Source organism: Aurantibacter sp. (genome assembly GCF_039941195.1).
Taxonomy (GTDB): domain Bacteria; phylum Bacteroidota; class Bacteroidia; order Flavobacteriales; family Flavobacteriaceae; genus Aurantibacter_A.
Window position 1 is genome coordinate 1 of sequence record NZ_JBDVFA010000004.1, and the last position, 50,661, is coordinate 50,661.

The 50,661-nt window shown below is 34.9% G+C and carries 35 protein-coding genes; 9 read left to right on the forward strand and 26 right to left on the reverse strand.

What is annotated here, in order from left to right; all coding sequences use genetic code 11:
- From ABJF52_RS00215 to ABJF52_RS00290, 16 genes are all read right to left on the reverse strand, one after another.
- Positions 1 to 1,065: family 16 glycosylhydrolase (locus ABJF52_RS00215; RefSeq protein WP_348144554.1), on the reverse strand; the 1,065-nt coding region annotated here is incomplete at its 3' end.
- A 1-nt stretch (position 1,066) separates the two neighbouring features.
- The gene (locus ABJF52_RS00220; RefSeq protein ID WP_348144557.1) at positions 1,067 to 2,638 is read right to left on the reverse strand and encodes an MFS transporter; all 1,572 of its coding nucleotides are present in this window, start codon (positions 2,636 to 2,638) and stop codon (positions 1,067 to 1,069) included.
- Positions 2,639 to 2,664: 26 nt separating this feature from the next.
- On the reverse strand, positions 2,665 to 4,734 hold the full coding sequence (locus ABJF52_RS00225) for a beta-L-arabinofuranosidase domain-containing protein (protein ID WP_348144560.1): 2,070 nt from the start codon (positions 4,732 to 4,734) through the stop codon (positions 2,665 to 2,667).
- 32 nt (positions 4,735 to 4,766) lie between these two features.
- Positions 4,767 to 6,161 (reverse strand): sulfatase-like hydrolase/transferase, encoded by a 1,395-nt coding sequence (locus tag ABJF52_RS00230; protein ID WP_348144563.1) that lies wholly within the window; start codon positions 6,159 to 6,161, stop codon positions 4,767 to 4,769.
- Between the two features lie 148 nt (positions 6,162 to 6,309).
- Positions 6,310 to 8,082, reverse strand: coding sequence for an arylsulfatase (locus tag ABJF52_RS00235; protein ID WP_348144566.1), 1,773 nt, complete (start codon positions 8,080 to 8,082; stop codon positions 6,310 to 6,312).
- 7 nt (positions 8,083 to 8,089) lie between these two features.
- Positions 8,090 to 9,079, reverse strand: a complete 990-nt coding sequence (locus tag ABJF52_RS00240; RefSeq protein WP_348144569.1) for a family 43 glycosylhydrolase — start codon at positions 9,077 to 9,079, stop codon at positions 8,090 to 8,092.
- A 39-nt stretch (positions 9,080 to 9,118) separates the two neighbouring features.
- On the reverse strand, positions 9,119 to 10,267 hold the full coding sequence (locus tag ABJF52_RS00245; protein ID WP_348144572.1) for a DUF6786 family protein: 1,149 nt from the start codon (positions 10,265 to 10,267) through the stop codon (positions 9,119 to 9,121).
- A gap of 243 nt (positions 10,268 to 10,510) precedes the next feature.
- A complete protein-coding gene (locus tag ABJF52_RS00250; RefSeq protein ID WP_348144575.1) occupies positions 10,511 to 11,791 on the reverse strand; it encodes a glycoside hydrolase in 1,281 nt (426 codons plus the stop codon).
- Positions 11,792 to 11,801: 10 nt separating this feature from the next.
- The gene (locus ABJF52_RS00255; RefSeq protein WP_348144578.1) at positions 11,802 to 12,923 is read right to left on the reverse strand and encodes a hypothetical protein; all 1,122 of its coding nucleotides are present in this window, start codon (positions 12,921 to 12,923) and stop codon (positions 11,802 to 11,804) included.
- Complete coding sequence (locus ABJF52_RS00260; protein WP_348144581.1) at positions 12,920 to 14,743, reverse strand: FAD-dependent oxidoreductase; 1,824 nt, start codon at positions 14,741 to 14,743, stop codon at positions 12,920 to 12,922. The genes ABJF52_RS00255 and ABJF52_RS00260 overlap by 4 nt, the downstream gene beginning before the upstream one ends.
- Complete coding sequence (locus ABJF52_RS00265; RefSeq protein WP_348144583.1) at positions 14,724 to 16,400, reverse strand: sulfatase; 1,677 nt, start codon at positions 16,398 to 16,400, stop codon at positions 14,724 to 14,726. Before ABJF52_RS00265 ends, ABJF52_RS00260 begins: the two co-directional genes overlap by 20 nt.
- A gap of 68 nt (positions 16,401 to 16,468) precedes the next feature.
- The gene (locus ABJF52_RS00270; protein ID WP_348144586.1) at positions 16,469 to 17,572 is read right to left on the reverse strand and encodes a twin-arginine translocation signal domain-containing protein; all 1,104 of its coding nucleotides are present in this window, start codon (positions 17,570 to 17,572) and stop codon (positions 16,469 to 16,471) included.
- Positions 17,573 to 17,780: 208 nt separating this feature from the next.
- Positions 17,781 to 19,118 (reverse strand): gluconate:H+ symporter, encoded by a 1,338-nt coding sequence (locus ABJF52_RS00275; protein WP_348144588.1) that lies wholly within the window; start codon positions 19,116 to 19,118, stop codon positions 17,781 to 17,783.
- 159 nt (positions 19,119 to 19,277) lie between these two features.
- Complete coding sequence (locus ABJF52_RS00280) at positions 19,278 to 20,201, reverse strand: alpha/beta hydrolase (protein WP_348144591.1); 924 nt, start codon at positions 20,199 to 20,201, stop codon at positions 19,278 to 19,280.
- A gap of 57 nt (positions 20,202 to 20,258) precedes the next feature.
- Complete coding sequence (locus ABJF52_RS00285; protein WP_348144594.1) at positions 20,259 to 21,179, reverse strand: alpha/beta hydrolase; 921 nt, start codon at positions 21,177 to 21,179, stop codon at positions 20,259 to 20,261.
- Between the two features lie 16 nt (positions 21,180 to 21,195).
- Positions 21,196 to 21,915 (reverse strand): M15 family metallopeptidase, encoded by a 720-nt coding sequence (locus ABJF52_RS00290; RefSeq protein ID WP_348144597.1) that lies wholly within the window; start codon positions 21,913 to 21,915, stop codon positions 21,196 to 21,198.
- A gap of 156 nt (positions 21,916 to 22,071) precedes the next feature.
- Here ABJF52_RS00290 and ABJF52_RS00295 point away from each other — a divergent pair, with 156 nt between their 5' ends.
- Entirely contained in the window at positions 22,072 to 23,850 is a 1,779-nt protein-coding gene (locus ABJF52_RS00295) for an arylsulfatase (RefSeq protein WP_348144600.1), read from the forward strand.
- Here the strand turns inward: ABJF52_RS00295 and ABJF52_RS00300 are convergent, their stop codons facing one another.
- From ABJF52_RS00300 to ABJF52_RS00320, 5 genes are all read right to left on the reverse strand, one after another.
- Positions 23,851 to 25,476 carry a sulfatase gene (locus ABJF52_RS00300; RefSeq protein ID WP_348144602.1) on the reverse strand — a complete coding sequence of 542 codons (1,626 nt, stop codon included), beginning with the start codon at positions 25,474 to 25,476 and terminating at the stop codon, positions 23,851 to 23,853. It abuts the gene before it with no gap.
- 142 nt (positions 25,477 to 25,618) lie between these two features.
- A complete protein-coding gene (locus ABJF52_RS00305) occupies positions 25,619 to 27,205 on the reverse strand; it encodes a sugar phosphate isomerase/epimerase (protein ID WP_348144605.1) in 1,587 nt (528 codons plus the stop codon).
- Positions 27,206 to 27,344: 139 nt separating this feature from the next.
- Positions 27,345 to 28,067 carry a gluconate 2-dehydrogenase subunit 3 family protein gene (locus ABJF52_RS00310; RefSeq protein WP_348144608.1) on the reverse strand — a complete coding sequence of 241 codons (723 nt, stop codon included), beginning with the start codon at positions 28,065 to 28,067 and terminating at the stop codon, positions 27,345 to 27,347.
- Positions 28,068 to 28,070: 3 nt separating this feature from the next.
- Positions 28,071 to 29,792 (reverse strand): GMC family oxidoreductase, encoded by a 1,722-nt coding sequence (locus tag ABJF52_RS00315; protein ID WP_348144611.1) that lies wholly within the window; start codon positions 29,790 to 29,792, stop codon positions 28,071 to 28,073.
- A 129-nt stretch (positions 29,793 to 29,921) separates the two neighbouring features.
- Positions 29,922 to 32,024 (reverse strand): thioredoxin domain-containing protein, encoded by a 2,103-nt coding sequence (locus tag ABJF52_RS00320; protein WP_348144614.1) that lies wholly within the window; start codon positions 32,022 to 32,024, stop codon positions 29,922 to 29,924.
- A gap of 164 nt (positions 32,025 to 32,188) precedes the next feature.
- On the opposite strand from ABJF52_RS00320, the gene ABJF52_RS00325 reads away from it, so the two are divergent.
- Genes ABJF52_RS00325 through ABJF52_RS00335 form a run of 3 tightly spaced genes read left to right on the forward strand, consistent with a single transcriptional unit; the run spans position 32,189 to position 35,509 of the window.
- Complete coding sequence (locus tag ABJF52_RS00325; protein WP_348144617.1) at positions 32,189 to 33,559, forward strand: Gfo/Idh/MocA family oxidoreductase; 1,371 nt, start codon at positions 32,189 to 32,191, stop codon at positions 33,557 to 33,559.
- Between the two features lie 2 nt (positions 33,560 to 33,561).
- On the forward strand, positions 33,562 to 34,500 hold the full coding sequence (locus ABJF52_RS00330; RefSeq protein WP_348144620.1) for a pyridoxal-phosphate dependent enzyme: 939 nt from the start codon (positions 33,562 to 33,564) through the stop codon (positions 34,498 to 34,500).
- Between the two features lie 10 nt (positions 34,501 to 34,510).
- Positions 34,511 to 35,509 carry an NADP-dependent oxidoreductase gene (locus ABJF52_RS00335; protein ID WP_348144623.1) on the forward strand — a complete coding sequence of 333 codons (999 nt, stop codon included), beginning with the start codon at positions 34,511 to 34,513 and terminating at the stop codon, positions 35,507 to 35,509.
- A gap of 2 nt (positions 35,510 to 35,511) precedes the next feature.
- Here ABJF52_RS00335 and ABJF52_RS00340 read toward each other — a convergent pair whose 3' ends face one another.
- Complete coding sequence (locus ABJF52_RS00340; protein WP_348144626.1) at positions 35,512 to 37,089, reverse strand: S41 family peptidase; 1,578 nt, start codon at positions 37,087 to 37,089, stop codon at positions 35,512 to 35,514.
- A 136-nt stretch (positions 37,090 to 37,225) separates the two neighbouring features.
- On the opposite strand from ABJF52_RS00340, the gene ABJF52_RS00345 reads away from it, so the two are divergent.
- On the forward strand, positions 37,226 to 38,743 hold the full coding sequence (locus tag ABJF52_RS00345) for a sulfatase-like hydrolase/transferase (RefSeq protein WP_348144629.1): 1,518 nt from the start codon (positions 37,226 to 37,228) through the stop codon (positions 38,741 to 38,743).
- 30 nt (positions 38,744 to 38,773) lie between these two features.
- The gene (locus ABJF52_RS00350; protein ID WP_348144631.1) at positions 38,774 to 40,078 is read left to right on the forward strand and encodes a Gfo/Idh/MocA family oxidoreductase; all 1,305 of its coding nucleotides are present in this window, start codon (positions 38,774 to 38,776) and stop codon (positions 40,076 to 40,078) included.
- On the opposite strand, the gene ABJF52_RS00355 is transcribed toward ABJF52_RS00350, so the two are convergent.
- Positions 40,075 to 40,938: an AraC family transcriptional regulator gene (locus ABJF52_RS00355; RefSeq protein WP_348144634.1), complete on the reverse strand. Its 864-nt coding sequence runs from the start codon at positions 40,936 to 40,938 to the stop codon at positions 40,075 to 40,077. The two genes, ABJF52_RS00350 and ABJF52_RS00355, sit on opposite strands and share 4 nt — an antisense overlap.
- 224 nt (positions 40,939 to 41,162) lie before the next feature.
- On the opposite strand from ABJF52_RS00355, the gene ABJF52_RS00360 reads away from it, so the two are divergent.
- Both ABJF52_RS00360 and ABJF52_RS00365 read left to right on the forward strand, forming a co-directional pair.
- Complete coding sequence (locus ABJF52_RS00360; RefSeq protein WP_348144637.1) at positions 41,163 to 44,405, forward strand: DUF1553 domain-containing protein; 3,243 nt, start codon at positions 41,163 to 41,165, stop codon at positions 44,403 to 44,405.
- A 15-nt stretch (positions 44,406 to 44,420) separates the two neighbouring features.
- Positions 44,421 to 45,944, forward strand: a complete 1,524-nt coding sequence (locus ABJF52_RS00365) for a DUF1501 domain-containing protein (protein ID WP_348144639.1) — start codon at positions 44,421 to 44,423, stop codon at positions 45,942 to 45,944.
- Positions 45,945 to 45,949: 5 nt separating this feature from the next.
- Here the strand turns inward: ABJF52_RS00365 and ABJF52_RS00370 are convergent, their stop codons facing one another.
- From ABJF52_RS00370 to ABJF52_RS00380, 3 genes are read right to left on the reverse strand one after another with little or no spacing between them, the layout of a single operon-like run.
- Positions 45,950 to 46,777, reverse strand: coding sequence for an amidohydrolase family protein (locus ABJF52_RS00370; RefSeq protein WP_348144642.1), 828 nt, complete (start codon positions 46,775 to 46,777; stop codon positions 45,950 to 45,952).
- Positions 46,778 to 46,792: 15 nt separating this feature from the next.
- Complete coding sequence (locus ABJF52_RS00375) at positions 46,793 to 48,241, reverse strand: tagaturonate reductase (protein ID WP_348144645.1); 1,449 nt, start codon at positions 48,239 to 48,241, stop codon at positions 46,793 to 46,795.
- A gap of 36 nt (positions 48,242 to 48,277) precedes the next feature.
- Positions 48,278 to 49,930 carry an altronate dehydratase family protein gene (locus ABJF52_RS00380; RefSeq protein ID WP_348144648.1) on the reverse strand — a complete coding sequence of 551 codons (1,653 nt, stop codon included), beginning with the start codon at positions 49,928 to 49,930 and terminating at the stop codon, positions 48,278 to 48,280.
- A gap of 149 nt (positions 49,931 to 50,079) precedes the next feature.
- Here ABJF52_RS00380 and ABJF52_RS00385 point away from each other — a divergent pair.
- Positions 50,080 to 50,661 (forward strand): phytanoyl-CoA dioxygenase family protein (locus ABJF52_RS00385; RefSeq protein WP_348144651.1); only part of this gene is annotated, 582 nt, incomplete at its 3' end.

Sequence of the window (50,661 nt, forward strand, 5' to 3'; positions counted from 1 at the left end):
ACTGTTCACTCCTGAATAATAATCGCCTTCATTTATTTTAAAATACTTACCCGATAGACTATCAATTTCCCAAAATTGCTGATAATCATTTGGCACCGAACTTTCAGGAACCATTTTTAAGGGACGTGGATTTTCCTCAAATAATATAGGTCCTTCAAAACCATAAAATTGACGTGCTAAAAGATTATCGTTTGGTTTTTGCCAAACACGCAAATACTCAATTTCAAAATCTACAGGAAGTTCTTTTTTATCAGGCATACCCAGCCAAAAGAAAATCTCTGAATCTAACCAGACTTCCATAGGGTTATTGAGCACCCAATCTAATCCTACATCATCTTGCGTAAAATGATGCACTAATTTACCGTCGATGTATAAGCTTAAATAATCTTGACCCCAATCAGCTCCGTAAACATGAAATTCATCTGCTGTACGATATGGTAAACGCTCTACATGTTGAAAAACATTGGTTGGTCGCTCTGCCGGTGGGCTCCAATCATGAGCGGTTGCTAAAGAACTGGTTGCTGTTATTTTTTCACCCTTTTTAGGGTTACCCATTTGTTCAAAAACATCCAATTCTTGTTCGTACCCAATTCCCCAAAATGCAGCGGTAATAGCAGCATTCCCTGCTTTTGATTTCACCTCCATATATCCATTCAAAAACCGCTTCTTAGAAATGACTCCCGCAGTTGTAACTGGCATGGGCTTTTCTTTATACTCACCGTATTTGGCTGTACCCATCGCACCATCAGTATAAGACTCTTGTATAAATTGGTACTTGGGCTCCCAAGCGGTACGAAGTTTAAGCTTTCCTTTGTGTAATCGAACATTATGTGGTACAAATTGAGAGGGTGCACGTCCTTTCCAAATATAATAATCACCATTTTCTCCTTCTATAAACCATTTATTGCGGTCTAATTCTTTTCCTTCAAACTCATCACTAATCTCTGTGTTCAAAACCCAACCTTCTTTATTCGTAGGGTCAGAAGCTGGATAGAATTTATTTAACTGGCCAAAAAGATTTGCAGTTAAAAGAAAACTTAGCAAAATAAAAAATAGCTGCTTCATATCATTTCTGTTTAGGTGCAAATAATACTTGAACTTCTTCTATTGTCATATTTTTTGTTTCCTTTAAAAAGAAAAACAAAATTATCATGCCTATTGCAACGGTGGTAGCATAAAACATTAGTGTGGAACTAATACCAAGATTTTCTAATTGCCAGGGAAAGAAAGTTTGTACAACTGAACTTGTTAAACTGGTGACTAGCGTAAAAAATGGAATTGCAATACCTCTGTTGGAAATTGGAAAAATTTCAGAAAACAAAACCCACATTACTGGGCCTATGGTTGATTGAAAAGCTGCCACAAAACTTAAAATTCCTATAAGAATTAGAAGTCCATTAATGTTTACTGCTTTAGCTAGTAAAATATTCGAATGTGCTTTTGCATCTTCTTCTCCGAGAGTATTTGCGAGAGCAGTTTTAAAATTAATATCACTATCATAAGATACTCCTACTATTGCCAGAAGGCGCTCAGAAGAAGGAATTTGACTTAGTTCTGTTACACTATTTTCAGAAATAGAATAGGTTGCAGATTTAAAACCATAAAAACAAATACTTAGGCTAATAATAATCCATAACATGCCGCCTAAAATCATGGGGCGTCTACCAATTCTGTCAACTACCAATAGTCCTAAAATCGTAAATACCACACTAATAACACCGAGCCAAACTGCTTGCGCAAATGCTGCATCTGTACCAATACCCAATTGTTCGAAAACAGTTGGCGCATAAAACAATATTGCATTAATACCTGTAGCCTGTTGCGCAATAGCCAAGGTTAAGGCAATTATAAAAATTAATCGCATCGGTCTATTGAAAATTTCCTTTAGTTGCGCTAAAGTAGAATGGTCACTGCTGCCTGAATTCATTGTTTCTTGCATATCAGCAATTTGGGCTGTAACCTCATTTTCTGGTATAACCTTGCTGAAAGTATTCTTCGCCTCTTCAACTTTACCCTTTAAAAGTAACCAGGCAGGGCTACGGGGAATAAAACTTAAAAGCGCCAACCAAAGAAAAGCGAATAAAATTTCAGAGCCTAGCATCCATCGCCATGTTTCCGTGTCAATTGCCAAAGTACTGACCCACCTGGTACCAGAATTAGCCAAGCTTTGTATCAAATAATTAATAAAGTATGCAGAAGATAAGCCAACTACAATGTTAATTTGAATCATCGTAACCAACTTACCACGCCATTTTGGTGGGGCAATTTCACCGATATACATTGAGGCCATTGAAATTGAACTAAAGGCCAAACCTCCTAAAAAACGAGCGCACAAAAAAGTCGAATAATTAGGGGCCAAAGCAGACCCAACGGCAGAAATCAAATAAATAGCTGCAGAAATTTGCAAAGCTCTTTTTCGACCTATTTTATCAACTGCATAACCAACAAATAATAATGCCAATAAAACACCCCAGGCGGCAGCACCTACTGCGATACCCAATTGCAATTCGTTTAACGAAAATTCTTCGGTTAAATAATTCGTAGTGCCTGAAATTAATGCTGCATCAATTCCAAAGACAAATCCTCCCATGGCAACTATGGTTGCGTATGAATATGCATTTTTCTTGTAGTTGGTCATGAGGATGTTGATTGGTTGGTTATTGATTAATCCCAGATGATGGGCATAAAAACAGTCATCTCTCCTTGCCCACGATTACTCCAAGTGTAATAAGGAATCAATTGAGTAGCATAGTTTTCCATTTTTGGTTTCTTAACCTCATTATACATACTTTCTAGATTATCTTTACGTATAAGTAAGTCGGTTTCGATTGTGATTACTCCTCCCAAAAAATCTGGTTTAAACACTGGTCGCAACTCTTCGCTACTCGAAATATAAACATCTGTAATAGCTGTACCTTTTGGAAGATCAGGAGATTCTAATGTATAAACTATTGGACCTCTTTTAACAGCTACTTGATTTCGAACTTCTTCAATTCTAGGGTGACCTTCAATAAACTTTGTTTCCATTGGCATTTCCAAAGAAATTATATCACCGGTTTTCCATGGTCTTCCAATTTTGGCAAAACTTCCTGCTACTATGTTATCTACTGTTTTTCCATTTACCTTTACAGAACTACCTTTAGCCCATGTAGGAATTCTTATGCTTATTTCAAAGGGTTCTGGTTTACTTTCTTCAATGATAATGTCTACTTCGCCATCCCAAGGATAATTGCTTTTTTGAGAAAGTTTTAATGTAGAGCCATCCAACAAAGTTGTCTCCAAATTATTTCCCCCATAAAGATTCACAGCAATACCATTTTCAGTTTTGCTATAAGCCCATGCTGGCGATTTTGCAATCGTTCTCACCAAATTAGGTGGACAACAAAAACACTTCAAATAGGGCTGTCTTTCCGGGAATTCTACATTCATTTTTTCATAATCCAAAGCTCCCTCGATTTTTCGCAATGGATTTGAATAATAGTAATCCTTTCCTCCAAGTCCGATACCTGATAAACCACTATTATGAAGTACCAATTCCATAATGTCACCATGCTTGGAATCTCCAGTAAGTGTCAACATCCGGTAGTTAAACATAGCGTTACAAATGTTCGCACAGGTTTCATTATAAGCGGTCATATTTGGCATCATATATTCATCAATAAAACCTTCTTCGATTTTGTCCAAACGAGATGACCGTCCGTAATGGGTTTGACCAACTGCACCCGTTACATACATTTTTTTATTAGTCACATTGCCCCAAAGTCTATCGAGAGCATCAATAAGAGCTTTCTCTCCTGTTTCTGCATAAACATCGGCAGCTCCAGCATAATAATATAAGGCCAGCACAGCATGCCCAACTGCCTCGGTCTCTTTTCGTAATGACACACGCTCCTGTACCATATCTCCTATGGGATATCCCTTAGTAGCCGTAGTATCATTTATTTCATAAGTACCACGCAGGTTAATAAATTGCTCCGCCAATTCTAAATAGCGTTTGTCATTAACAGTTCGGTACATTTCTACAAGACCCATGATTTGGGTTTGATTGAAACCGAATCTTTCCAACTCTGGTGTAATAGGCACAAAAAGATCATAAAGATAATCGGCGTGTTTAATGGCGATATCCAAAAAATTGGTTTTGCCCGTAATTCGGTGATGTATGCAAGCACTTGTTAATAAATGTCCGCTATTATATAATTCATGATATCTTCTGTTGGAAAAAGGCTTTATATTCTTATCAATAATACTTGGTGTAGAGAGGTAACCATTTTCCTGTTGGGCTTTATTGATTATCTCAATGATTTGGTCTAACTCTTTAACAATTTCTTCATTGTTATTTACTGCATAAATGTACATACTGGCTTCCATCCATTTATAAAAATCACCATCGTGCCACCACCATCCTTGGTGTTTTCCATCTTTTAGTCCCGCTGCTATTTTAAAATTATTAAGACCATGACCAACATCTCCTTTCAATAATTCACCCATATAAGGCACCATGGTTTCTTCGGCCTGTTTCCATTTGTCTGCCCAAAAACCTTCAGTCCAATGGCAATCTCCGATATCTATACTTTTTAATTTTACATGAGGGCTATTTGTATTATTAATGATACCTCGAGCATTATATTTAATCATTGCAATTTTATTTGATTTTAAATTGGTAGTGTTATGCACTTTTTCTTTGGATTTATTACAGGCAAACATTACCAATATACTTCCTACAGTAAGTAGCATTTTTCCTATATTAGGGTATATTTTCATTAGTGTTATTGTGTATCCTTATTGGGCCAGTAATTATCCATGCGAATAACATCTTTCCATTCATATTCTTTTTTTAGCAGCCATCTTGGGCGCTCAAGTGTTGCCTCCCAAGCAAATATTTCTTTATACATTTTTAAATAGCGTTCGGGTTCTTTAGCGGCCAAATTGTTCAATTCTTTTTCATCATCAGGCAAATAAAATAATGCTGCAGGGCGATCAGGAAACCGCACCAATTTCCAATCACCTTTACGCATTGCTGCCCGCGCATCACGTTTCCAAAAAAGAATTTCATGTGGACGTTCTTTTATTTCCCCATTTATATGAGGAACCAAATCAACTCCATCAATATCTTTAAGGTTTTTTACATCGCCACCTGCAGCGTTAAAAAAAGTTGGCAATAAATCAAAAGTACTTATTGGCAAGTCAAAGGTGGTTCCTGCTTTCAATTTTTTAGGATATTTCATTACAAAAGGTACTCGAATACCACCTTCCAAATGTGTTGATTTTATACCGCTTAATGGAAGGTTGCTCGAGGCATTTTTATCAGAAGGCCCTCCATTATCATTCGTAAAAACTACTATGGTATTATCTTCAATACCCAATTCTTTTAGTTTATCCAAAACTTTACCTACAGCTCGGTCTAAAGCCAAACCCATTGCCGCAACAATTTTTCTATTACCACTGAGCTTAGGAAATTTTGCTAAATCATCTGGCACGGCGTCCATAGGTGTATGTACAGCATTAAAAGACAAAAAGGCAAAAAACGGTTTATTTGACTTTGCGTTCTTTTCAATAAACAATAAAGATTCTTCAGCTAAAGCATCTGTTAAATATCCATCGTGTTCTTCAAAATATCCAAACCCACGTTCTAATTTATTTTGAGATTCTTTAGGTGCTTCGGTGTATTCAAAGTAACTACGAGCTCCTCCTCGAAATCCATAGAATTCGTCAAATCCGCGTTTGGTAGGATGAAAGCGATCTGCTCCACCTAAATGCCATTTTCCATAAATTGCAGTTGCGTACCCTTGTTGTTTTAAATAATCTGCCATGGTTACCTCTTCTACAGGCAATCCCATTTCGTCACCATCCTGAGCGGAAACAGCGCTCATAAAAGTGGGCACATTATTTTCTTCATAACCAAATTTATACTGAGATTTTCCCGTTATAAGTCCCGCTCTAGATGGTCCACAAGTGGGATGCGTAACATAAGCTTGCGTAAAACGAACTCCTTCTTTTGCTAGTTGATCTAAATTTGGTGTAATCATTTCTTTACTTCCTTGAAATCCAAAATCAGCATAACCTGCATCATCAGCGAAAAGTAAAATGATGTTTGGTTTTTCTTGACCCAAAGCAGCAAACGAAACAAAAAACAACAAACAAACAAATTTTATATTCTTCATTTGATTAATTATTACATCCAAAACTATTTAATTAATAAATTGAGATATTCACTGTATTTATCAGTTGGTAGCACTATTTTAACTCCATGCTGATTTATAATTAAAAAAACGGATAAGATTAAACTATTTTATAACTAACATTATCAACTCACATGTCTTCAACTAAAGAGATATATGTATAATAAACACCGTAAGTTTCATTTCCTTCAATAAAATCATTCAACAAAAAAGTCTTACCCTTTTCTAGAAATACTTCAAAAACAACTTCATCATCATCTAATTTAATTTCTTTCTCTAAAATTTGATTTGCAATTTGAATTCTGACTTTTGAAGGTGAGATAGTTTTATAGGTAAACCAATTTTTCGGATTCTGATTTGGAATCCCTAAAATTGCCCCGGAATTTTCTTTTGGCCATCGTCTACATGCAATTTTATATAAGCCATCTTTTTCCACTTGAAGTGCATGTGTATTATTTTTATTGATTTTACCTTCGGCAACTTGTTCACTTTTCCAAATAGGTAAATCGTCACCAATGGCATGTTGAATGGTTAATTTAATTTCATCCTGATTTGGAGTTCCAATGATAGCTGTAGGAAATTGATTGTATTCTTGATTTGTTTTTGTTTTAATCAAGAATTCTCTATTTGAATTTAAAAGCAATTTTACTATCTCTGGATGCTCTTCTGCCAAATTGTTTAGTTGCATTCTATCTTTTTCAATATCGTACAATTCATTACCATTTATGAGTCTCCAATTTTCTTTTATAATAACCGTATTCTCAACATCAAACGGAGTTCGCCAATCTTGTCTGCTATGCACAAAAACGGAACGGTTAATTTGGCTTTCAGATTTTTTTAGAAGTAACGGGGATATATCAAGTCCATCAAATTTTGTCTTTTCAGGAATTTGCAAATTGCACAAACTTGCCAATGTAGGAAGCAAATCAACATGGGCGGTTACCGCATTAATATCCCAACCGCCATTTATTTTTCCATCTTTCCATCGAATAAAAAAAGGTACGCGATGTCCGCCATCAGTTCTGTCATTTTTCTTACCACGTAAGCCCATATTATAACCTATTCTACCATCAGGACTTATACCATCAGAAGTACCATTATCAGTCATGAAAATTAGTATGGTATCATCAGCTAGCTTTTGCTTTTTAAGAAACTTTTCGAGTTTCCCAAAATTCTCGTCAATGTTTGTTATCATTCCGTAAAACTCCGGATTCACAATTTCCTTTCCTTTTAAATGTTGGTAAGGCTCAGCATATTTTTCATCAACATAAAATGGGCTATGTGGTGCATTTGTAGGTAAATAAACAAAGAATGGTTTTTCTTGATTCGTTGCGATAAACTTCATTGCTTCTCCAAACCACACATCGGTACAATAGCCTTCAAACTGCTTCGGTTCATTGTTAACATAATAGGTGTCATTGAAATAATTATTCCCCCAGTAATCTGATAACTCACCAACTCCACCAGCCTTATGATGAATGGCAACATCAAAACCTAAATCAGTTGGTCGAGAAGGGTAATTGTCTCCTAAATGCCATTTACCAAAAACGCCTGTTTCATATCCGTTCTGTTGAAATAATTGTGCCATCGTAAATGCGCCATCAGACAGTGCATCACGCCCTTTATAGGTTGCCCATGCGCCGTTATTAATAGGGTATCTACCCGTCATTATTGCCGCTCTTGTAGGCGTACAAACCGGATTCACATGAAAATCGGTAAGGCGAACAGACTGTTGGTAAAACTTATCGATATTGGGTGTTTGAATGTATGAATTTCCATGAGCGCCAATTTCACCAATTCCTTGATCATCGGTTAAGACAAGAATTACATTTGGAGGTTTTTCATTTTGAGAAATTCCAAGAAGACAAACAAAACTAAAAAGAAGAATAATTAAATTTTTCATCTCTATCTTATTTTTTAATCCATTCTAATTTATCTATGTTTACACCTCTATTTGGCCATTCAACACTTGAGATATACCATTGCCCATCTTCTCCTTGAAAAATCTCTGGAGCATGCGAGTTTAATACGGTAATTTCTTTTTCAGCATCAACACCAAAATCTGTAAGATTGTCCGAATTATATACATATGCCTTATGCGTATAAGCTCCTTGTATATCTTTTTCATCCCAATCATCTTCCCATGCACAAACAAAAAGGTAAAAAGTATTGTTGTAAAAGAGTAAAGTTGGTGACTCAGGATCAAACTTATTCGTCTTAAGTATTGTCTTAGGATCGCTCCAATTAATTAGGTCAGTAGAGCTAACCATACGCACGCTTTTTATTGAACAGTATGTTAGGTAATAAGTACTTTTATAAAACAACAAGTTTGGATCTCGGGCTCCATCTTTATCTGAAAAAAGTTCTCCTTTAGGAATCCAGTCATACAAGTTCGTTGATACGGCCAAACGCATAGGGCTATGCCCATAAACCATTTGATACAAACCATCTTTCTTAATAATATAAGGTGCGTGATTTGCAAGAATTTCACCTGGACGGTCTTTGGGAGTTAAAATTTTTGAAAGATCATTATAATGATCTTCCTTTAAAGTTTCTTTAAAAGTTGTGGCATAAGAAACTGCATGAAAAGACGCATACTCCCCTTCATGAATACCTTTTTTTAATGGATCAGTTTCAACTAAAGGATGCGTAATTCCGAAAATATGCCATTTACCTACTTTGTCTTTAACAAAGGTGTGGTCATTTGGCACCCACTCATGATACCATTTACCCTCTTTCAGTTCAGGTGTGTCTGGCCCAAAAAAATAATCTCCATCAGCTTTATAAATTCGAACATATTCATTCGCTTGTTTTGGAATCAAAACTTGTTCTTGAGCAACGAGTTGATATTGAAACAATAAAACTGATACTACGATAAACAAATTCAATATTGTTTTCATTGTTGCTCTTTTAGTTTAATTGAAGTTTAGCTGAATATTTTATTTACTTAAATCCTCTAATTCAAGGTTTAGTAATTTTCTTGATATTGTGTTCAAAGTTTCTTTATCACCTTCAAAATGAAAAGTTTTATGAAGGTGTTTTATAGTCTCTTTTGGACTCAATTCTCGCGCCCCAGAAGAAGATTCTAATTCGTAAAAAGGTCCTAACTGATCTCCATTTTCAAGTGGGCCATCATTATAAGAATTGATAACATCCCCAGCATAAGGTTTATCTTGTATTTTCCATTCCGAGTTAACATAATTCGCTTCATTTTCGAATGTATAACTTACAACAGTTAGGACCTGTTTGTCTGAATCGTAACTGCCGATATAAGGCATCACGTTTTGTGGAGGCAGTCCCATTTTAAATCTTTTAGTACCATTTCCTTTAAATAGAACATGGCTATTAGTGGCAGTCAATCTTTCAGGTGGAATCTCTCCAAAATATGATGTATTTAATACAAGAGAGTCTTTGTAGGGAAGTATTACCGTTGTATTTTCAGATGGGTTAAACATTCCCAAAATCCAAATAGAAAGTAAACCCGTTGCTCTAGACCATTTTGTTTCTCCAGTATTCACTAGTTCATTACTAGACTGAAATCCAACAGATTTAATTTCAGATAAATCAATTCCTAATTCTTCTGCTATTTGTTCCTGATTAAAAATCTTTATTATTCGATTTACTTCAATATTAAACTGGTAGCCGAAATAATTTTTTAGTTGCATTTTCTTATGAAATGAAACCGAATTATCAGTTTGGTTAATTACTTCAAATATTTCAGTATCTAGTTCTTTTGGAGTAAACCAATTTTCAAAAACAAAATCCGTTCCCTCTTCAAAAAAGATTGAATACTGTCCTCCTTCGGGTCCCATCCAAAAACGATCTTCACCTCCAAAAGGGTTAATATGTTTTTCGAATTTTTCTGACGCCAACAATTCGTAGTTCATCCATCCATAGCTATTTCCTTCAAGACCATTCGACGTACTTGTCATCACCCTACCCTGTAATTTAGGTAACACTATTACTTGACTTTTACCATCATTAGATTTTAACAGTACTACTTCTTGGTGTTCGTTTAAAAACTTTAGGTCATAACCAAAATTATTTTTAAAATTTTGGCTACGAATGCTTGTTGATACTATACTCATAATTATGAAAATTGATATTTTAATACTCTTATTCATGTTCTAATTATTTTATTTCAATAATCATTACTCCATTAATTGATCTAATCATATACTGTTCTCAATTAAGCAAAACTTTCACTCAATTGGTTTAAACTATTAGATGAGTCAACCATTTGATAATATTCGAAATTATTGAGAAGTATAACTCAACAATTTTCTAACATCCAAATCATGTATTCAAAATTTCGAAAAAGAAATGAAAATTTATCTTCCTTCTGGGTTTTCATTTCGCTCCAAACCTTGTTGAAAATAGACATCTGGATTATGCCAAATACCTGTTTTTTTAAATACTGAAGGTTTATCAAAATCAAGACTCAAATCACAATCAAATCGAGCTATAATACTATATCCTTTTCCTGGAGTGCCAGCATTAATAAAGTGGGACAAACCCCAAGTAACGCCTCGACCGTTTCCAGAATTTGTAAATGCATCAGCAGCATAAGGTGCCGCAGCAAATGGTGTAAGAGACAAACTTGAAGCAACTTTAAAGTTTACACCATCTTGCGAATACTGCATGGTTTCTCGCTCATTACCATCTTTTATAGCCATAGCTGCTACTCCTTCTTTAAATGGAAAATAAGTAGTCTCATGACCAGAATTTAATACCGGGTTTAAATGATGTTTTGTAAATGGACCTAGCGGATTATCTGCAATTGCTAATCCGTGTGCAACAGCATATTTGTCACGTATATCAGGCCATTTATTATAAGCCGCTTTGTAATACAAATAGATTTTACCATTATAAACAATGGGTTGGGGATCATGTGTTGCATCTTGATCCCAATCGCCTTTTTTTCCAAATGGAATAACAGAGTCTCCACCATGCGTCCATGGTCCATCAGGTGAATCTGCGTACGAAACAGAGACGGGACACCAATCACCGCGTAATCCACTAGGTTCATTAAATGCTTGATAATAGAGATAATACTTACCCTTCCAAATTAAAATATCTGGCGTACAAACCGAACGCCAACCGGGGTTTGGTTTTGATGGCCTTGATATAGCCACTCCTTTTTCCTCCCATTTAAAACCATCAATACTAGTTGCGTACCATATTTCTGCTAAATCCCAATCAGTAGAAGGAATTTCATCTGTAGCCTCCGAGGCTTTATTCCAACCAATAGGAGGCACTTTTGTAGATCTTCTGGTGTAATAAACATAATAAGTACCATCTACTAAAATAGGTCTCGACGGATCACGTCTCGAAATTGTTCCATCACCATCATTATAATTAAAACCTTTAAGTCGCGTATATTTAAATTGAGAGAAAAGTTCATTATCCTGAACTCGCGTAGCAGGATAGTCAAACATACGATTCATAGCTGCACTCAATTCAATATTTGGTTTTTCTATTGGCATTTTATGTGGAAAAACATCTTGACTTTTCTGATGTGAAGAAAACTCAGATTGCTTTTCAGCAATATGTTCCGAGCAGGAACTTATACATCCAATTAAAATCATTAAAATTACTTTCGAGCTATTCAAGATGACTATTTTATGGTTCTCTATCCTCTAAAAAATTTGTAACCAAATAGGTGTTTGGATTATTTTTCAAATTGACAAACGAGTTTAAAATATTTCTAATTTCGGGTTCAATACTCTCTTTTTGAGCTAGGTTATCTAAAAATAATTTTAATTGATTTTTACTCATTTTATCTAATTTTTTAGATAATATTTCAATTGAGAATGAAGGAGCTTCACTTAGTTGTTTTAGCAACATACTACGGGTGCCTATATCTATTTTATCGAATGCATTCCAAAAAGGCCTTTGCAATTCCGGTTCTTTTTTCAATTTCTGAATAAAGCTTTTAACAATAATACTACGTACTAAGGGAGTACTTGATTTTAAAATTTCAGCTATTTGTTTAGAATGTTCCTCATACTTACTGTCGTCAATCTTTTGAAGTGCAAAAATTTGATATTCTTGATTGCGACTATAAAGCATTTCCATGATCATACTCTCATTTAGAGCAGCTAATGTTGTATTTTTTAATTTTTCTTGAATATCCCCATAGACCATGTGCCACGCTGTATAACATGAATATAACGCACCGGATACAACTGCCTCTTTTACCCTAGCAACAGTTGCTCCAGAAATAGCATCTACACCATTGACGCTTCTCATCTTAGGTTTATCAACTAGTTGATCAAGACTTCTTCTACCAATAACACTTTTGTCATCTAATAACAACTCATGCAATTTCTGATAATCCGATTGCTGAAATTCGTCGTGATCATATTTTGTTAAGGGTAATTCTATGTTTCGATCGAAACCTGCATATTCTCCCAACAAAGTCCAATAGAATTTTATATGCATTAATTTACATTCACCATCTGCACATACTGGTGTCGCTATTTCAGAAGTATATAAAACAGGAGTCTTATTTTCATTTACCAGCACCAAAACTTCTTGTCTTCCAATCGAATCTACTTCGATATATAAATCTGTTTTCTGAGCAAAAAGTTTAGTCCCTTTCTCCCATTTTAAAACAAAAAATTCAGGAGGGCTATCTAAGGTTTCAATTGAAGTGTTTCTTTCAACAGAATACTCAAAATCTATACTGCCTTTATTAAAAAAAAGGAGCAAGATGATAAATAATGTGAAAACAATTCTCATTTCTTGGTTTCAGGTATTTTCTGAAATTTCTGCTCTTCAATAAGCGCGAGATACTCTTCTAGATAACCAGTATAAATTTCTCTTGGGTTAACATCATATTTTGCACATAGGGCTGCGGCAATACCAACAGCCGCTCCCATTTGTCCGGTGGTTCTCATAACCCTTGGTCCTCCGAGCCCTGCATGTGAGCAACTAAAATTTCGCCCGGCCATAAACAAATTAGAAATATTCTTAGAATACAAACTTCGGTATGGAATATAGTATTGAGGCGTTTTATAAAATAATGCTTCCGAAATAAAATCAGGATTTTTTTCATCCTCTAAAACGGTTTGATAATGAATGTCTACATCACGCGTTTCCATAACAACACCATCAGGAAATTCGCGCCCTTCTTTTGCATCATTAAATGTAAAAATATGATCACCTACTAACCTTCTAGATTCACGTTTACCCACTAAGGAAGAAACCCATTCCAGTTTAATTTTTGCATTTACAGTATCTTTTTTAGCATTAGAAAATGAGCCATAAATTGCCCTTAACATGTGGTCACGAATTTCCTCCGCATCATCAATTTGATTATAATCAGGATTGCTAAATTCCCATTGCCATTCACCAGCAACTCGCGCATAATCTTTTGCAACTGGCATTGCCCAAGGTACCTTTGGAAAATACTGATCATTCTCAACTTCCTTTGAACCCCATAAAACTGAAGAGCCCATCACGGCATCATCAGGTTGTTGTGGCGTCCATAATTCTCCATGCTCCTCCCATTCTTCGCCGTAAGTTTCAACACTTTCGCGTCCATATGAAAATTCAGCACCAGCCCAATATCCAATCCATCCATCTCCAGTAGAATCAACAAAACGAGGAGCTTCAAAACGAATACGTTCACCAGTAGCTGTTTGCCGAGCATCAACATAATGAATTACGCCGTTCACAGCATTTGCATCATAGGCTCTGTGATTTAAAAATAAATCAATGTTCTCATAACTCTTAACATTATCATCACGTTTTTTTTGATCTAGTTTAGCATCAACACTCCCGTTAGGATAATGCTCAGTATCAATTTTTTTAAGAATACGTTCGAAATTTCCATAGATACCCAATGTGTGTACTCGAATCTCTTCGCTCGCATTTCCACCAAGAAAAGGTCGATCGTGTATTAATGCAACTTTAAGTCCTTGTTCTGCAGCTGCTATGGAAGCGGCGCAACCGGCTAACCCTCCACCAACAACAACTAAGTCGTAGGATTTAGTAATTTCTGGCGCATTAGGTTCAGCTTTTATTTTTTTTCTCCATGCTTTCAACTTTGTTAATGAAGATGGCGGTTCCTTATCGGATGTTGAAAAATAGATTGCATCACACCTGCCATCAAAACCAGTTAAATCGACCAACTCTAAATCTATTTCTTTATTAGATACTGAAATTCTATCAACATATTCCCACCCCCAACCAGAGCGCAGACCCAATGTTTTATCTAGCAGTTGATTATTAACTTTTAATTTGAATCGACCAGGAGCATCCCATTCCCCTGGTACCCAATTTTTTGTTCTGACCCAAACATGATATTCGCCATCTGACTCAAAATCTACTTTGGTAATAGCATTTTTTACAGGTTTTCCAATACCATGAGCCAATAAATATGGAGATCCCATTTGTTGTTCAAACTGTGGATCAACGACCCAACCGCCAGGGTTATCAAAACTTTCTGCTTCAACTAAAATGTCTTGAGCAAAACTGTTCTGTACCATTAAAAAAAAGGCTATCGCAAAAAATTTATTAATATTTTTCATTTGATTCTTAATCATTCCAGTGTTCATCAATTACCTTTTGAATGTGCGGATACTTCGCATCCGTTTCATTTAAATCTTCCCGCAACTTAATAAGTTGATTTTTTAATTCCGCAATAGTTTCTTTGAACTTAACATCTGCATATACATTATTCATTTCGTTGGGGTCTTTTTTTAAGTCGTAAAACTCCCAAGCTGGTGGCGTATGCTGTGCAAAATCATTGCCCCAACTCGCTTTGTTCCATTCGGCATTTGGATCATCTGTATCAACCCAATATTTTCCATAGTAAAAAATTAGTTTATATTCTTTCGTGCGAATTCCAAAATGTGCTGGGTTTTGATGCCTATGCGCTAAATGCATCCAATAACGATAGTAAGTTGCTTTTTGCCAATCTTCAGGTTCTACTCCAGTTTCCAAAATTGTTTTAAAACTTTTTCCTTGCATATAATTAGGAGTGGAACCTCCGGCCATTTCAATCAGTGTAGGTGCAAAATCTGTATTATTTATAATAGCATCAGTTCTTATTCCTCCTTTAACTTTTTCAGGATATCGCACAAAAAACGGCATACGCATCGACTCATCATACATCCATCTTTTATCAATATAATCATGTTCACCCAACATAAAACCTTGATCACCAGTATATACAATAATGGTGTTATCCAATAATTTTTCCTCTTCTAAGTAGTCTAATAATCGTTTAATATTATCATCAACTCCTTTTACACAGCGCAAATATTTTTTTAAATAATCTTGATATACTTTACTTGTATATTCTTTTTCTGAAGGATCCATTTTCCATTTCACCATTTCTTCTTGCCCAATATCTTTAGCATTTCGATATTGTTTATAAATGGTGCTATCATTCCAATAAATATTCATGGCTTGATTACGAATAACATTTCTATGTGATACGGAGGATCCAATAATTCTTGTTAATGAATCATTTTTTCCTCGAATCGCTTCCGAACCATGGTTAGCTATTTCATACAAACTTTTTGGCTCTGGGATAAAAGTTTCTGCTAGATATTCTTCATATCTCGGGGCATATTCAAAATCATCGTGAGGTGCTTTAAAGTGATGCATCAAAAAAAATGGTTTGTTTGGATCTCGCTTATTTTTCAAATAATCTAATGTAGCATCGGTAATCATATCTGAAGAATGTCCCTTAGTATAAACAGTATTTTGAGGCCATGGTTTTTCTCCTTGAACTCTGAACTCGGGATCGAAATATTTTCCTTGACCCGGTAATACTTGGTAATAATCGAAAGCAGCTGGTTCGTGGTGTAGGTGCCATTTACCTACAATAGCGGTTTGATATCCTAATTTTTTCATTTCTATAGGAAGAAACTGCTTTTCTGGAGAAATAGAACCTTCTAAATCAATTACGCCATTCAACTGTGCTCGTTGACCCGTAATAATTGCCGCTCTACTAGGAACACAAATTGCATTATTAACAAATGCATTGTCAAAAATTATTCCTTCGTTAGCTAACTTATCTAAATTAGGTGTAGGGTTTAATGATGCCAACCGACTGCCATAAATTCCAAAACCTTGAGTAGTATGATCATCGGTCATAATGTAGATTATGTTGGGTTTTTGCACTTCTGCTTTTTCTTCTTCTTCACATGAAAATAAAATCCAACTAATAAAAATTGGAATGATTATTTTAAATTTTAACTTCATCGGTTTGGTTTAAGTTTATTTTGATTTCAAATGATAAAATGACTTTTAATTTTAAAGGTTTGTCATTGTTACACCCGTTCTAATTTTATTGGTGGTGTTCTGTTCGCATTCCATTGACATATGTACAGATTTTTATCTTCATCTACACAAACATCATGACCATGTAGAATTGGCTTATGTTTTAATTGAAATGATTTTTGTAAAACTCCTTTAGAATACTCGGGTGCTGTACCCCCTGGATTAGAGACTACAATATCACCTTCTAAAATAGTTACAAATCCAGTATGGTCTTGCCAATCAGTTTTGCCAATTTTTGGTTGAGACCAACAAACGCCAGCATAAAGATTATTATCATCGAAAACAGGTCTACAAACTTGCATATTGGGTAAATGAATCGTCTTTATATATTTCCCATCTAGAGAAAAGAATTTAAAACATTGTTCATTTCGTGAGGTACAAACTACCATTGGATTCTTGGAATCGCGATAATCAATAGCGACACCATGGGCATTGGATAAATTATAATTTTCATCGGTATTCTCCTTGCCACCCCAATGTCTAATGTACTCCCCTTTGGAATTGTATTGAATGATATAATCTGAACCATAACCATCTGCAACATAAATATCACCATTCGGACCAATTGCGACTTCTGTAGGCCTAAATGGATCTCCTGGTTCATATATACCAATGGTCTGCGGGTGGCCTATATCAAAAACAACTTTACCTTCTATTGTTGTTTTAGAAACACGACCATTATGAGAAACCCATTTACCAGCTTTATTTAAATACCATCCAGAATCTGTTAGATACAGAAAATCTTCTCCTCCTTCGTCATTTATTGTTAGTCCATGGCCACCAGGATATGAAGTTCCCCAATAGTCTATAAGCTTACCTGATTTATCAAATATTAGGATGTTGTTTTGTGGATGATCACCAATCATAATTAATCGCCCTTTACTATCAATAACCATTTCATGACAATTTAATAGTGGCGTTGAAGTACCAATCTGTGCCCAATCACGCACCATTTTATATCTATAATCACCATGGCCAATAATTTCCTCTTCTTGTTTTGGTTTCTTAATAGTATGGAAACCAAATGATGGTGAAGTGGTCAATGTCAAACCTGCTAAAGTTGTTTTTTTTATAAAGTCCCTTCTATTTTTCATCTTTTATTCACTAATTGGCAAAAAACATCCTACTATTATAGTAGATTCTTAAATATAAATTATGTTTACAATTCTGGGGGATATTTAGTCTAGACACAAACTAGACAAGTCTATTAATGCTTGGAAATAAGACATATCTAAGCTGAAACAAAATGTTTTAGATTTAATTGAAGTTTTATTGCAAACAGAATTAATTCTGAACAATCGTTTAAAATATAAAACTCGCCGCAAAAATCATTAGTGCTGCAGAGCAGCCAACAACTAATGTTCCTAGTGTGTAAACACGATATCCAGTTTTTACATCAATTCCGGAGAATTGTGTCAATAGCCAAAATCCGCTATCATTAGCATGCGAAACAACCATAGCCCCTGCTCCAATTGCAGCTACAACTAGAGCTTTATCTATTTCAGTTTCAAACCCTAGAGTAGCTAATATTGGTGCAACAATTGATGCTGTTGTTATTAAAGCTACAGTAGAGGAACCTTGCGCTGTTTTAATTGCAGCACATAATAAAAAAGGTAACCATATACCTAAATTGGCTCCGGATAATGCATCAGCCATTACTGTTGCAATACCACTCTTTTGAAGAATAGTTCCAAAAATTCCTCCAGCCCCTGTAATTAAAATAATATTAGATGCATCCATAAGTGCTTTACCAACCCATCCTGTAGTGGACAACATTTCTTTATCAAATTTCTTAGGCAACATAAAGGCGAAGAACATTCCTATAATTAGTGCCACAACCGGCGAACCTATAAAGGAGATAAATTTAACCCAACCCAATTCTTGATCAGCTTCACTAATATTAAATTCCATCAAGGACTTCCCGACAATTAATAAAATAGGTATTAAAATAGGTAAGAATGATTTAAATGCACTTGGTGCTTGTTTTACTTTTTCTTCAATTTCTTCATCTGACAAAGCCGGATTTGGATCAATGTATTTTTTCTGACCCATTTTTTTACAATAGATAATGGCAACAATTAAAGAAAGCACACCAATAATAAGTCCAATTAACATTACTAATCCAATATCAGCTCCAATTATTCCAGCTGCGGCTATGGGGCCTGGTGTTGGTGGCACAAGTACATGTGTAATCATTAAACCTAGTAACAAAGCGGTAGCAGTACCTACTATAGATAGGCCAGCCTTTTTTGTTAAACTTTTATTCAATGGATTAAGAATAATAAATCCACTATCAGCAAATACAGGAATAGATACTATAAAACCTACAATGCCCATAGCTTCATGAACACGTTTTTTTCCTATGATTTTTAAAACAACTTCTGCCAATTTAAAAGCGCCACCTGTTTGTTCAAGAAATGCCCCTATTATTACTCCAAGAATAATTACGATTCCAATTTTTCCTAAAGTAACCCCAAATCCATCATTAATAGATTCTACTAACGTTGCCAATGACATTTCTGAAAAAAGCGCAAAGAAAATAGCTGCTCCTAATAATGCCAAAAATGGATGAACATTATATTTAGCAGTAAGTATAATTATAATTAGCACGCTTAAAATAAGCAGTAAAATTGAAATCATGGTAGTTGATTGTTAAGTTGGTATTATATAGTTGTGAGCTCCTTTTCAGAAAACAAAGCCTAACAAGTTATCATCTTTATATTTCATAGCAAAATACATCAACCAACAATTTTGTCAGTTGCATTTTAAAAATGCATTTATATTGATTTAAATACGAAACTATTTATCCAAATTCTCCATCCAGTCAAAAAGTCGTTCGGTCCATCCTCTTAAATAAACATCATTACGAGCAAGGCCAAATCCATGACCTCCTTTAGGGTAAATATGCATTGTTGCTTCTACCCCATTATCATGTGCAGCATTAAAAAACAATATACTATTTGCTACGGGTACAGAAGTATCATCCGCAGCATGAATCAGCAAAGTGATAGGAGTATTTTCAGATACCTGTAACTCGTTGGAAAAATGCTTTTCCAAATCAGGATCAATTGTTTCACCTAACAAGTTTTTTTCTGATCCAGAATGTTTTGTTGTTTGGGTGAATGTAATTACCGGATATATTAAAGCCATAAAATCTGGTCGCGCATCTTGATGATCGATTGCATCAATTGGTTCATACACCTTTTCGTTAAAATGCGTGCCAAGTGTTGAAGCCAAATGACCACCTGCAGAGAAACCCATGATGCCAATTTTATTAGAATCGATGTTATATTCCGAAGCATTACTTCGCACTATTCTAATTGCTCGTTGTGCATCAATTAAGGGCACATTATATTTCTCTATTTGAGACACAGATGATGGTAATCGATGTTTTAACACAATACCAGCAATACCTTTGCTGTTTAAGAATTTGGCAATATCAGTACCTTCCGATTCAAAAGATAAATGATGATATCCTCCACCAGGGAAAATCAACATTGCCTGTCCTGTTGCCGTTTTTTTTGATGGCAAATAAATATTAATTGTAGGTTCTTGAATAGTTTCTATTCTTAATACATCCCTCTTTGTGCGAACTTCCTTTTCATTAGATAAAACGTGATTGGGCATTTTATCCTTTGGCCATAGAGGAACAATAGCACTTTGCGAAGTAGCCTTAAAAGTTATCATTAAAATTGCACACAGAATTAAATAAAAGCTTTTCATTTTTACAAGAAGTGCTTTAATGGTGGTTTGAATTATTAATGAATTCCATAATTAAGTCTATTTTAAATTCTCCATCCAGTCAAAAAGTCGTTCGGTCCATCCTCTTAAATAAACATCATTACGAGCAAGGCCAAATCCATGACCTCCTTTAGGGTAAATGTGCATTGTTGCTTCTACCCCATTATCTTGAGCAGCATTAAAAAACAATATACTATTTGCTACGGGTACAGAAGTATCATCCGCAGCATGAATCAGCAAAGTGGTAGGAGTATTTTCAGTTACCTGTAACTCGTTGGAAAAATGCTTTTCCAAATCAGGATCAATTGTATCACCTAACAAGTTTTTTTCTGATCCAGAATGTTTTGTTGTTTGGGTGAATGTAATTACCGGATATATTAAAGCCATAAAATCTGGTCGTGCATCTTGTTGATCAATTGCATCAATTGGTTCATATACCTTTTCGTTAAAATGCGTGCCAAGTGTTGAAGCCAAATGACCACCAGCAGAGAAACCCATGATGCCAATTTTATTAGAATCTATATTATATTTCGAAGCATTACTTCGCACTATTCTAATTGCTCGTTGTGCATCAATTAAGGGCACATTATGCTTTTCTTTTTGAGAAATTGAAGACGGTAATCTATTCTTAACAACAATACCAGCTATACCTTTACTATTTAAAAATTTTGCAATATCAGTTCCTTCCCAGTCATAAGCCAGAATACGATAACCACCACCAGGAAATATCAACATTGCTTGTCCTGTTGCTGTTTTCTTCGATGGCAAATAAACTTCTATCGTTGGCTCTTGAACTTTAGCGATTCTAAGTATATCTTTATATACATGTTCTTCGTTTTCATCAGATGCTATTCTGTTTGGAATTTTATCTTTTGGCCATAATGGCATAATTGTGTCTTGCGAATTTACCGTTGTTGTCATCATGATAAAGGCACATAAAACTGGTAATACATATTTCATTTGTTGTTGGTTTTTATTAATTACAATTCCACTTAAAATTAGCAATTTTATCTTTATGGGAGCCTTGTAGATTATAGTGCCACCATTCGGTTCGTGTAGACCAAAAACCATGTTTCTCCATAGTTTCTTTCAATAATTTTCTATTGTCTAAAATTTCCTTTGGAAGGTCAAAATTATCGAGGTAAGCCCTTTTACCGAAGTAATCAAAATCAGTACCCATATCTAATTCTTCACCATCTAAAGTAACCAGAGTTATGTCTACCGCCCCACCTTTATTATGAATAGATCCTTTCTTTGGATTCGCCACATACTGCGGATTGGGTACTATAGCCCACATCTTGTATTGCACAGAGTTCGGGCGATAACAATCGTAAAATTTTATTTTAACACCAGATTTTTTAAATGCTGCGTTTGCCTTTAATAAGGCTTTTACAGTTTTAACTCGGGTATAACATTCTGCGCAATCGTAAACTTTTTCTTTTAAAAAATTATTATCGGTAGCATATCGCATATCAAAAGCAAAACCGTCACTAAAATCTGCCAAACGTACAAATGTGGTATCTGCTAGGTTTTCAAATGTTCGAAAAACCTTTTTTACTTCTTTAATTTCATTTGGCTGTGCCTCCTTTACATCTATTTCTTGTGAATTTGGGTCATTCACCTTTTCTTGTTTTGAATTATTCTTACAAGCATTAAAAAACAGAATTACAATACCTACAACAATTAACTTTTTCATGCAACGACTGCTATTATTTATTTATCCTACAGCCTATGAAGATAGCCATATTTTTTATCTCAACACATATAAATTAAGTCTCAAAATTTTAAAAACATTATGATATTATATGCAAAACGCTTATTTTCAAACAGCTCAATACCAAACTATATCAAAATGAAAAAGTTTCCTTTTTTACTCATTTTAATAATTCTAATAACCTCCTGTAAGGAAAAATCTCAAGCGGTAAAAATTACTGAATCCAAGAAACCTAACATCATTTTAATAATGAGTGACGATCAAGGTTGGGGCGATTTAAGTTTTAGTGGTAATAGCAATTTAAAGACACCTAATATTGATGCCTTAGCAACAAACGGAGTTTCGTTTGAAAACTTCTATGTTCAACCCGTATGTTCTCCAACACGAGCAGAATTATTAACTGGTAGATATGCCACTAGATCTGGCGTTTACAGCACTTCTGAGGGCGGCGAGCGAATGAATATTGATGAAACAACATTAGCAGAAGTCCTAAAACAAGCAGGTTATCGAACAGCGGCTTATGGCAAGTGGCATAATGGAATGCAACCACCTTATCATCCAAATGCTCGAGGTTTCGATGATTATTACGGTTTTACTTCAGGCCACTGGGGTAATTACTTTAGTCCAATGTTGGAGCACAATGGTAAAATTGTAAAAGGTGAAGGTTTTCTAGTTGATGATTTAACGAACCATGGAATACAGTTTATCGAAAAAAACAAAGAGTCTCCATTTTTTTTATATCTGCCTTATAATACTCCACACGGTCCCATGCAAGTTCCAGACGCCTATTGGAAAAACTTCAAGGATAAAGATTTAAAAATGAAATACCACGGAGATGAAAAGGAAGATGAAAATTATAGCAAAGCTGCGCTTGCTATGGTTGAAAATATAGATTACAATGTTGGGCGTCTTTCTGAAACACTTAAAGATTTAGATCTAGAACAAAATACAATTATAATTTATCTATCAGACAATGGTCCGAATGGTTATCGTTGGAACGGTGGAATGAAAGGTAAAAAAGGATCCACCGATGAGGGTGGTGTTCGTACACCATTTTTTATGCAGTGGAAAGGGACAATTCCATCTGGCACTAAAATAAATACTATTGCCGGAGCGATAGACCTACTTCCTACCCTAACAACGTTAACCGGCAGTGAATACGCCAGTAGTAAACCTTTAGACGGGATAGACTTATCTTCTTTAATTTTCGATAATACTAAAAAAATGGCTGATCGTATTATAATAAATCATTGGAGTAATAAAACTAGTATTCGAACTCAGAATTATCGTTTAGATCATAAAAACAAGCTATTTGATATGATAAATGATCATGGTCAAACAGCAGATATTTCATCAATTAATAAACAGTTAACTGATTCACTTATAAAATTAAAATCAAATTGGCTTTCAGAAACTTTAAATTTGACAGCAGAGACCGATAATAGAGCAATCACTCTTGGTCACCCTGATTATGTATACACTCAAATTCCAGCTCGAGACGGTATTCCGCATGGAAATATAAAACGAAGTAATCGTTGGCCAAACTGTTCATTTTTCACCAATTGGAAAAGTACTGAAGATTTTATTACTTGGGATGTTGAAGTATTAGTCAATGGTACATTTGAAGTTGAACTTTATTATACCATGAAACCTGAAAATTCTGGTTTTAAAATAGAATTACACCATGGTAATCAATCACTATCATCTAAAATCTCAGAACCACATGACCCACCTTTAACAGGCATGGAAAATGATCGAGTGATTAGAACGCAATCTTATGTAAAAGATTTTAAACCTCAAATTCTTGGTACCATCGACCTTAAAAAAGGAAGAAGTTTACTGACACTTAAGGCAAACGAAATAGTAGGAGGTAACGGAATAGATGTTCGTCTTTTAATGTTTAAAAGAGTAGAATAATTACTCGACAGAATATTCTAATACATCACTATCTGTATATCCAATTCGTTCTGCTTTTGCAACAAAAGGTATATCTTTTGATAGTGGATTATCATAAACTTTCCAAATTGAATCATTTGGTTGTTTCCAAACAATTGTAGCATCTTTTTTAGGCGGTATAATAGCTATTCCCTCACTTGTTTTTTCAATTTGCAAGTGCTTTAATACCGGTTGTTTCCCTTTTGGTAGCCACTTGTCAATCAACTGTTTTTCAGGATACTCACCAAGATCATGTGAATCAATGATCCATTTATCCAAAACATTTCTAAAAAGAACCAGAGTATCTTTTAATTCTGGTAATAAAGCAAGATTATGCAATTCATAAGGATCACTTTTTAAATCATACAATTCCTCAGCTGGCTTAGAACTATTGAGCCAAAAAGCTTGTTGCTTATTTAAAGTACCTTCTTTAAACATTCTACGCAATTCTCGCATCATTGGCATTTGTTCGCGATAGGCAACTGGTAATGCATGCGATAATTTAACATTATAACTTTTAATATACTTATATCTTTCTGATCGTACTGCTCTTAACCTATCATAAACTCCATCAAACCGATCGGATGTATGAAAAGTATATTTAGCTTTTTCCTTTGCCACAAAATCTCCAAATTGCGCTTTTCCCTGCATCACTTTGGGTGGTTCTATACCTGCGAGAGAAAGAACGGTTGGCGCATAATCAATAAAACTAATTAAACGGTCATCAGAAGTTCCTGCATTTTTATTTTTAGGAAATTTAATTACCAAGGGCACTAAAACTCCTGAGTCATATAAAGCGCGTTTATGTCTCGGAAAAGGTCCTCCGTGATCTCCATAAAAGAAGATTATTGTATTTTCATATAATCCATCTTCTTTTAAATCTGCTATCACTTCCCCTATTTGATTATCTAGTCTTCTGAGGTTACTGTAGTTAACAGCAAGGTCATGACGTACACTATCTGTATCAGGAAAATATGGTGGTACCGGAACATCTTTCGGATTAACAAACAATGAATCTTTTCCACGTTTCCAAATTTGAGATTCATGACAAACACTATAATTAAATACAGTAAAAAAAGGTTGATCCCCTTTTCGTTTCCTCCAGTGAGTATTGGCACTACTTTCGTCCCAAGCTGCATCTGTCTTTTCGAAATTATAATCTTCTTTAGGCCCATTAGCTGTATAATATCCTTTCTTGCGCAAGTACTCTGTAAACATTTTTACTCCTTCTGGTACAATAGGAGAATAACTTGGAATTTCTAAGTTTGGGTAAGGACGTTCACCTACTCCTCTCCAAGGAGCATGAGTACGCATATTATGCGTGCCTAGCGTTGATGGGTACATACCTGTTATTAAGGCACTTCTTGCTGGTGCACAAACTGGTACGGGTGCTACCGCATTGGTAAATTTCACTCCGTCGCTTGCCAGTGATTCTAGATTTGGCAATGAAATAGTAGTATCGCCATACATTGGAAACCAATCGGGAGATTGATCTTCAGCTACCAACCACACAATATTTGGTGGTTTTTTAACTTCGTCTTTCTCCTTATTTTTTTCCGCTGTACAGCTAACAAGTAAAATAGCTATTAATATAAAACTTAATCTCATGAATAGTGGTTTGGCAATACCTCTAAAATACAAAATTAGATAGCAAGCAGTAAGGGCTTCTAGAATAAATTTTAGAAGCCCTTTAATGCAAAGAATATTTGAAAAATTATAGTGCTAAAACAGTGAAAAATAATAAATTCCCTTACTCTAATCCTTTGACAAACTCCACACTTTTTGGCGCTTGCTCTTTAACCCGAGACGATTCATCTTCAATAAACATAAAATCAATATTCATTTTTTTTGCTTCAGCAACAATCGCTTCAATATCAATTTGACCAGTACCTAAAACAACATTCGTCTCTACATCTGCACTTCCATTTTGGTTTCCAGGTGTACCTTTTTTACAATCTTTAAGGTGCATCAATTTAAATTCTTTTGGATATTTTCGCAACCATGTTATCGGATCTTGGCCAGGATGTGCAAACCAATATACATCCATTTCAAAATCAAAATAAGTGGAGTTTTTTATCATATGGTCAATCAAAAACTCATCTTTATAAGGTCTAAATTCATATCCATGCGGGTGGTAGGCTAAAGTAACACCTTCTTTGGCAAACAATTTTCCCGCTTTATTAAATACTGCAATAGCATTTTCTGTATCTGCAAGTGTAAATTCATTGCCATTATGAGGTATCCAAAAACAAACTGCATACTTTGCGCCATAAGCTTTAGCTCTTGCTAATACCGTTTCAGGTGCATCTCTTAAATCATCAAATGAGCCACTTACACTTACCATATTTAACTCATTTTCAGCTAGCATTGCTTTATATTCTTTCATTGAATAATCGTAAGTACCATCATTCCCATCTTCTAAATTATGAATTCCCCATTCCTTAATCTTAGCAAAAGTACCAGGAACATCTTTAGGAAATTCATTTCGCAAACTATACAATTGCAAACCTAACTGTGGTTCTTTAAGTCCATATAAATAAGTAAGACTTTGTGGTATTTGATTTATCACATCTGTAGATTCATCCTCAATAAAAAGATATTCAATACCCATTGCTTTAGCTTCAGCAACTGTCCCCGCAATATCGACCTGACCAGTTCCTAACACTACATTAGAATCATCATCTTCACTGCCCGTATTATTTCCTTCAATACCATGTTCCATATCTTTTAGGTGCATTAACGTAAATTTACTTGGATATTTTTTCATCAACGCCAAAGGATCTGCTCCCCCATGATGTGCCCAAAAAACGTCTAATTCGAAAGTGAAATCAGTTGCATTTTGCGCCATATAATCAAATAAAGTACCCTTTTTATAGGGTCTAAATTCATATCCATGCGGATGATAGGCTAAGGTGATTCCATTTTCTTTTAACAATTTTCCAGAAGTATTAAAAACCTTTGTAGCATGTTTCGTTTCCTTTAATGCCCATTCATTCCCTTTATGAGGAACCCAAGCACACATTACATACTTGGCTCCATATTCTTTTGCAGTGGCAATAACTTTTTCTGGATTATTCTCTAAATCTTCAAAACTTGCCCCTATACTAACCATATGCAAATTATAGTCTTCTAACATTTGTTTATAGGCATCCATTTCTAATCCATAAGTTCCACCACCTTCAATTTTAGTAATTCCCCAATCTTGAATTTGTTGTAATGTACTCGGTAAATCTTTCTTAAATTGATTTCGCAAACTATACAATTGCAATCCTATTTCTTGAGCGTTCAAAGAAACTGAGAAAGCAACGACTAATATGAGCGTTGTAATATTTTTCATTGTGCGTAGTTTATTAAGTGTTCTTAAATATAGGTTTAATTAATAAATCCGTCAGGTTATTTTTTAAACAAAAAAAACACCTCTCAATTTCTAAAAATAATTTAGCTATAGAGAGGTGTTACTATTTTAATCAAAAATACTAGGTAAGTAAATTACCCTCATCATCCCATGTCGCAATTGTACCACGAGTACTTTGATCAATACATTTTGCAATCCATTCAGGATCATACGCCACACCATGCTGATCTAAAACATCTTGTGGAACACCATCCCATACATTGGGTGAATTACCTTTATAACCTAAATCTGCAATACCAACTTTAGAAGTATAATAACCCGTAACTGTTAAACCACGCATCATATAGAAAAATTGTATTTCTAACGGTTGATCATCCAATGGTTTCTCCGTATCATGCCAACAGATTTGATCACAGATTTCTTTTTTCTGTTCAAGACTAGCTGATTTAAATTCAACTCCATAATCCGTATTACTTTTATGATCTAGCCACATTAAACCACCTAATAAAATAGGTCCCATTGATGGAATATCTTTACCCATAAATTCAACAAGGTCAGGAACTCCAGCTTCAATAGGGCCACCATGCGGTTCTTGTGGAGGTAATATTACTACACTTAAAGCAGCAATCGTTTCCATCTCGTGCTCATTAAATAATTGCTGAGCATTAAGTAGTTCAATTCGCTTAAGTTCTGCCGGCGTTCTTCCAAAATACTTTTCACTGCTTGCAGAAATGGCCTCATCAACAGCTACTTCACTTTCGTTTTTACAACTGTTTAATGCGATACCAGAAGTAGCAGCCCCAGCACCTAAAATTAAAGTCTGTATACTTTTTCTTCTATCCATAACTTATATGTTTTGTGCTTTTAATTGTTCGATAATATAATCTGATGCTCTCCAAGAAAGTGCCATAATTGTCCAAGTACAGTTTTTATCAGCTTGTGATACAAATACTCCAGCATCAACTATAAATACATTATCTACATCGTGCATTTGATTAAACTTATTGGTAACAGAAGTTTTTGGATCATCACCCATTCTTGTAGTTCCTACTTCGTGAATAATCTCACCTGGTTTATGAAGACCGTAATCTTGATCTTTACCTGGTTTTTCACTTAACGGTACTCCGCCCATATTATGAATAATCTCTTCAAAAGTCTCATGCATATGTTTTGCTTGAGCTCTTTCATAATCAGACCAATGATAATTAAATTTCAAAACTGGAATACCAAATTGATCTACAGTTGTAGGATCAATTTCGCAATAGTTATTTATATCTGCCAAACCTTCACCTCTACCACCGAAACCAACTACTGAACCATAATATTTCTTAACATCGTCTCTTAAACTATCGCCATAACCACCTGGCTTTAATCCTAGATATTTATTTAAACCATTAGTATCATAACTAAATCCATAGGTCGGTTGACTCATTCCACCCCAGACCTCAATATGGTAACCACGCGGGAAGTTCAATTTGGAATTGTCGCCCCACCATGGAGAATATACGTGCATACCTCCTACACCATCTTCGTTATATGAGGTTTTTCTATTCATTAATCCAGGTACTAATCCAGACGCACTAGCACCTGTAGAATCATGCAAATATTTACCAATAACATTACTACTATTTCCTAAACCGTTAGGATGTTGCTTGCTTTTTGAATTTAAAAGAATACGCGCTGTACTACAGGCTGAAGCGGCCAAAACAACAACTTTAGCTTTCAATTTATATTCTTTTCTATCGTCCTTACTTATGTACGATACACCAGTGGCTTTTCCTTCCGCATTAGTTGTAACTTCACGTACCATAGAGTTCACGAAGATTTTTACTTTTCCTCCACTTTTTTGTGCTGGAAAAATTAGACAGCTACCTGCTGAAAAATCAGCATAAACAGAACAAGAACGTCCACATTGTCCACAATAAAAACAAACACCACGGTCTTCGTTAATTTTCTTGGTTAACATTGAAAGTCTTCCTGGAATTACAGGAATCCCCGATTTCTTAGCGCCATCTATATAAAAAAGTTCGTGTAATCTTGGTTTTGGAGGAGGCAGAAAAAAACCATCTGGATCATTTTCACGCCCTTCATTAGTTCCAAAAACACCAACTAATTTGTCTAGTTTATCATAATATGGTTTTACATCATCATAACCAATAGGCCAATCGTCACCATGGCCATCGCGAGTTTTTCCTTTAAAATCTTTAGGTCCGAAACGTAAAGAAATTCGTCCCCAGTGGTTTGTTCGCCCCCCTAACATTCTAGATCTCCACCATTTAAATTCAGTACCTTCTGCATGGGTATACGGCTCACCTTCTACTTCCCAATCTCCCCAAGACATATCGTGCCCACCAAAAGCGCGGTCTGTACCTGCGAACCTTCTAGGCGACTCATATGCCCATTTTAATTGAGTTTGAGTTACGGGATCAGCAGGATCAAAAAATGGTCCAGCTTCTACAATTGCAATATTCAAACCGGCATCTGCCAATTGCTTGGTGGCCATACCACCTCCTGCTCCTGAGCCTACAATAATTACATCATAAACCTCTGCGGATTCTTTTATTTGCATAATTTAATATTTGATTTCTTTTGGTAGTTTGTTTAATGGGATAAGTTACTTTTTTCTATAATAAAACAAAAGCAAAATATCATTCTATTTAATAACGACTAATACATAATATATTGGATATTGGTATCCTTAAAAATTTGCTAATTGTTGCAAGGCCTCTTCTACAGTAGCAACAGGAAGTTTACAAGTTGTGTTCTGGCATACATAAATTAAGGTGTCATCTTTAGCAAATCTACCTTCGAAAAGTGGAAGATTACTTTTTTCACTACTCCCAACCAACAACACATTTGGTATATTTTTTACTTGTAATTGCTGTAATAATACCTCTGCATTATTTCCAACCACAGCAATTTCATAAAACGGATAGGCAGTATTCAAAAGCAACGCATTCCATTTAGAATAACTTGGTGCGCTATCAGTGATAGAAGGTAACATAGATGAAAGCATACTTTTAGATTTTTTCATCATATCTGTATTATATACCAAATGCCCCAATTTAAAAAGGTTATGTGCCATTTCGGCATTTGGTGATGGCAAAACTCCATCATCTGTTTTTATAATTTTTGCAATTAATTCCTCTCCTTCATTATATTTAAACATTCCTGTTTCAGCATCAGAATATTTTTCTATTGCACTGGCATTTAATTTTTGTGCAAGTTCTAAATATTCTGTTATCATAGTTGTTCCATACAAACTTAAAGTTGCGTCCACCAAAAAAGCATAATCTTCTAAAAACCCTTCCTTACGCTGACTACCTTTTTTAAAAGTATGTACCAAATCACCATCATTAAAACTATTTTTTTTAATAAATTCTAATATTGAAGTAGCCATTTTTAAATGTTCTTTCTCACCAAATGCTTCATAAGCATTTACAAGTCCATTTATTAAAAGTGCATTCCAAGATGTAATTATTTTATCATCACTACGAGGTCTAACACGCTCATTTCTTGCATTCAATAAGGGTTCATTCCAGTTATTTTTTATTTCATCCAGTTCTTTTATGGATAAATTATTCTGCTTAATAAATACATCGTCAACTTCTGATTTATGCAACACAAAATTTCCTTCTTCCCATTCTGCAGCAGTATTTATATTATAATATGAAGCAAAAAGTTCAAAATCATTTTTTAAAATCGATTTTAGCACCTCAATCTTCCAAACATAAAATTTACCTTCTTCACCTTCACTATCAGCATCTATGGCAGCATGATAACCTCCATTGGCATCTTTCATTTCTCGTTGTAAAAAAGAAATTGTTTGCATAACAGCATTCTTATAAGCTGGTTTTTTGAAAATCTTATATGCCTTTGAATACAGCTCAATTGCCTGTGCATTGTCATATAGCATTTTTTCAAAATGAGGTACTTTCCATTTGTTATCTGTACTGTATCTAAAAAACCCACCTGCAATATGATCGTAGATACCTCCGAGCAAAATCTTATCTAATGTATTCTCTACATGTATTTTAGCTTCTTTATCATCAGTCAGTTCTGCATAATCCAAAAGGAAATTAAGATTAGAAGGCAACATAAATTTTTGTTGGCCTAGTTCTCCTCCAAAATCAGAGTCCCATTCTAATTTCCATTTAGCAACACTCGAATTAACCACATCACTTGTTAGCGATTCAAAATCATTAGAAGGCTGTATTAAATTAACTTCGGCAATTCCTTCAGCTACCATATCTGAATACTCAGCAGCTTTCTTTGGATCTTTATTGTACATATCACTAATTTTAGTGAGTACTTCAGTCCATTGTTCCTTTGTATGGTAAGTACCACCATACAAAGGCTTACCATTAGGCAAAGTAATTACATTTAATGGCCAGCCACCATTACCATTAATTAATTGTACTGCGGTCATATATACCTGATCAACATCTGGTCTTTCCTCGCGATCTACTTTAATATTGATGAAATTTTCATTCATCACCTTAGCTACTTTTTCATCTTCAAAAGTTTCCTCCTCCATTACATGACACCAATGACAACTGGAATATCCAATACTAATCAAAACCAGTTTATTTTTCACTTCAGCTTCTTTTAAAGCTTCAGGACTCCATGATCTCCAATTAACTGGATTATGTGCGTGTTGTAATAAATAGGGACTAGTTTCATTAACCAACGCATTTGTGAACTTATGTGATTCATTTACATTCTTAGTTGTTTTTTCCTGACAAGTGGCAAAAACAAACAAAAACAAACATGAAAAAACTAATGTTACTTTTTTTATCAAAATCAAAACTTAATTATAAGAGTTGACTAAAATAGTACTTTGTACACGTAACATGGCAAAGGATTTAAAATTTAAGACTTCATTACAAGTATTAAATTTATAATTCCATGAAAAATTGTAATTTGATAAACTGATTAAAAACATCAAAAAAAATCGCTCTTAACATGAAACTTAACAACAAAAACAATAGTCGTCGCAATTTTATAAAAGGAACAACTGCGGCAATAGCTTTAAGCTCATTAGGCACTTATGCTTTTGAATATGGCCCGAAAGACAAACCATGGCGGGTGGGTTTAATTGGTTGTGGTTGGTATGGTAAAAGCGATTTATTTCGATTAATACAGGTTGCAAATATTGATATTGTTTCCCTTTGCGATCCTGACAATGATATGCTAACTGAAGCAGCAGAACTAGTACAGCAAAGACAACGGACAAAGAAAAAACCTAAAATATTTAACGATTATCGTGAAATGTTAGCTAAGAAAAACTTAGATATTGTTTTAATTGGATCACCTGACCATTGGCATGCATTGCAAGGAATTGAAGCAATGAAATCTGGAGCACATGTTTATCTCCAAAAACCCATTAGTGTTGATGTAATTGAAGGCGAGGCACTAGTTGCAGCTGCAAAGAAATATAACAAAGTAATTCAGGTAGGAATGCAACGGCGTAGTACTCCCCATTTAATAGATGCCAAGAAAAATATTGTTGATGCCGGACTTTTAGGGAAAGTATCTCATATAGAAATGTGTTGTTATTACCATATGAGAGATAAAGGAAATAGACCAATTATTGAAGTCCCTGAGAGTTTTGATTACGACCTATGGACTGGCCCTGCACCATTGAGAGAATTTGACGGAATTCCACATCGGAGATGGCGTGCATTTATGGAATATGGAAATGGTATAGTTGGTGATATGTGTGTTCATATGTTTGACACTGTTAGATGGATGGTAGATTTAGGTTGGCCAAAAAGAGTTAATTCTTACGGAGGTATTTATGTACAAAAAGAAGCAAAAGCAAATATTTCCGATACCCAAACAGCCATTTTTGAATATGAAGAACTCAACTGTATTTGGGAACATCGTTCTTGGGGCACACCTGCAGATCCGGAATATCCTTGGGCCTTTAAAATTTATGGTGACAAAGGCACTTTACTAGGTAGCGTTCATAAATATGATTTTATTCCTCAGGGCGATGGGGAAAAAATCCATAGAGATGTGGTTTACGAACGTGAAAAATATCCAGAAGATTTAACAGAAAAAGGTATGGAACTTCATGTAGCGCCAGCAACAAGAGGTCATATGATAGATTTTCTAGAAGCTATCGAAAATAACGCATCAACTGTTGCTTCTATTGAGCAAGGTCATATTTCAGCGGCCAGTTGTATTCTTGCAAATATGTCAATGAAATTAGGGCGTCCTTTAATTTATGACCCTATGAGTATGACTGTAACAGGTGATTCTGAAGCAACTGAATTATTAACACGTAAATATCGTGGACCATGGGTACATCCCCATCCTGATTCCGTATAAATATGTCAGAAAAAATAAGCCTTTTAGAATGCCAGAAACGTATTGCACCATATATTCATAAAACCCCCGTATTAACATCACAAGCCCTTAATGAAATTGTAGGTGCCCAATTATTTTTCAAATGTGAAAATTTTCAACGCATGGGTGCTTTTAAAATGCGCGGAGCAACCAATGCAATTTTACAATTGAGTGAAGCTCAAAGACACAAAGGTGTGGTTACACATTCTTCAGGAAATTTTGCACAAGCGGTTTCTTTAGCAGCAAAAAGTGTAGGTATTTCTGCTGATATTGTTATGCCGACAAATGCGCCCGAAGTAAAACAAAATGCCGTAAGAGGTTATGATGGTAAAATAACATTTTGCGAACCAACATTAAAAGCGCGTGAAAATGCTGCCCAAAAAATAGTGAATGAAAAAGGAGCAACATTTATTCATCCTTCAAATGATATGGATGTTATAAATGGAAATGCTACTGTAGCTATGGAACTATTAGAGGAACATCCAGATTTGGATTACATTTTTGCACCTGTTGGTGGAGGAGGTTTACTTGCTGGCACTGCCCTAGCTGGATATTACCTTGGCGATAACTGTATTGCAATTGGTGCTGAACCTGCTGAAGCTGACGATGCTTATCGCTCTGTATTAAGTGGTAAAATAGAACTAAACGAGAGTGCAAATACAATTGCCGATGGCTTAAGAACAACTTTAGGCTCTATTAACTTTCCAATTATACAAAAACATATTAATGTAATAGTTACAGTATCTGAAGACGAAATAATTAACGCTATGAAATTAATTTGGGAGCGCATGAAAATTATTGTGGAACCTTCAAGTGCAGTAGCTTTGGCAGCGGTCATAAAATCACAAAATAAAATTCATAATCAAAAAGTAGGAATACTTATTTCTGGAGGTAATGTAGATTTAAAAAATCTCCCCTTTTAAAAAAGACAAAATGAACAAACAAATACTTTTAGCAAAACGCCCGGAAGGCCTACCTGACCCATCTACTTGGAAGTTAGTTTCTACAGGAATTCCAGAACCTTTAGAAGGAGAGTTTTTAATTCAACAGCATTATATTTCCTTAGATCCCGCCATGCGTGGTTGGCTAAAAGATCGTAAGTCTTACATAGAACCTGTTGGAATAGGTGCCGTTATGCGGGCCGGAACTGTAGGTGAAGTGATAAAAAGTAAAAATCAAAATTTTAAAATAGGCGATTTTGTTTCTGGTTGGGGTGGTGTACAACAATACAGTACTAGTAATGGTGAAAACTATTTTAAAGTAGACCCGTCATTGGCTCCATTGCCCAAATATATTGGTCTAATGGGCATGCCAGGAATGACCGCTTATTTCGGATTACTTCAAGTAGGTAAGCTAAAAGAAAGTGAAACAGTCCTAATTTCTGGTGCAGCAGGTGCTGTTGGTAGCATAGTTGGTCAAATAGCTAAAATTAAAAATTGTACCGTAATCGGAATTGCGGGAGGAAAAGCTAAATGTGATTATCTAATTAATGAGTTGAATTTTGATGGAGCCATTGATTATAAAACTGAGAATATTTATGAAGCTATATCTAAAAACTGTCCAAAAGGCATAGATGTTTATTTTGATAACGTTGGTGGCGAAATTTTAGATGCCGCTTTAGCAAATTTAGCCATGCACGCAAGAATCGTAATTTGCGGAGCTATATCCCAATATAATGCCACAGGTAAAATACAAGGTCCAAGTAATTATATGTCACTTTTAGTAAACCGAGCTACCATGGAAGGTTTCATGATTTTTGATTACAGAAAACAATATTCCGAAGCTATCAAACAATATACACTATGGCTACAAGAAGGAAAGTTAAAAAGTAGAGAAGACATATACGAGGGGATTGAGAACTTTCACAATACATTTTTAAGACTTTTCTCAGGAGAAAAATTAGGTAAGTTAATTTTGAAAGTAATCGAATAAAACTAGTTCTTAAGTATTGCATTTAGTACCCATTCTAATTCTGGGTCTTTACCAACTAAACGATCATTTTGAGTTGGTATGATTTCAATATCAGGTTTAATCCCATACCCTATTGGTTCCACTTTAAAAGGCGATTCTATTTGCATAAGTCCAATTTTCATACGTACTAATGAATTGGGTAATGTTACATATTTATATTGTCCTGCTACAGTTCCATTATACGAACCACCAGTTTCTTCACCAACAAAAATTGCTCTCTGCGTAGCCTGCAAATTAGTAGCTAGAATTGAAGAAGCAGAAAAAGAATAACCGTTGATAAGCACATATATATTCCCCTTGAAATTATTCTTTTTTGGTTTCTTTAATTTCGATTCACTTAAATTGTAAAAGTGATTTCCATCAATGGTTTTAATATGAAATAAATCGTAAACGATTAAACCCGGAATAGCCAACAGTCGTAATGTACCATCAAAAAATCCAGTGTAATTTGAAGAAGTTACAGATTTTGTTGCAGGAATTTTTGTTTTTATCGCAGCCTTATTAACTAGTTTAAATGGCTTTAAAGCCAAATAAGAATAAAGGTTCTTAATCTCCGCAATACTTCCACCTCCATTATCACGTAAATCAATTATTAGATTATCGATTTTACGTCGTTCTATTTCAGCAAAAGTCTCTCTATAAAATTTTCTTTGATTACCATCTCCGAAGCTTCTAATTTTGAGATATGCCACGGAGTTATCCTTTCCAATAATTTCAAAATTTCGTAAAAAATAGTCTCGCTGTGGTACATATCCACGTGTTTTTCCTTCTTTTATCTTTGCCTTCTGCTCTTCTTTAATAGCTAATTGTTCACCCTTAGTTAATTTTCTAGACACAACTAAAGAATCTGTTGGCTTGGCAATAATTTGCCCTTTCTTAATCCATTTGAAGGTTTTAAAATAAATAGAATCTCCTTTCTTTAGTATTATATTTAAACTATCTCTATACCCCTTATCAGAATAATAAAAATTTGAAAAATTACGAGCTACAAATCGATTGTAATAAGTTGTATTAAAACCATCAGAAGTTATTAATGATTTATATTTATCTACAAGTTTTAGAGCAACATCTCTTTCAACCGCAATTACTTCATTACCAACAATAGTTGAGTCTGCTCCTATTGTTCCCTTAACCCAAAGTCTATCATCAAGTAATTCAAAATCTATTTCGTTAAACTCAAACTTTAACTTTCGTAATTCTTTAAGTTGAGTTTTTGTAAATTTTTGCCTAGGTGGTCGAATCATTAAATGGCCCTGTCTTATTTCTTTAATAACTAGTGCCAATTGCTCATAAAACTCATTACTTTTCATTGGACCATCTAATTCATTTTTAAGTAAATCAAATAATGAATCAAGCTCCTTTTGCGGAATATATTGATATAGTTTCGGATGAAATTTTTGCAATTGAGAATAGGCTACATCCACATCCTTACATAATTCAGCAACTGAATGTTCAGAAGAAATTTCAGCATTATACTTCTTTACGCTTACACAAGAATGCGCAATCATTATTAATAGAAAGAGAAAAATAATTTTCTTCATGAACCCAAAACTACCATAATTGTTAATTAAACACACAGCTTTTAGAATTTATGTTGAAGTTGTTAAAGTCCACCCTTTTCTCCTTTCCCTTTTTTATATTTGAAGAAGACAACCAACTAATAACTAAATAACAGCAATGAATTATTCATTTTCCAAACTGAGTACACTACTTTTTACGAGTATAATATTTTTTTCTTGTAAGGAGGAACCCAAAGAAACTGTCCAAAAACCCAATATTGTATTTGTATTTGCAGATGACCTAACATACACGGGAATTCATGCTTTAGGGAACGCTGAAGTAAAAACACCGAACATAGATAAATTAGTGAACCAAGGAACAACTTTTACGCATACCTATAACATGGGTGCTTGGAATGGCGCTGTATGTGTTGCCTCAAGAGCTATGATTATTTCTGGTCGTAGCGTTTGGGATGTTAATAATTTTAGACAGGACTGGAAAGAGAATAAAAACTTTGACAAAACGTGGGGTAAACTTATGGAAGGTGCAGGTTATGAAACCTACATGACAGGAAAATGGCACGTGGATGCTCCAGCCGATTCTGTCTTTCAAAATGTAGTTCACATTAGACCGGGTATGCCACGCGATTCATGGAGCGACCAAGGAACAATACCGCATATAAATAAAATGATAGCGGAAGGAAAATCTAAAGAAGAGATTAGGGCAGTTGGTTATAACCGTCCTTTACATGAGAATGATACGCTATGGACACCAACCAATAAGGATTTCGGAGGTTTTTGGGAAGGTGGAAAACACTGGAGTGAAGTTGTAAAAGATGATGCGTTAGGTTTTATTGAAAACACAAAAAAAAGTGACAATCCTTTTTTCATGTATCTCGCATTTAATGCACCTCACGACCCAAGACAAGCTCCACAGGAATTTGTTGATATGTATGATATTGAGGACATCAACATTCCAAAAAGCTTTTTGCCCATGTATCCCTATAAAGATAGTATTGGTAATGGTCCTGGTTTAAGAGATGAAGCTCTAGCACCATTTCCAAGAACAGAACTTGCTGTTAAAACCCACACTAAAGAATACTACGCCTTAATTACACATTTAGATGAACAAATTGGTGAAATTATTGAAGGTTTAAGAGCTGCAGGGAAAATGGAAAATACATATATCATTTTTACTGCAGATCATGGTTTGGCGATGGGACGACATGGTCTACTAGGAAAACAAACTCTATTTGATCATAGTATTCGATCCCCATTTGTTATTGTAGGACCTGATGTTCCTGATAACAAAAAAATAGATGCTGATATTTATTTACAAGATGCTATGGCCACTAGTTTAGAATTAGCTGGAATTGAAAAGCCAGATTATGTTTTTTTTAATAGTCTATTAGACTTAGTTGATGGAAGCAGAACTACAAGCCATTACGATGCTATTTATAATGGTTATATAGATTTCCAACGTATGATTAGAAAAGATGGATATAAATTAATTGTTTATCCAAAAATTGATAAAGTGCTTTTATTCGATATGGAAAACGACCCGGAAGAAATAATCGACTTAGCAACATTACCAGAACATAAAGAAAGAGTATCGCTAATGTTCAATGAGCTACTAGAACTACAAAAAGAAATGAATGACCCCCTTGACATATCATCTGTTCTTACTCAAATTTAAAATTAATCTACTAGACCAAAACCAAAGGATATGAAGGATTCAAAGAAGACTAATAATGATTTATCTCGAAGAAAATTTATTAAAAGAACCGCATTAACTGCAGGTGCAATTACTATTGTACCAAGGTTTGTTCTTGGTAAAGGTTTTGTTCCACCAAGTGATAAAATAAACTTGGGAATTATTGGCTTAGGTAAAAAAGGAGGTGGTCTGGCAAAAGATTTTGCTGAAAAAACTAATGTTCAAATTGTAGCCGGGTCAGATGTATGGACAACAAAAAATGAATGGTTCAAAGGCCATGTAGAAAAACTTTATGCCGAAAAAAGAAATCAGAGCAACTACAAAGGTGTCTCAACAACCGGTGACTATAAAGCACTTTTAGCTCGCCCGGATGTCGATGCCGTAATTATCGCCACTCCAGATCATTGGCATGCAATACAGGCAATAGCAGCAATGAAATCTGGTAAAGATGTTTATTGTGAAAAACCAATGACCTTGACTATAAAAGAAGGTATTGATATGGTTTCCACCACAACGAAAACAGGTGCTATTTTGCAAGTTGGTAGTATGCAACGATCTTGGCAAAAATTCCAAAAGGCTGTTGAGTTAGTAAGTAAAGGATATATTGGTGAGGTTTCTAAGGTTTTGGTAAATGTCGGTGATCCTGCAATTCCGTTTAATATGGAAACTGAACCAACACCAAAAGAAGTAGATTGGAATGCCTGGTGCGGACCTGCTCCACTTTTACCTTATAATTATCGACTTTCGCCACCAACAAGTGATGAATTTTTTCCAGATTGGCGAAAATTTAGAGAAACCGGTGGTGGTATACTAACCGATTGGGGAGCACATATGTTTGATATTGCTCAATGGGCTTTGGGTATGGACCGTTCTGGACCTGTTCGTTTTGAGCCACCTTCCGATAAAAATGCTGTGCGCGGAATGAAAATGATTTATGAAAACGGCATTGAAATGTATCATGAAGATTTCGGTCGTGGTTGGGGTGTTCGGTTTATTGGTAGTGAAGGCAATTTAGATATTAGCAGAAGCTATTTAGAAACAGATCCACCTACAATATTGACCGCAGAACTAGAAGCTTCTAAAACTATTCTTGATGAGTCTAGAGGAAATCACTTTCAAAATTGGATAGATGCCATAAAAACTAGAAGTCAACCTTTATGCGATGTTGAAATAGGACATCGTTCTGCAACCGTGGGTAATATCTGTAATATAGCGTATCAATTAGGCAGACCTTTAGATTGGGATCCCAAGAAAGAAAAATTTATTGGTGATAAAGAAGCTAATAAAATGAAGAAAAGAAATTACAGAAAATTTTAATCACTTAATCTTTCTTTTCGAAACTGTCCGGGTGTTTTACCATTAATTTTTTTAAACATCCGGGTAAAATATGAAACAGTATTCCAACCTGTTTTATCGGCTATTTCAACCAAAGTATTATTTGTGGTTAATAATAGCGTTTCCGAACGCTCTATACGAACTGTTTGTATATACTTACTTGGTCTTATTCCAAATTTTTGTTGAAAAACACGAGAAAAATGATCTGCACTCAAATTGTAATTTTTTGCCAAATCGGATACAGTTAAATCTTCATGCAAATGTTCTTTTATATAATTTAAAACATCTGAAAATCCAGATTTAATTAGTGTCTTATTAACTTTTTCGTTTTTAATAAAGCGAGAACATAAAAGCCTTAGCAAACCTTGGGTTTCCAATAGTTTTGCTGCAGACTGCAGTCTATTATTCTTTTTTATGAATTCAATAGAATCTTGATTATCATACTTTTTAACATCAACATTTTTAAGGCTCATACTCGGTTGCAATTCTACTAGTCGCTTAAAACATTGAATATCAAAATCTGTTGCTACAGTTTCATAAATAAAATCCTTGATATCATAAACAGATAATCCATTACCAATCTCTTCTAAAAAATGAACATAATATTGATTCAAAAATGAATCGCATTTATATCGACTATAGGTAAAACTTGGCACTAAATAAATGTACCCAGCTTTCAATTCTACTTCCTCATAGCTATGGAATATTTTAGCATTACCATCAGTGATTAAATAAATTCGAGAAAAGGGACTAATTACATTATCATAGTCCCAATTACTATCCAATTGTACGTGTCCTGTATGAAGTAAATCGAGTTTTAAAGATTCCAAAATCTTATTCATTGTCAAATACAATTATCGGATTAATACCACAACTATTACTAGATAAATTAACAATATTATATAAAAAACCTATATATAAATAGTGTAATTTGAAAATTAAAATAACTTGAAACTTATTATATAAAATACAAATATCGGAAAAGTATAATTGTTAGCCTGATTTATACAACAATTCTAACATTTAATTAAACTAGATTTGGATTAGCGCAAAAGAATAAAATTAGATGTCAAAAACTAGCTCATATTTAGTATTACTGCTAACCCTTGTAATAGCATCCTGTGGCGGGCCCGAACTACCAGAAAAAGTTGCGCTAGCCTATGAACAACTTCCTGAACAAATTGATTTTAATCAACATGTAAAACCAATACTGTCAGACAAATGTTATTTATGTCATGGTCCTGATGAAGCCAAAATATCGGCCGGATTACAATTACACCTGCCAGAATTGGCATTTAAAGAATCAACGAACAATCCTGGTAACCATGCTATTGTTCCGGGCAATGCAAGTAAGAGTGAATTGGTAAAACGAATTTTATCGAGTGATCCAGAATTAATTATGCCAGTACCTGATTCATATCTAAAATTAACTGATTATGAAAAAGCAGTTTTGGTACGTTGGATAGAAGATGGAGCGGAATATAAAGATCACTGGGCATTTATACCCCCAACAAAACAGAATCTGCCGAATGTAAAACTTAAAGAAAAAGTTGTCAACCCAATAGACAATTTTGTTTTAGCTAAGCTGGAAAGAGAAAATTTACAACCTAATGAATTAGCAGATAAAGAAACTATTCTCAGAAGGTTAAGTTTTGATTTAACAGGCTTACCGCCTACTCTTGAAGAAATAAATTCTTTTACCAACGACACTTCTACAAATGCCTATGAAAAGCAAGTAGATCGGTTACTTGCTTCCAAACAATTTGCTGAACAAATGACTCTAGATTGGATGGATTTAGCCCGCTATGCAGATACTCACGGCTATACAGTAGACCGTTATAGAGACGTATCTCCTTATCGCGATTGGGTTATAAAAGCATTTGATGAAAATATGCCCTATGATAAATTCTTAAGTTGGCAATTGGCGGGTGATATGATGACAAATCCTACTCAGGAACAATTACTAGCAACAACATTTAATCGCCTTCATCCTCAAAATTTAGAGGGTGGTATTGTTGATGAAGAATTTCGTTCCGAATATGTTTCCGACAGAACAAATGTTGTTAGTGAAGGTTTCTTAGGGCTTACAATGGCATGTGCAAAATGCCATGATCACAAGTATGATCCTATTTCGCAAAAAAACTATTACGAAATGTATAGTTTTTTTAACAACGTAAATGAATCGGGGCAAATTCCTTGGGATTGGTCTATGCCCGTTCCAAACATTCAACTTCCTTCAGATGAACAAGAAAAATTTCTTTCCTATATAGACAATTTGTTAGTGGAAAAAGAAGGGAATATTGAACAAATTGCTACTTCTGAAGAAAGTAAAGCTAATCAATGGATTGCATCTGAGGGTTATAAAAAAATTAATAAAAATAGTTTACCTACTAATCTTACCGCCAAAGTAGATTTCAAAAATGGAAATCTTAATAATACATTAAATCCTTCTCAAAAAGGAAAAATGAACCGGCAATACGCACCAAAACAAACTGCAAAAATTGTAGAAGGATATACAAATCAGGGATTAGAACTAGATGGTGATGCGTGGTTAGACCTTGGTAAAATTGGAGTTTTTAGAAGAAGTGAGCCATTTAGTATCGGCATAAATATTAAAGTTCCTGAGAACCTATCCAATGGTGTGATTTTTCACAAAAATTATGGAACAAGACTTCATAGTTATCGCGGGTATCATTTAGCATTAAAAGAAAATAAGTTAGAAGTAATGTTAGCACATGTATGGCCTGACAATGCTATTGTTGAATTGAGCACAAAAGAAATTCCTAAAAATGAATGGATTCAATTAACGATGACTTATGACGGATCCAGCAAGGCAAATGGTCTTAAAATATTTATGAATGGCGAAGAACTTAAGACAGAAATTAGTGTTGACAATTTATATAAGGATATTATTTTCAATGCATATGAAGATTTTATTTACAAGCATCCGATAGAACCGGGTTTACAAATAGGTGCTCGTTGGCGTGGAAAAGGAATTGGTGGTGCAACAGTAGATAACATATTAGTTTTTTCTAAAGAATTAAATGCTTTAGAAGTTAATCAGATTAGTAATACAAATGCCTTGCAATCAATTTTGTCAAAATCTGCTACTGAATTAACTGAAACTGATAGAAAGAATTTAAAAACTTATTATCTAAACAACAACTCTAACTCGTACAAAAAGTCAATTAATGATTTAGCCGCCACGAGAAAGATTCAAAGTGACAGTGCAGAACGTGTTCAAGAAATAATGGTAATGAAAGAAATGGAAACCCCTCGAGAAACTTTTGTTTTAGAGCGTGGCCAATATGATGTATACGGAGAACAAGTTTTCCCAAACACACCTGAAAAAATATTTGCCTTTCCAGACAGTTTAGAAAAAAACAGATTAGGATTAGCAAAATGGGTTACTAGTAAAGAAAATCCTTTGACCGCTAGGGTTGCCGTAAATCGATATTGGAAAAATATCTTCGGTACTGGCATTGTAAGAACAGTTGAAGATTTTGGCAATCAGGGTGAATTACCGAGTCACCCTGCCCTACTCGATTGGTTAGCCATTCAATTTATGGATTCCGGATGGGATGTTAAGAACTTACATAAGCTGATGGTAATGTCGAATACCTACAGACAATCTTCAAAAGCAAGTACAGAAGTACTTGCCATAGACAAGCCAAATAGACTATTAGCGCGAGGTCCATCAAAAAGATTAACTGGTGAAATGATGCGTAATAATGCATTAGTTGCCTCCGGTTTATTAAATTATACTATCGGCGGACCAAGTGTAAACCCATATCAACCCAAAGGCTTATGGAAAATAAATGGAGCAGCATATGAAGAAGATACTGGCGAAAAATTGTACCGTAGAAGCATGTACACCATATGGAAAAGATCGGTGCCTAACCCGACTATTGCAACTTTTGATGCGCCGGAAAGAGCCTTCTGTACAGTTCGTCGTCAAGAAACAAATACACCATTACAAGCCTTAGTTCTAATGAACGATCCAACTTATGTTGAAGCTTCTAGAGTTTTAGGCTATAGTATGCTTACTTATACTGATATTAAAGAAGGCTTGAGTGATGTTTACAAAAAACTGACCGGTAGAAGCGCGACTGAAAACGAACTCAATTTATTAGCTGATCTACAACAAGTAGAATATGAAAAGTTTAAATCTAAAAAATCAAAAACCGATGGTTGGCTTAACACTGGAGCATTTCGAATTTCGAATAAAAATGACAAAGCAATGGTGGCGGCAAATGCTGTAGTGGCAAGTACCATTATGAATTCAGATGCAGCTATAACAAAAAGATAAAATACAAGCAAGCTTATGTGTTATAATCATGACATTGTTAAATCAAACAATAAAGACCTTCAAAAAGTTGAAGATCAATTAAATAGAAGAAACTTTTTAACAAAGACTTCAATGGGTCTAGGAGCTATTGCATTGGGCTCCCTATTAAATGCTGATAAAGCCTGGGCTTCTGTTAAAGGCAGCAATTTAGATGCATCCAATGCAGATGCACTATTAAAGTCTTATAACAAAAATCGTTTAGGCTTACCACATCATTTACCCAAAGCAAAACGCATTGTATATCTTTTTCAAAGTGGTGGACCTTCACAACTAGACATGTGGGATTACAAACCCAAATTAAAAAATATGTATGGTCAGGACTTGCCAGATTCTGTTCGACAAGGACAACGATTAACCGCTATGAGTGCTGAACAAACCAGTTTTCCAATGGCACCATCTATTTTCAATTTTAAACAACATGGTAATTCAGGAGCGTGGGCAAGTGAATTGTTACCTTACACCTCAGAAGTAGTTGATGATTTATGTTTTATTAAATCGATGCAAACCGATCAAATTAATCACGATCCGGCAATTACATTTATGCAAACCGGTAATCAACTTGCAGGAAGACCTTCAATTGGTTCTTGGTTAAGTTACGGCTTAGGTTCTGACAATGAAAACCTACCTACTTTTATTACTTTGATTACTAAAAATATGGGTGGACAACCGTTATACTCAAGACTTTGGGGAAACGGGTTTTTACCGACCGAACACCAAGGTGTACAGTTTAGATCTGGAAAAGATCCTGTTTTATATTTAAGTAATCCTGAAAATTATGATGGTCAGGACCGTAGGCAAATGTTAGATTATTTAGGGAAACTTAACGATGTACAAAATGATGCTTATGGAGATCCCGAAATAAAAGCACGCATGGCACAATATGAAATGGCATTTAGAATGCAAACTTCTGTGCCTGAGGTTACCGACATGTCTGATGAGCCTGATTACATTTTCGACATGTATGGTGAAGACAGTAGAGACCCGGGCACGTATGCTGCCAATTGTTTAATGGCCAGAAAACTATTAGAAAAAGATGTGAAATTTGTACAGTTGTATCACCAAGGTTGGGACCAGCATATTGGTTGTCCGGGAGGTGTTAAAGCACAAAACAAACGTACTGATCAAGCTAATGCTGCACTCATAAAAGATTTAAAACAACGTGGCATGCTTGAGGACACTTTAGTCGTTTGGGGAGGAGAATTCGGAAGAACCGTTTATTCCCAAGGTCAATTAACTCCAGAGAATTATGGACGTGACCATCATCCAAAAGCATTTACTATGTGGATGGCCGGTGCAGGCGTAAAATCTGGATACACGCACGGAGAAACAGATGATTTTAGTTATAATGTGGTTAAAGACCCCGTGCATGTTCACGATTTTCATGCAACTTTAATGCACTTATTTGGTGTTGATCATGAACGTTTAACTTTTAAACATCAAGGTCGAAGATATCGATTAACAGATGTTCATGGGCATGTTGTTAAAGATTTATTAGCCTAATTCTTTTACAGGTTATAAAACTTTATTGCGTTTTCACCCATTATTGCTTGCTGTTCTGAAGCGCTTAAATTTGAAATAAAATTTGTGACTAATACTTTGGCATCCCTGTATTCACCGGCAACTAAACATACCGGCCAATCAGAACCAAACATTATTCTTTCAGTTCCAAAAGCTTGTAATACCAAATTCATATAAGGTTCTATTTGTTCTGGTTTCCATGTTTTATAATCAGCCTCAGTAATCATCCCAGATAGTTTGCAATGTACATTGTCATGCTTTGCAACTTCTTTCATCAATACAGCCCATCCATCATAAAATCCATCTTTTATATAGGGTTTAGCTATATGGTCAATAACAAATTTTTGATGTGGAAAATGTTTTACAAATTCAAGTGTTGCGCCCAATTGATGTGGGAAAATTAAAATATCATAAACGTAATTGTACTTTTCTAAAAAAGAGATTCCTCTTAAAAAATCCTTTCGAATTAAAAAGTTATGATCCGCTTCGCCCTGTACAATATGTCGCCAGCCTTTAAGCTTTTTTTCTGAATGATATTTATCTAAATCAGCATCTACTTTCTCCGAACGAAGGTCCACCCATCCTACTACACCTTTGATAAAATCATTTGCATTTGCCAATTCTAAAAGAAAATCAGTCTCGGCCAAGGTTTGATCTGCCTGAACAGCAACACAAGCATCAACACCATTTTTAGAAAAAACATCCTTTAAATCAGCAGGTAGAAAATCACGACGGATATTTGCCATGTCATCATCAATCCACGAATGTTTTACTGGTTCATATTTCCAAAAATGCTGATGCGAATCTACTATCATGTTTACTATTTTTGTTTACAAAAGTTGAATTGAAGCTCGTATTCCTTTACTTTCAATATTTTGAATATTATTTAAAACTGCTTCTGCCAATCCATTAATTAATGTTAAATCTTCACCCCAAATACTAGAATTACTTAATATGTTCTCAACAGCAATTGGTAATGAAGATTCACCAGCTTCTAATTTAGAATAAACAGAACTAAAAAAATCTAGGACTACTTTGTCGTCATTCAAATCAATTTTTTCACCGTCAAATTCGCCTTTATAAAAACGAATTAAAGCTGAAAGTCCAAATACAATTCTTTGGGGAAGCACACCTTCTTTAGCAAAGTAATCTTTTAGTGTCGGCAACAAACGTGCTACAAATTTCGAAGTGCTATTTAAAGAAATACTTATTAACTGATGTTTTAATAATGGATTTCTAAAACGATCCAAAACTGCGGCAATAAACTTTTGCTTTACTTCCAGTGGAAAATCTAAGGTCTTTGCAGACTCCTCTTTTAAAAGGGATTCTACAAAGTTAGAAACTACATCATCATCCATGGCTTCTTTTACAAAGCGTATTCCAGCCAAGTATCCAACAGGCACCATAGACGTATGAGCACCATTCAAGATACGCACTTTCATTTCACGATATGGTCCAAGGTCATCTACAAACTCAACATTTAAATCGGTTTGAGAAAAAGGTAATTCTTGTTGCACCATTTCATCTCCTGCAATTACCCAACTATGGTAATATTCTCCAGCCACTAAAAGTTCGTCCGCATAGTTAGTTTCAGCCAAAATCTCATCAGCACGTTCTTTAGGAAATCCAGATACTATTCTGTCTACTAATGTACTACAGAAATAATTTGAAGTATTGATCCATGTTTTAAAATCATTATTTACACCCCAGTGATCAGCATATTGCAGTACAACTCTACGCAATTCTACGCCGTTATTTTCTATCAATTCGCAGGGTAAAATAATGCATCCTTTTGCCGGATCTCCTTTAAAAAATTCGAATTTATGATACAACCAACGGGTTAATTTTGCGGGAAATTCTTGTGGAGGATTAGTATTATACTGATCATCTGAATTAAATTTAATTCCTGCTTCAGTCGTATTAGAAACAATAAAGCGCAAATCAGGATTTTCTGCTAAAGCTAGATAAGCATCCCATTCATTATACGAATGCACTACTTTCTGTACGCAATCTACAATAGTTTTTTCAGCAACTAATTCTCCATTTTTAATTCCATCTAAAACCACAGTAAATAATCCATCTTGAGATTTCAATTCGCTATAATCTCCTCTTTCAGTGGGCTTTACAATAACAACACCTGCACTAAAATCAGTTTCTTTATTTAATACCTGTACCATCCAATCTACAAAAGCACGCAGAAAATTACCGCCACCAAATTGCATTATTTTTAGAGGTAATGGATGTAGGCCTTCAACTGTATTTCTATTTAATTTTTGCATCGTATAAATTATATCACCTTTAATAATGAAGTTGTTCTATAATGACAAACCTCTTTTCCATGGAATAAAATCTTCTTGTCCTAGTCTTACTGCAGCGGGAGCCTTTTCACCACTTGCAACCTCAATTATGTAATCCAAAAGTTCTTCACCCTTAGCTTCTATTGAGGCTTCTCCAGTAATAACACCTCCAGTATTAAAGTCAATAATATCTTTCATACGTTTTGCCAATGCATCATTACTAGACATTTTAATAACAGGGGTAATTGGATTACCTGTTGGGGTTCCTAATCCAGTTGTAAATGCTATAACATTACAACCCGAACCAGCAAGTCCAGTAGTACTTTCAACGTCATTTCCAGGAGTACATAATAGGTTTAATCCTTTTTTATTTGCGGGTTCTGTGTAATCCAAAACATCGGTTACAGGAGAGGTTCCTCCCTTTTTTGCTGCTCCTGCAGACTTAATAGCATCAGTTATAAGGCCATCCTTTATGTTACCTGGAGATGGATTATCTGCAAAAGCAGATCCAAGTGCAACCGCCCTAGCCGAATACGTATCCATTAAGACTGTAAACTTTTTCGCCCCTTCTTCCGTTTCACATCTATTTATCAATTCCTGCTCAACACCATTTAATTCAGGAAACTCCGATAAAACAGTTGTAGCTCCAAGAGCAACTAACAAATCTGAGGCATGACCCAATGACGGATTTGCAGAAATTCCGGAGAATCCATCAGAACCACCACATTCAAGACCCAACACCAATTTATTTAAAGGTGCAGGTTTACGTTCCACTTTATTTGCTTCTATTAACCCAAGAAAAGTTTTCTTTACAGCATCTTCAATAAAGTGTCGCTCACTTTTACTTTTTTGTTGTTCTAATATATATAATGGTTTTGAGAAATTTGGATCTAGTTTTTTAATTCTTTCTTCTACTATGCGAACCTCAGCATTCTGACAACCTAGACTTAAAATTGTTGCACCAGCTACATTCGGATTTGTAATATAACCTGCAAACAAATTACAAAGTGTTTCGGAGTCTAAACGAAAGCCTCCACATCCTCCTTCGTGCGTTAAAAATTTAATTCCATCTACATTCGGAAAAGTACGATTTTGTTTAATCTCCTCTGGTGTCTTCATAATATCAACATTAATCAATTCTTCAGCGGAAGCACCATCTTTATATTTTTTAACAAGAGATTCAGTATCTACTACAAAATCTGTGGTCATATGATAACCTAATGCTGTCAATAAAGCAGATTTCATTACCTCAACATTTCTGTTTTCACAAAAAACCATGGGAATAACCAACCAATAATTTGCTGTACCAACTCTGCCATCTGCTCTATGATAACCGTTAAAAGTTTTGTCTTTCCATTTAGAAACATCAGGTGCCTCCCAGTCTTCCTTTGCACCTCCTACTCCATATGCTAAAGATGCATGAACAACATTTTCAGTTGTAATAGTTTCGCCTTTTGCAATTGGCTTAGTTGCTTTACCTACCAAAGTACCATACATTATTATATCATCACCAACCTGAAGATCGATAGTGGTAAATTTATGTTTCGCCTGTGTATCAGTCGTTAACGTTAACGAACTAGCCTCATGTTCTACAATAGTACCCGCCGTTAAATCCGTTAGTGCTGCTAAGACATTGTCTTTAGGGTGAATCTGAATAAATTTTGTTGCCATACTTTTAAAAAAAATTATCTTTTATGTGATTATTAATTCATCTTAATTAAACAATCTCTTCCAATTGTTATGAAAAATTTGAATTAAGTAGCTAAAAATACGATTTTGAAGTATATTTTTGAGTAGAGAATACATTAAATATTAGAACAATGAACACGGTAAGAGATTTAGCCGATAATCACCAATTAATTTCCAAAATGTTTAATTGGCCTACTTCCAAGTCAGAATGGGATCAATATCGATTAAGTGACGAGCAGGTCGCACATTTTCACGAAATGGGTTATGTCGCGAACATAAAGTTATTAAATGACGAGCAAGTTGAAATTTTATGTAAAGAACTGAATGAAATAATTGACCCTAAACACCCTGCTCATCATTTGTTCTACGAGTTTCATAGTAACGAGTCGGAAGACCCAAATACTGTTTTATTTCATTCTTTAGGGCATTGGCGTATAACTCCAGGGTTTCATGATGTAATATGGAATCCGGCTTTTGCAATGGCCGCCCATCAGTTACTAGAGGACAAATCAGTTCGTTTTTGGCACGACCAATTATTTTGCAAACCAGCAAAGCATGGTGGCGTTGTTGCCTGGCACCAAGATTACTCGTATTGGACACGTACGATAGCTATGCAACATTTAACATGCTGGACTGCCCTCGATGATGCCTCAACCGAAAATGGATGTTTACATTATATACCTAAAAGTCATAAATGGGGATTATTGGACGCT

Bases quoted from the DNA above. Each gene is read 5' to 3' on its own strand.
- ABJF52_RS00375 (WP_348144645.1), bottom strand. From the start codon at position 48,241: ATGCAAAAATTAAATAGAAATACAGTTGAAGGCCTACATCCATTACCT.
- ABJF52_RS00295 (WP_348144600.1), top strand. From the start codon at position 22,072: ATGAAAAAGTTTCCTTTTTTACTCATTTTAATAATTCTAATAACCTCC.
- ABJF52_RS00265 (WP_348144583.1), bottom strand. From the start codon at position 16,400: ATGAAGTTAAAATTTAAAATAATCATTCCAATTTTTATTAGTTGGATT.
- ABJF52_RS00305 (WP_348144605.1), bottom strand. From the start codon at position 27,205: ATGAAAAATATTACAACGCTCATATTAGTCGTTGCTTTCTCAGTTTCT.
- ABJF52_RS00280 (WP_348144591.1), bottom strand. From the start codon at position 20,201: ATGAAAAGCTTTTATTTAATTCTGTGTGCAATTTTAATGATAACTTTT.
- ABJF52_RS00350 (WP_348144631.1), top strand. From the start codon at position 38,774: ATGAAGGATTCAAAGAAGACTAATAATGATTTATCTCGAAGAAAATTT.
- ABJF52_RS00380 (WP_348144648.1), bottom strand. From the start codon at position 49,930: ATGGCAACAAAATTTATTCAGATTCACCCTAAAGACAATGTCTTAGCA.
- ABJF52_RS00310 (WP_348144608.1), bottom strand. From the start codon at position 28,067: ATGGATAGAAGAAAAAGTATACAGACTTTAATTTTAGGTGCTGGGGCT.
- ABJF52_RS00260 (WP_348144581.1), bottom strand. From the start codon at position 14,743: ATGAACACTGGAATGATTAAGAATCAAATGAAAAATATTAATAAATTT.
- ABJF52_RS00230 (WP_348144563.1), bottom strand. From the start codon at position 6,161: ATGAAGAATATAAAATTTGTTTGTTTGTTGTTTTTTGTTTCGTTTGCT.
- ABJF52_RS00285 (WP_348144594.1), bottom strand. From the start codon at position 21,179: ATGAAATATGTATTACCAGTTTTATGTGCCTTTATCATGATGACAACA.
- ABJF52_RS00270 (WP_348144586.1), bottom strand. From the start codon at position 17,572: ATGAAAAATAGAAGGGACTTTATAAAAAAAACAACTTTAGCAGGTTTG.
- ABJF52_RS00345 (WP_348144629.1), top strand. From the start codon at position 37,226: ATGAATTATTCATTTTCCAAACTGAGTACACTACTTTTTACGAGTATA.
- ABJF52_RS00355 (WP_348144634.1), bottom strand. From the start codon at position 40,938: ATGAATAAGATTTTGGAATCTTTAAAACTCGATTTACTTCATACAGGA.
- ABJF52_RS00325 (WP_348144617.1), top strand. From the start codon at position 32,189: ATGAAACTTAACAACAAAAACAATAGTCGTCGCAATTTTATAAAAGGA.
- ABJF52_RS00335 (WP_348144623.1), top strand. From the start codon at position 34,511: ATGAACAAACAAATACTTTTAGCAAAACGCCCGGAAGGCCTACCTGAC.
- ABJF52_RS00255 (WP_348144578.1), bottom strand. From the start codon at position 12,923: ATGAGAATTGTTTTCACATTATTTATCATCTTGCTCCTTTTTTTTAAT.
- ABJF52_RS00360 (WP_348144637.1), top strand. From the start codon at position 41,163: ATGTCAAAAACTAGCTCATATTTAGTATTACTGCTAACCCTTGTAATA.
- ABJF52_RS00290 (WP_348144597.1), bottom strand. From the start codon at position 21,915: ATGAAAAAGTTAATTGTTGTAGGTATTGTAATTCTGTTTTTTAATGCT.
- ABJF52_RS00275 (WP_348144588.1), bottom strand. From the start codon at position 19,118: ATGATTTCAATTTTACTGCTTATTTTAAGCGTGCTAATTATAATTATA.
- ABJF52_RS00220 (WP_348144557.1), bottom strand. From the start codon at position 2,638: ATGACCAACTACAAGAAAAATGCATATTCATACGCAACCATAGTTGCC.
- ABJF52_RS00240 (WP_348144569.1), bottom strand. From the start codon at position 9,079: ATGAAAACAATATTGAATTTGTTTATCGTAGTATCAGTTTTATTGTTT.
- ABJF52_RS00245 (WP_348144572.1), bottom strand. From the start codon at position 10,267: ATGAGTATAGTATCAACAAGCATTCGTAGCCAAAATTTTAAAAATAAT.
- ABJF52_RS00235 (WP_348144566.1), bottom strand. From the start codon at position 8,082: ATGAAAAATTTAATTATTCTTCTTTTTAGTTTTGTTTGTCTTCTTGGA.
- ABJF52_RS00340 (WP_348144626.1), bottom strand. From the start codon at position 37,089: ATGAAGAAAATTATTTTTCTCTTTCTATTAATAATGATTGCGCATTCT.
- ABJF52_RS00225 (WP_348144560.1), bottom strand. From the start codon at position 4,734: ATGCTACTTACTGTAGGAAGTATATTGGTAATGTTTGCCTGTAATAAA.
- ABJF52_RS00300 (WP_348144602.1), bottom strand. From the start codon at position 25,476: ATGAGATTAAGTTTTATATTAATAGCTATTTTACTTGTTAGCTGTACA.
- ABJF52_RS00315 (WP_348144611.1), bottom strand. From the start codon at position 29,792: ATGCAAATAAAAGAATCCGCAGAGGTTTATGATGTAATTATTGTAGGC.
- ABJF52_RS00330 (WP_348144620.1), top strand. From the start codon at position 33,562: ATGTCAGAAAAAATAAGCCTTTTAGAATGCCAGAAACGTATTGCACCA.
- ABJF52_RS00365 (WP_348144639.1), top strand. From the start codon at position 44,421: ATGTGTTATAATCATGACATTGTTAAATCAAACAATAAAGACCTTCAA.
- ABJF52_RS00370 (WP_348144642.1), bottom strand. From the start codon at position 46,777: ATGATAGTAGATTCGCATCAGCATTTTTGGAAATATGAACCAGTAAAA.